Source organism: Micromonospora sp. NPDC049047, assembly GCF_040649135.1.
GTDB lineage: Bacteria > Actinomycetota > Actinomycetes > Mycobacteriales > Micromonosporaceae > Micromonospora.
The window spans coordinates 1-57,671 of sequence record NZ_JBEZEY010000021.1 but is presented as its reverse complement, the minus strand read 5'-3'; the positions used below and the strand labels follow the sequence as shown (position 1 = coordinate 57,671).

At 71.6% G+C, this 57,671-nt stretch carries 43 protein-coding genes (1 of these 43 running past the window's edge); 29 read left to right on the top strand and 14 right to left on the bottom strand.

Going from position 1 to position 57,671, the window contains the following annotated elements; translation table 11 throughout:
* Nucleotides 1-528, bottom strand: the beginning of a protein-coding gene (locus tag AB0B86_RS26370) for an MFS transporter (protein ID WP_357420033.1). The gene continues 975 nt to the left of window position 1, outside the view; 528 of the gene's 1,503 nt are visible here — the first part of the coding sequence; the start codon lies at nucleotides 526-528; the stop codon falls past the left edge of the window.
* A 167-nt stretch (nucleotides 529-695) separates the two neighbouring features.
* Between AB0B86_RS26370 and AB0B86_RS26365 the strand changes: the two genes are divergently transcribed.
* Nucleotides 696-1,328, top strand: a complete 633-nt coding sequence (locus AB0B86_RS26365; RefSeq protein ID WP_357420032.1) for a TetR family transcriptional regulator — start codon at nucleotides 696-698, stop codon at nucleotides 1,326-1,328.
* A gap of 71 nt (nucleotides 1,329-1,399) precedes the next feature.
* Here the strand turns inward: AB0B86_RS26365 and AB0B86_RS26360 are convergent, their stop codons facing one another.
* The 3 genes from AB0B86_RS26360 to AB0B86_RS26350 form a co-directional block, all read right to left on the bottom strand.
* Nucleotides 1,400-2,059, bottom strand: a complete 660-nt coding sequence (locus tag AB0B86_RS26360) for a phosphotransferase (RefSeq protein ID WP_357420031.1) — start codon at nucleotides 2,057-2,059, stop codon at nucleotides 1,400-1,402.
* 89 nt (nucleotides 2,060-2,148) lie between these two features.
* Entirely contained in the window at nucleotides 2,149-7,764 is a 5,616-nt protein-coding gene (locus AB0B86_RS26355; RefSeq protein WP_357411471.1) for a GH92 family glycosyl hydrolase, read from the bottom strand.
* 288 nt (nucleotides 7,765-8,052) lie between these two features.
* Nucleotides 8,053-9,132: a glycoside hydrolase family 19 protein gene (locus AB0B86_RS26350; RefSeq protein ID WP_357412608.1), complete on the bottom strand. Its 1,080-nt coding sequence runs from the start codon at nucleotides 9,130-9,132 to the stop codon at nucleotides 8,053-8,055.
* 444 nt (nucleotides 9,133-9,576) lie between these two features.
* Between AB0B86_RS26350 and AB0B86_RS26345 the strand changes: the two genes are divergently transcribed.
* The 6 genes from AB0B86_RS26345 to AB0B86_RS26320 all read left to right on the top strand — a co-directional run bounded on the left by AB0B86_RS26345 (nucleotide 9,577) and on the right by AB0B86_RS26320 (nucleotide 17,711).
* The gene (locus AB0B86_RS26345) at nucleotides 9,577-10,623 is read left to right on the top strand and encodes a polysaccharide deacetylase family protein (RefSeq protein WP_357412610.1); all 1,047 of its coding nucleotides are present in this window, start codon (nucleotides 9,577-9,579) and stop codon (nucleotides 10,621-10,623) included.
* A 130-nt stretch (nucleotides 10,624-10,753) separates the two neighbouring features.
* The gene (locus tag AB0B86_RS26340) at nucleotides 10,754-12,172 is read left to right on the top strand and encodes a PQQ-binding-like beta-propeller repeat protein (RefSeq protein WP_357412612.1); all 1,419 of its coding nucleotides are present in this window, start codon (nucleotides 10,754-10,756) and stop codon (nucleotides 12,170-12,172) included.
* A 153-nt stretch (nucleotides 12,173-12,325) separates the two neighbouring features.
* On the top strand, nucleotides 12,326-13,417 hold the full coding sequence (locus tag AB0B86_RS26335; protein ID WP_357412614.1) for a DUF559 domain-containing protein: 1,092 nt from the start codon (nucleotides 12,326-12,328) through the stop codon (nucleotides 13,415-13,417).
* The gene (locus AB0B86_RS26330) at nucleotides 13,414-14,139 is read left to right on the top strand and encodes a hypothetical protein (protein ID WP_357412616.1); all 726 of its coding nucleotides are present in this window, start codon (nucleotides 13,414-13,416) and stop codon (nucleotides 14,137-14,139) included. The genes AB0B86_RS26335 and AB0B86_RS26330 overlap by 4 nt, the downstream gene beginning before the upstream one ends.
* Complete coding sequence (locus tag AB0B86_RS26325) at nucleotides 14,136-17,369, top strand: DUF87 domain-containing protein (protein ID WP_357420030.1); 3,234 nt, start codon at nucleotides 14,136-14,138, stop codon at nucleotides 17,367-17,369. The genes AB0B86_RS26330 and AB0B86_RS26325 overlap by 4 nt, the downstream gene beginning before the upstream one ends.
* Before the next feature lie 9 nt (nucleotides 17,370-17,378).
* A complete protein-coding gene (locus AB0B86_RS26320) occupies nucleotides 17,379-17,711 on the top strand; it encodes a putative quinol monooxygenase (protein ID WP_357420029.1) in 333 nt (110 codons plus the stop codon).
* 33 nt (nucleotides 17,712-17,744) lie between these two features.
* Here the strand turns inward: AB0B86_RS26320 and pdxY are convergent, their stop codons facing one another.
* Together pdxY and AB0B86_RS26310 are read right to left on the bottom strand one after the other, a co-directional pair.
* Nucleotides 17,745-18,596, bottom strand: coding sequence for a pyridoxal kinase PdxY (gene pdxY, locus AB0B86_RS26315; RefSeq protein ID WP_357420028.1), 852 nt, complete (start codon nucleotides 18,594-18,596; stop codon nucleotides 17,745-17,747).
* A gap of 141 nt (nucleotides 18,597-18,737) precedes the next feature.
* Nucleotides 18,738-19,532, bottom strand: coding sequence for a serine protease (locus AB0B86_RS26310; RefSeq protein WP_357412622.1), 795 nt, complete (start codon nucleotides 19,530-19,532; stop codon nucleotides 18,738-18,740).
* Nucleotides 19,533-19,856: 324 nt separating this feature from the next.
* On the opposite strand from AB0B86_RS26310, the gene AB0B86_RS26305 reads away from it, so the two are divergent.
* From AB0B86_RS26305 to AB0B86_RS26255, 11 genes are all read left to right on the top strand, one after another.
* The gene (locus tag AB0B86_RS26305; RefSeq protein ID WP_357420027.1) at nucleotides 19,857-22,211 is read left to right on the top strand and encodes an AbfB domain-containing protein; all 2,355 of its coding nucleotides are present in this window, start codon (nucleotides 19,857-19,859) and stop codon (nucleotides 22,209-22,211) included.
* Nucleotides 22,212-22,708: 497 nt separating this feature from the next.
* Complete coding sequence (locus AB0B86_RS26300; RefSeq protein ID WP_357420026.1) at nucleotides 22,709-24,001, top strand: cytochrome P450; 1,293 nt, start codon at nucleotides 22,709-22,711, stop codon at nucleotides 23,999-24,001.
* A 248-nt stretch (nucleotides 24,002-24,249) separates the two neighbouring features.
* Nucleotides 24,250-24,732, top strand: a complete 483-nt coding sequence (locus tag AB0B86_RS26295; protein ID WP_357420025.1) for a helix-turn-helix transcriptional regulator — start codon at nucleotides 24,250-24,252, stop codon at nucleotides 24,730-24,732.
* A gap of 253 nt (nucleotides 24,733-24,985) precedes the next feature.
* Nucleotides 24,986-27,376, top strand: a complete 2,391-nt coding sequence (locus AB0B86_RS26290) for a nitrate- and nitrite sensing domain-containing protein (RefSeq protein WP_357420024.1) — start codon at nucleotides 24,986-24,988, stop codon at nucleotides 27,374-27,376.
* Nucleotides 27,377-27,392: 16 nt separating this feature from the next.
* Nucleotides 27,393-27,797, top strand: coding sequence for a roadblock/LC7 domain-containing protein (locus tag AB0B86_RS26285; RefSeq protein WP_203174378.1), 405 nt, complete (start codon nucleotides 27,393-27,395; stop codon nucleotides 27,795-27,797).
* A gap of 49 nt (nucleotides 27,798-27,846) precedes the next feature.
* The gene (locus AB0B86_RS26280) at nucleotides 27,847-29,040 is read left to right on the top strand and encodes an ABC transporter substrate-binding protein (protein WP_357420023.1); all 1,194 of its coding nucleotides are present in this window, start codon (nucleotides 27,847-27,849) and stop codon (nucleotides 29,038-29,040) included.
* A complete protein-coding gene (locus tag AB0B86_RS26275; protein WP_357412634.1) occupies nucleotides 29,037-29,933 on the top strand; it encodes a branched-chain amino acid ABC transporter permease in 897 nt (298 codons plus the stop codon). Before AB0B86_RS26280 ends, AB0B86_RS26275 begins: the two co-directional genes overlap by 4 nt.
* On the top strand, nucleotides 29,930-30,940 hold the full coding sequence (locus tag AB0B86_RS26270; RefSeq protein WP_357412636.1) for a branched-chain amino acid ABC transporter permease: 1,011 nt from the start codon (nucleotides 29,930-29,932) through the stop codon (nucleotides 30,938-30,940). Before AB0B86_RS26275 ends, AB0B86_RS26270 begins: the two co-directional genes overlap by 4 nt.
* On the top strand, nucleotides 30,937-31,680 hold the full coding sequence (locus AB0B86_RS26265; protein WP_357412637.1) for an ABC transporter ATP-binding protein: 744 nt from the start codon (nucleotides 30,937-30,939) through the stop codon (nucleotides 31,678-31,680). The genes AB0B86_RS26270 and AB0B86_RS26265 overlap by 4 nt, the downstream gene beginning before the upstream one ends.
* Nucleotides 31,680-32,450: an ABC transporter ATP-binding protein gene (locus AB0B86_RS26260; RefSeq protein WP_357412639.1), complete on the top strand. Its 771-nt coding sequence runs from the start codon at nucleotides 31,680-31,682 to the stop codon at nucleotides 32,448-32,450. Before AB0B86_RS26265 ends, AB0B86_RS26260 begins: the two co-directional genes overlap by 1 nt.
* 30 nt (nucleotides 32,451-32,480) lie before the next feature.
* Nucleotides 32,481-33,284, top strand: a complete 804-nt coding sequence (locus AB0B86_RS26255; RefSeq protein ID WP_357412641.1) for a methyltransferase domain-containing protein — start codon at nucleotides 32,481-32,483, stop codon at nucleotides 33,282-33,284.
* Nucleotides 33,285-33,396: 112 nt separating this feature from the next.
* Here the strand turns inward: AB0B86_RS26255 and AB0B86_RS26250 are convergent, their stop codons facing one another.
* Both AB0B86_RS26250 and AB0B86_RS26245 read right to left on the bottom strand, forming a co-directional pair.
* A complete protein-coding gene (locus AB0B86_RS26250; RefSeq protein WP_357412643.1) occupies nucleotides 33,397-34,338 on the bottom strand; it encodes a hypothetical protein in 942 nt (313 codons plus the stop codon).
* 216 nt (nucleotides 34,339-34,554) lie between these two features.
* Nucleotides 34,555-35,145, bottom strand: coding sequence for a dihydrofolate reductase family protein (locus AB0B86_RS26245; protein WP_357412646.1), 591 nt, complete (start codon nucleotides 35,143-35,145; stop codon nucleotides 34,555-34,557).
* Nucleotides 35,146-35,421: 276 nt separating this feature from the next.
* On the opposite strand from AB0B86_RS26245, the gene AB0B86_RS26240 reads away from it, so the two are divergent.
* Both AB0B86_RS26240 and AB0B86_RS26235 read left to right on the top strand, forming a co-directional pair.
* Nucleotides 35,422-36,402 (top strand): ATP-binding cassette domain-containing protein, encoded by a 981-nt coding sequence (locus AB0B86_RS26240; RefSeq protein WP_357412648.1) that lies wholly within the window; start codon nucleotides 35,422-35,424, stop codon nucleotides 36,400-36,402.
* On the top strand, nucleotides 36,399-37,226 hold the full coding sequence (locus AB0B86_RS26235) for an ABC transporter permease (RefSeq protein WP_357412650.1): 828 nt from the start codon (nucleotides 36,399-36,401) through the stop codon (nucleotides 37,224-37,226). The genes AB0B86_RS26240 and AB0B86_RS26235 overlap by 4 nt, the downstream gene beginning before the upstream one ends.
* 100 nt (nucleotides 37,227-37,326) lie before the next feature.
* On the opposite strand, the gene AB0B86_RS26230 is transcribed toward AB0B86_RS26235, so the two are convergent.
* On the bottom strand, nucleotides 37,327-37,971 hold the full coding sequence (locus AB0B86_RS26230; RefSeq protein ID WP_357412652.1) for a dihydrofolate reductase family protein: 645 nt from the start codon (nucleotides 37,969-37,971) through the stop codon (nucleotides 37,327-37,329).
* Nucleotides 37,972-38,177: 206 nt separating this feature from the next.
* Nucleotides 38,178-41,357: a BTAD domain-containing putative transcriptional regulator gene (locus AB0B86_RS26225; protein ID WP_357412654.1), complete on the bottom strand. Its 3,180-nt coding sequence runs from the start codon at nucleotides 41,355-41,357 to the stop codon at nucleotides 38,178-38,180.
* A gap of 113 nt (nucleotides 41,358-41,470) precedes the next feature.
* On the opposite strand from AB0B86_RS26225, the gene AB0B86_RS26220 reads away from it, so the two are divergent.
* The 6 genes from AB0B86_RS26220 to AB0B86_RS26195 all read left to right on the top strand — a co-directional run bounded on the left by AB0B86_RS26220 (nucleotide 41,471) and on the right by AB0B86_RS26195 (nucleotide 48,441).
* The gene (locus AB0B86_RS26220; RefSeq protein WP_357412656.1) at nucleotides 41,471-42,304 is read left to right on the top strand and encodes an ABC transporter ATP-binding protein; all 834 of its coding nucleotides are present in this window, start codon (nucleotides 41,471-41,473) and stop codon (nucleotides 42,302-42,304) included.
* Between the two features lie 33 nt (nucleotides 42,305-42,337).
* A complete protein-coding gene (locus AB0B86_RS26215; RefSeq protein ID WP_357412658.1) occupies nucleotides 42,338-43,321 on the top strand; it encodes an iron-siderophore ABC transporter substrate-binding protein in 984 nt (327 codons plus the stop codon).
* A 2-nt stretch (nucleotides 43,322-43,323) separates the two neighbouring features.
* Nucleotides 43,324-45,426: an iron ABC transporter permease gene (locus tag AB0B86_RS26210; protein ID WP_357412660.1), complete on the top strand. Its 2,103-nt coding sequence runs from the start codon at nucleotides 43,324-43,326 to the stop codon at nucleotides 45,424-45,426.
* A 27-nt stretch (nucleotides 45,427-45,453) separates the two neighbouring features.
* Nucleotides 45,454-46,359 (top strand): siderophore-interacting protein, encoded by a 906-nt coding sequence (locus AB0B86_RS26205; protein WP_357420022.1) that lies wholly within the window; start codon nucleotides 45,454-45,456, stop codon nucleotides 46,357-46,359.
* 132 nt (nucleotides 46,360-46,491) lie between these two features.
* Complete coding sequence (locus AB0B86_RS26200) at nucleotides 46,492-47,937, top strand: SDR family NAD(P)-dependent oxidoreductase (protein WP_357412664.1); 1,446 nt, start codon at nucleotides 46,492-46,494, stop codon at nucleotides 47,935-47,937.
* Between the two features lie 27 nt (nucleotides 47,938-47,964).
* Nucleotides 47,965-48,441 carry a heme-degrading domain-containing protein gene (locus AB0B86_RS26195; RefSeq protein WP_357412666.1) on the top strand — a complete coding sequence of 159 codons (477 nt, stop codon included), beginning with the start codon at nucleotides 47,965-47,967 and terminating at the stop codon, nucleotides 48,439-48,441.
* Nucleotides 48,442-48,453: 12 nt separating this feature from the next.
* Here AB0B86_RS26195 and AB0B86_RS26190 read toward each other — a convergent pair whose 3' ends face one another.
* The gene (locus AB0B86_RS26190) at nucleotides 48,454-49,830 is read right to left on the bottom strand and encodes an FAD-dependent oxidoreductase (protein ID WP_357412668.1); all 1,377 of its coding nucleotides are present in this window, start codon (nucleotides 49,828-49,830) and stop codon (nucleotides 48,454-48,456) included.
* A gap of 156 nt (nucleotides 49,831-49,986) precedes the next feature.
* On the opposite strand from AB0B86_RS26190, the gene AB0B86_RS26185 reads away from it, so the two are divergent.
* Complete coding sequence (locus tag AB0B86_RS26185) at nucleotides 49,987-51,354, top strand: serine hydrolase domain-containing protein (protein WP_357412670.1); 1,368 nt, start codon at nucleotides 49,987-49,989, stop codon at nucleotides 51,352-51,354.
* Nucleotides 51,355-51,446: 92 nt separating this feature from the next.
* Entirely contained in the window at nucleotides 51,447-52,775 is a 1,329-nt protein-coding gene (locus AB0B86_RS26180; RefSeq protein WP_357412672.1) for an alpha/beta hydrolase, read from the top strand.
* Nucleotides 52,776-52,802: 27 nt separating this feature from the next.
* Here the strand turns inward: AB0B86_RS26180 and AB0B86_RS26175 are convergent, their stop codons facing one another.
* Nucleotides 52,803-54,029 (bottom strand): MFS transporter, encoded by a 1,227-nt coding sequence (locus AB0B86_RS26175; RefSeq protein ID WP_357412673.1) that lies wholly within the window; start codon nucleotides 54,027-54,029, stop codon nucleotides 52,803-52,805.
* 41 nt (nucleotides 54,030-54,070) lie between these two features.
* Between AB0B86_RS26175 and AB0B86_RS26170 the strand changes: the two genes are divergently transcribed.
* Nucleotides 54,071-55,165, top strand: a complete 1,095-nt coding sequence (locus tag AB0B86_RS26170) for an ROK family protein (protein ID WP_357412675.1) — start codon at nucleotides 54,071-54,073, stop codon at nucleotides 55,163-55,165.
* A 194-nt stretch (nucleotides 55,166-55,359) separates the two neighbouring features.
* Here AB0B86_RS26170 and AB0B86_RS26165 read toward each other — a convergent pair whose 3' ends face one another.
* Together AB0B86_RS26165 and AB0B86_RS26160 are read right to left on the bottom strand one after the other, a co-directional pair.
* On the bottom strand, nucleotides 55,360-55,779 hold the full coding sequence (locus tag AB0B86_RS26165) for a hypothetical protein (protein WP_357420021.1): 420 nt from the start codon (nucleotides 55,777-55,779) through the stop codon (nucleotides 55,360-55,362).
* A partial coding sequence (locus AB0B86_RS26160) for an RHS repeat-associated core domain-containing protein (protein ID WP_357420020.1) occupies nucleotides 55,779-57,671 on the bottom strand: 1,893 nt, incomplete at its 5' end. The genes AB0B86_RS26160 and AB0B86_RS26165, both read right to left, overlap by 1 nt.

The window sequence follows — 57,671 nt, the reverse complement described above, 5'->3', positions numbered from 1 at the left end:
CGACAGGTGCTCCACGATCGGGCCCGCGGCCACGATGCCGACACCGGCGCCGACCCCGAAGATTGCCGACAGCAGGCCGACGGTGACGCCGACCTTCTCCCGAGGCAGTTGGTCACGGACGATGCCGATCGACAGCGGCAGGATCGCCCCGGCGGCCCCCTGCAGCGCCCGCGCGACGATCAGCACTGTCAGGTTGGGCGCCAGGGCGGCGAGCAGGGTGCCCGCGGCGAGGGCCACGAGGACGCCGATCAGGACCCGACGCTTGCCGACCATGTCACCGAGACGCCCGAGAATGGGCGTCAGCACCGAGGCAGCCAACAGGTACGCCGTGAGCACCCAGCTGATGTCACCTGTGGAGACGCCCAGGTCTCTTCCGATTGTCGACAGCGCGGGCGCCACCAGCGACTGGAGCACCGCGAACGCCAGGCCGCCCAGCGACAGGTACAGCACCAGGAGGGTGCTGTTGGCGCGCGGGGCCGCGCTGGGCGCGGAGCCGAGGTGGGCCGGCTCCTCGATGGTGTGGGTCATGTGATCCTCGAACTAGATGTAAACGTTTGCTGACTTGGCCAGTATGCTCCGTCGGCAGCTCATGTCAACAGTCGCTTACGTCACCTCATGGCCGTGCGGGAAGCTTGCGGCGACACATAAGTCAACGTATGTTTACTTACGCCTCTACTTAACAGAAAGGACGTGTCGTGACAGCGAAACCGCCGGTCCCCCCGAACAGCGACACCGCCGGCGAGCCGGCCCAGCGTCGCCGTCGGGACGCGGCCGGAACACGACAGCTCCTGCTCGACGCCGCCCGCCAGCGCTTCGCGCGGGACGGCTACGCGGCCACGACAGTCCGGGACATCGCCGACGACGCGGGCGTCAACGTGGCGCTCATCAGCCGCTACTACACGTCGAAGGAAGGGCTGTTCGAGGCGTGCCTGCGGGCTGCAGGCGACGAGCTGCGCCGGACGACCGTCCAGACGCCGGCCGACCGGGTGCCGGAGGCCATCGCCCGGCACATCGCCGACCCCGGCGCGGCGGGCCTGTCGAGCCAGCTCTCACTGCTGCTGCGGTCGTCCGGGGACGCGGCGGCGGACGAGATCCGGCGCGCTGTCCTGGTCCGTTCCAGCGAACAACTGGCGGCGGCTCGCGGGTGGCGTCCCGGCGAGCCGGGCAGTGAACAGCTCCTGCTCCGCGCCCAGATGGCTCTCGCCGCCGGCATCGGGGTCGCGGTGCTGCGGTCGTCGATCCGGCTGGACCCGCTGAGTTCCGCCACCGAAGAGGACCTGGTCGGCCCGCTGCGCGACCTGGTCGACGCGCTGCTGCCACCTCACTGACCGCGACCTGTCGCTCGGCCCCCGCGGGCCGGAAGGGCCGCGCAGCGTCACGACAGTCCGTGGCAGCGGGATCAGCCGGCGCGAGTGCGGACCAGTGCGGCGGCGTCGGCGAGGGCGGCCTTCTCGGCGACCGAAAGCGCGGGGTCGGCCCGACGCAGGTCCACCGCCCGCCGCAGTTGGCTGGCTCGGGGCGGCTCCGCCCGCTGCTGGAAGGCGTCGAGCCCGTTTCGGGCGATGTCGGCAAGCGGTGCGCCCGGGCCGACCGCCACCTCGGCGAGGATCAGGGCGGTCACCGCCACGTCCAGGTCGGCAGGCCCCTCGGCCGCGTTGCGCCAATCGATCACCATCGGCCCGCGCGAGGTCACCATGACGTTCTGCGGGTGCAGGTCGAGGTGCAGGACGCGGTCCGTCGGAGCGGTGCCGAACCGGGCTGGCAGGGCGTGCAGGCGGTCATGCAGCTCGACGAGCAGGTCGGCCGCCGCGTCGACGTCGGTCCGCTCGGCGAGCATCGAGGCCAGGAGCGTCTCCCCGTCGAGTCGTTCCAACACCAGGTCCGGGCCGTCGGCGACGTACACCCTCGGCACCGGATAGCCCCCGGCGGCGACGTACGCCATCAACGCCGCCTCCGGCGCGGTGTCGCCGCCGTGACGGTAGCGGCGCAGCACCCTCGACTCGTCGAGCACGAAGACATCGGCGTCGCGCCCGGACGCGAGCAGCAGGTATTCCGCCATCGCAGCCGACGGTACGGCACTGCGGCGGTCAGTTCCGCCCCGCGTCGGGCGGGCCGTGTGCACGGCCCGCCCGACGCGTCGACTCCGTTCTAGCCGGTGACGGTGAACGGTCGGGACACCTTCGTGGCCGACGTCTCGCCGGTCAGCGTGACGCTCGTCGCGCCAGGCTTCGCCGCTCCCGGAACGCTCACCGTCGCGCCCGAGATGACACCGTCACCGTTCGCGCGCACTGTGGTGACCGCGACGCCGTTGCCGAGGGCGATCGTGACCACCTCGTTCGGCACGAACCCGGAACCGTCGACCGTGATCGACGTGCCGCGCGGCCCCGACCTGGTCGTCAGCGCCACCCGCGGCTGGTAGGTCGGCGCCTCGGCCGGCCCGCTCACCTGGACGGTGGCCGTGGCCGGGGTACGCGAGGACGCGCCCGTCGCGGTGACCGCGTACCGGCCGGGTTGTGCGTCGTCGGCTGTCGGGACCGAGGCGCGGACCGTTCCCGTCGCGGAGGCCGCGACCTTCATGGTCCGGTCCGGGTCGGTGCCGACGCGGACGGTCACCTGCTCACCGGCGGCGAATCCGCTGCCGTCGACGGTGATCGCGCCACCGATGGTGACGGTGCCGGACGCGGACAGCGCGATCGCCGGCTGCGATCCGCCGCGGGCTACTGTCACGGTGAAGGAACGGGTGCTGCTCGACAGCGTGTCCCACGCGGTGACGTGCACCGGGTAGGTGCCCTCCCGCGTGTAGGTGTGCTTGCCGCTCATCGCACCGGACGCGTCGATGGTGACGTCGTCCGGAGTCGTGCCGTCACCCCACTGGACGCGGGCCCGGTAACCGGTCGGACCGGGAGCGCCGGCGGTCACCGCGCCGAGGTCCGCCGCGAGGGCCTGCCCGGCGTTCGCCGTCTGGTCCTTCGGGACGACGGTGGTCAGGGCGGGGGCCGGCGTGCCGTCGTTGGCCACGGCGAACACGTGGATCCGCCCCGCCGAGCGCGGATCGCCGGTCTGCGCCGGCAGGGTCACCGACACCAGCTTCTTGCCGGCCGGGATCTGGTACGGCGCGGTGGCGAACAGGAACGGCTGGGCGCCGTCCCGGCTCGTGCCCTGCAACCGGTACGCCGTCCTCGCGACGATGATGTTGTCGTAGGACGGGGTGCCGTTGGCGTTGCCGCCCAGCGTCCAGTCGCTCAACTGGATCGGGACGCTGGCCGTGCTGCCGTCGCTGAACGTCGCAGTGCCGGTGGTGCTCTGGTTGCCCTGCGTCCCGGCGCCCACGAACGAGATGCTCGTCGCGTCGTCCGGCAGGTCGAGCACCACCGTCGCACCGTTACCTGTGGCGTTGTCCGGCTGTCCGGCCGGAATCGTCGGCAGGGTGAACCGCAACGCGGTTCCAGGGACCTGTTGCCGCTCGCCCTGGGTCGCGCCGCCCGCCGCCAGGGCGGCCCGCGAGTACGCCCACGACTTCGCGTCGCAGTCCGCCGCCAGGACCCCCTCGTCGCCGACACAGACGCTGTCGAACGCGGCGGTGAGGCCGGAGGCCGGGACGTACCCCACGTCGACGCCGACCGTCGCGGAGTTCTGGCTCTCGCCGTCGGTGACAGTGACGGTGGCCTGGTGGTAGCCCGGGGTGGCGTAGGTATGCGACCCACCGATGCGGTAGACGGCCCGCGAGTTCAGCGTCACGGTGCCCGCGGTGGCCGGCGTGCCGTCACCCCAGTCGACAGTGGCCTGGTAGTCGCCGGTGGCGCCGCCCGTGACGGTGGCCAGCGGCCCCGAGACCGGTACGCCGGACGTCGCGTGCACGCCGTCGGCGGCGGTCACCGCGATGTCGCCGCCCGCGAGGTCCAGATCGCCCCCGGCGAGCAGCTCGATCTCGGCGAGGTTGGTCTGCGGGGCGCCGATGGTCCTCGTCACGGCGAGCCGGAAATGGGCGAACCGGCCCGGCTTGTCGATCGGGTAGGGCCGGGTCTGGTTACGCCACGGGAACACCTGGTCCCTGCGAGTGTCCACTGTGGTCCAGGTGAGGCCGTCGTTGGAACCCTGCAGCCGCCAGTCCGCCGGATCGCCCGCACTCGCCCCGGACGTGACGGTGTAGAAGGTCGGCTTCTGCCTGCCCTGACGGAACGCCCAGTTGATCTGCGGGGTCGCCGAGGTGAAGGTGGTCTGCGTGGTCGACGAGTCGTCGAACAGCTTCGTCACATCCTGACCGCCGGTGGCGGTCGCGGTGCCGAGACCGGGGCCGGTGGTGTCCTGCAACGGCTTCGGCGTCTTGTCACCCTTGGTCAGCGACGGCGGCGCATCGTTCTTGCCGCTGCCCCAGGAGGACGGGTTGGGGCCCATCTGGAAGTCGATGGTGCCGCCCTTGGCGAGCGCCGCCACGTCCACTGACAGACCGCGCTGCTTCTTGCCGTTGACCTTCACGTCCTGCACGTAGACGTTGCGGTTGCTGTTGTCCGGCGCGTTGACGACGATGTCGCCACTGGGCCGACGCACTGTCATCCTGGTGAACTGCGGCGAGCCGATGGCCCACTGGGACGACCCGGCCTGCAGGGGGTAGATGCCCAGCGAGCTGAGGATGTACCACGACGACATCTCGCCGTTGTCCTCGTCTCCGAGGTAGCCCTGGCCGATCTCGCTGCCGACGTAGAGGCGGCGCAGGATCTCCCGCACCGTCGCCTGGGTCTTGGCCGGCGCACCGGCGACGTTGTACATGTACGGGATGTGGTGCGACGGCTGGTTGCTCATGCCGAGCTGACCCATCCGTACCGCGCGGGCCTCCAGCATCTCGTGGATGATGCTGCCGTACCCGCCGGGGCGGTCGGCGTTCTCCGGGGTGGAGAAGAAGGTGTCGAGCTTGTCCCGCAGCGCCTTCTGACCGCCGTACAGGTTGGCGAGGCCCTGACCGTCCTGCTGCGCGGTGAACGCGAAGTTCCACCCGTTGGTCTCGGTGTAGACACCACCCCAGTCCAGCGGGTCACCGGACAGGAAGTTGCCGGCGGCGTCGCGACCCTGGAAGAGCTTCGTCTTCGGGTCGAACAGGTGGACGTAGTTCTGGGCCCGCTCCAGGAAGTACCGCGACTCCTCGGTGAGCCGGGCCCGCTCCGACTTCGGCGTGGCCGGGTCCTTGGCGAGGGCCGCACCCATGTTGCCGATGCCGTAGTCGTTGATGTAACCCTCCAGCGCCCACGACACCGACTCCCCGGTGGAGGTCGGCGTGTAGCCGAGGAACAGGGAGGTTTCGATGCCCTTGCGTCCGACCGCGCCGCGCCCGGACGCGACTGTCGCGTCCTTGACCGCCGCGTTGTACGCCGCGAGCGGGTCGGGCAGCTTGACCCCGGTGAGGTACGCCTGGGCCAGGGCCACGTTCGCGCTGGTGCCGGTCATCAGGTCGGCGTAGCCGGGGGACGACCACCGGGCGATCCAACCGCCGTCGCGGTAGTGCTGGACGAACCCGTCGGAGATCTTGGCGGCGATGTCCGGGTACAGCAGCGCGTAGGCGGGCCACACGGTGCGGTAGGTGTCCCAGAAGCCGTTGTTGACGTAGATCTGCCCGTCGACGATCTTCGCGCCGGTCCGGGTGGCCGTCGACGCGCCGGCCGCCGCCGAGACCGGGCTCGCGTACTGCCAGCGAGGCGCGGCGGCGGTGCCGGTGTTCTCCGACTGCGAGTTCGGGTAGAGGTTCAACCGGTACAGGTTCGAGTACATGGTGACAAGCTGCGCCTCGGTGGCGCCCCGCACCTCGACCCGGCCGAGCCGGTCCTTCCACGCGGCCGTCGCGGCGGCGTGGACCTGGTCGAAGCTCTTACCGGTGACCTCCAGGTCGAGGTTCCGACGCGCCTGGTCGAGGGAGAGGAACGACGTCGCGACGCGCAGCGTCACCTCCCGGCTGGTGGAGACGTCGAAGGTGGCGGAGGTCGCGGCGGAGGCGGTCGGTGCCCGGTCGAAGGCACCGGAGACGAACATGCGGCTCCGACCGGCCGACAGAGGGCTGCCGTTGTCGACCCAGCCGGTGAAGGTGCCGTCCGCGCCGATGGTGAACGTGCCGTTGTGGAAGACGAGGCTTCCGGTCGCCTTCCCGGCCGGGAAGGTGAACCGCATGATCCCGGCGTGGTCGGTGGGCGACATCTCCGCGATCAGGCCGTTCTGCAGCGTGACCCGGTAGAGGTCCGGCTGTGCCGTCTCGTCGTCGTGGCGGAAGGCGAGCGCACGGCTGGCGGGCTCACCGGTGAGCGGCCCGTCGCCGGCGACCGGCATTACCGACATCTGGTTGCGGTCACCCATCCACGGGCTGGGCTCGTGGGAGATCGCGAGCCCCTGCAGCATGGGCAGGTTTGCCTCGTTGTTGATCCGGTGGTACTGGTACGCCCACGTGTCGGAGGTCGCGTCGGTCACCGGGGTGAAGAAGTTGAAACCGTTCGGCACGGCGGCGATCGGCAGGTTGTTGCCGCGCGAGAAGCCGGACGTCGAGTTGGTGCCGCGCCGGGTGTCGACATAGTTGGTGAGCGTCGAGCCGTCGATCGACTGTGGCACGGCGGTCAGCTCGATGTCGTCGAGCCAGCCCTGGAACCGGGTCTCCCCGGTGGCCTGCGGGTTGTCGTACGCGAGCAGGATGCGGTCGATCGTCTTGCCGCGCGCGACGGTGCCGAGGTCGGCCTGCACCAGGTTCCACTGGTCGGCGTAGAGCACCTTGGAGGCGCCCTGACCGGCGGCGGTCAACGGGTAGCCGTGCTGGTCGACGGGTGAGCGCCCGCTCAGGTAGCTGCCGTCGGTGAAGCGCAGGTCGACGGCGGCGTAGGTGGACGGGTACCGGGCGTCCCCACCGGTGAACTCCGGGAAGAGCTTGTACGACAGCCGGGTCTTCGGCCCGACCGGGATGGTGACGTCGAACAGCTTGTTCGTCGCGTACGACCGGCCGTTGCCTTCGGCCCCGCCCGCGTAGCGCAGCGCGGCCAGTCCGGTGAACCCGGCGTCCGGCTTGGTGGTGTAGCCGCCGTTCGGGCCGGCGGTGGCCTCGCTGACCATGGCGGTGGCCGGCGGGCGGACGTCCGAGCCGTCGCTGATGTTCCAGTCGGCGAGCTGCACGAGCGAGTCGCCGGAGTTCGCTGTGACGTTCAACCGGTAGTAGCCGTAGGCGCTCGGGTTGGTGAAGCTGTACGTGTTGGTGGCGAAGCGGCCGCTGAACGTCACCCCGGCGCGCTTGTCCAGGTCGGTCCAGGTCCGGCCGTCGTTCGACCCCTGCACGACGAAGTCCCTGGGGTCCCGGGCCGGTGCGTCGTTGGCGGCGGTCAGCGAGTACCGCACCACCGTGGCGGGCTTGGCGAGCTGGTAGGTCACCCAGCCGCTCGACTCGAACACGAGCCACTTTGTCGACGGGTCGTCGTCGGTGAGGTTCGCGGCGATCTCGTTCGGCAGGTTCTCCGCGCTCGCGGTCACGGCGCCGACCTGGCCGAGCAGGCTGCCCGGCAGGGTGGTGACCTTGCCGCTCAGGTTCGCCTGGACCGGCTTGCCGTTCGCGCCGACCTCGACGGTGCTGGCGGCGGGTTGCGGGTCGGCGGACTCGAACGAGGAGGAGAAATCGCCAGGGGTTGCCGGCGCGGCGGCGGCGTTGGCCAGGGGCGCGGCGACGAGCAGACCCAGGGGTAGCAGTGCGGCTGTGGTCGCGGCGAGCAGGCGGGAGGACGGGTGACGCGCATGGGGGGTATGCGACATGAGGGACGGTGCCTTTCGACTCGAACCAGTCGAGTACGTCGAAGGTCTGGGCAGAGTGGACGAGGTCAGGCCCTATGACATCGTTGTCATACGAGGTCGTTGACGACGATGGCCGGGGCGGTGGACTGCCGCTGATAGTTCCGGGCGGACCACAGCCCTGTCAACGGGTGATCACCGCGAGACCACCACCCGGACCCTGACCCCACCGCGGAGTCGGACCCGCACTCCGCACCACTGTCACCGCCTCCGGGCCTCGGCGCCGCGCGGCGCCGAGGCCCGGATCGCGGGTCAGCAGGACAGGTTGGCCCCGGCGGGCACGCCGAGAATGCCGACGAACTGCTGGTATCTGGTGACCCGGCTCTGCACCTGGGCCGGGTTGCCCCCGTTGCACTCGATCGAGCCGTTGATGCTGCGGATCGTCTGGCCGAACCCGGCTCCGGTGACCATCGCGTCGTGCGCGGTCATGGTGCCCGGTCCGTTCTGGGTCATCCAGTACCAGATACCGGTCTTCCAGGCCACCGCGGCGTCGGTCTGGACCAGCCACGGGTTGGTCAACAGCGGCAACTGGAGGGCGATCCCGGCGGCGTTGTAGTTGAAGTTCCAACTGAGCTGGATCGGCCCCCGCCCGTAGTAGGCGGCCTGCCCGGCGGGACAGCCGTAGGGCTGGCCGGGATCGCAGTAGTGCGGGTAGTTCGCCGTGTTCTGCTCGACGATGTGCACCAGGCCACCCGTCTCGTGGTAGACGTTCGCCAGGAACGCCGCGGCCTCCTGGCGTTGGACGGTGGCGTTGCCGGACCTGGCGAACGCCGGGTAGGCGCTGAGGGCGGCGACGAGCCCGGAGTACGTGTAGAAGGAGTTGCGACCCGGGAACATCTGGTTGAACTGCGCTTCGGTCACCACGAAGCCACCGGGGTTGGTGGGCGGCTGGCTGGTGGGTGGTTGGCCACCACAGGTGTACGGCTCCCAGTACCAGGTGCTGACGACCGGGTCGTACCCGGGATTGTCGTGCTCGGCCACGTAGTAGCGGCCATCGGTGTACCGCACGATCGCCCCGGTGGTGTACCAGGTCCCGGCGGCCCAGTTCGGGTAGGTGCAGCTTCCCGTGCTGGGTGGCGTGCTGCCTCCCCCACACGCGCCGAGGTCCTCCCAGACCCCTGTCGTACCCGGCGGCGCCTCGTTCTGGGTCCACCACTTCGCCCGGTAGTTGCGGCCGTTGTGCGAGACCTGCGCGTCTCCCCAGTAGACGGCCGAGGCCTGCCACGCTGCTGAGCAGGCCGCCGCCGACGCAGCGGTCGACGGGATGACCGCGACCAGTCCACCGGCGACGATCAGTGCCGCCAGTGCGACAAGCGCACGCAGTCGGACCATGTGATCACTCTCCATTCCTGGGACGCCCGGGGCCGAAGACCCGAGACAACCATCGATGGCAGTGACTGTAACACTTTCTGTTCACAAACTTTACTATTGCGGCGCCGGCAGGCCGCCTCTCGACGGGCCGCCGGTCGCCGATAGTTCCGACGCCTTTCCGGATGACGTCGCCATCATCCTCGGCAGCAGCGTCGATCAACTGCCCGCCGCGCCGATCGGCCGACCCGATGGGCTCGACATAGGACGACCAACGTCTGACTGGATAGTTTCGGATAGTTCCGGAAGTTGTTGACGCTCCGGAAATCCCGCTGCAATACTCCGATCCATCGAGGTCAATGCGGTTGACGTCGCGGCGTTCGGTTCGGCCTCCCACTCCTTCATACCTGCCCGGACCTGTGCTGCCCGCACCCTGGCGCACTCCGGGCCTCCGCAAAGGGGCACCAGATGACCAGGATCTCCCCCAGCACAGCCCTGCGATCGAGGCGGTTGCGCGCGGCGTTGGCCGCCCTCAGCACCGCCGCCGCCATGTGCGGCGTCGTTCTCGCCGCCACCTCGACCCCGTCGAGCGCCGCCGTCTGCAACGGCTACGTCGGCCTCACCTTCGACGACGGCCCGACCGGCAGCACCAGCACGCTGCTCAACGTGCTGCGCAACAACGGCGTACGGGCCACGATGTTCAACATCGGGCAGAACGTCCAGAACAACCGGTCCGCGGCGCAGGCGCAGGTGTCCGCCGGCATGTGGGTCGGCAACCACAGCTGGAACCACTCCCACATGACCTCGATGAGCCAGTCCCAGATGCAGTCCGACCTGTCCCAGACCAGCTCGGCGATCCAGTCGGCCACCGGCGTCCGACCGCAGTTGTTCCGGCCCCCGTACGGGGAGACCAACGGCACCCTCCAGTCGGTGGCCTCGTCACTCGGCATGCGCCAGGTGATTTGGGACGTGGACTCCCAGGACTGGAACGGCGCGAGCGTCAGCCAGATCGTGTCCAACGCCAGCCGCCTGCAGGCCGGTCAGGTCATCCTCATGCACGACGGCATCCAGAACACCCGCGACGCGATCCCCCAGATCATGGCCAACCTGACCAGCCGCAACCTCTGCCCCGGCATGATCTCACCGTCCACCGGCCGTGCCGTCGCCCCCGACGGCACGACCCCGCCGCCCAGCACCGGCACCCCGCCGCCGAGCACCGGAACCCCCTCCCCCGGCACCGGCAGCTGCACCGCGACGGCGACGACCACAAACGTCTGGGGCGACCGGTACAACACGTCGGTGACGGTCAGCGGCGCCAACACGTGGACCGTGGTGGTGGCCATCACCTCGCCGCAGCGCATCTCCACCATCTGGAACGGCAACGCCACGTGGGACAGCAGCGGCACCGTCATGACCATGCGGTCGAACGGCAGCGGCAACACCTTCGGCTTCACCACCATGACAAACGGCAACAGCAGCGCCCGTCCACAGATCCGCTCCTGCACCGCAAGCTGACCGATTCGGTGTCGGCGGACGCCCGGGGCTCTCCGGGCGTCCGCCGATTGTGTCGGTGGCGGTCGTTAGCGTGTGGGCACTGTCGCCGCGCCGGCCCGCTCAGGCCGGTCGCTGACCCCCGGAGGCCCTCATGTCCCAGGAGACGACCTACCTCGAACTGTCCGAAGTGGACGGTGCGCACAAGTTCTACGAGGTCATCGTCGACAACGCCACGCTGACCGTGCGCTACGGCCGGATCGGCGACCAGGGGCAGGTCAAGGCGAGCGCCTATCCGGACAACGCCCGGGCCCGGGCCGCCGCGGCGAAGAAGATCGGGGAGAAGGTCCGCAAGGGCTACGCGCCGGCGGTCCCCGGCGTCCGCCAGAAGCGCACCGTGTCGCGGCGGCAGATCGTCAGCACCCGCTCCACCGCCCACACCGCGCCGGTGCTCTGGCGCTACGACTCCGGGGCACCCGCCTTCGGCATCTTCGTGGACGGGCAGCACTGCATGGTCGGCAACGAACACGGCGTCATCACCACCCTCGACCACGACGCCCGGGTGCGCAGCCAGGTCCGCCTCCCCGACGGGGTGAAGTGCATCGTCGCCGACGACGCCTGGGTCTACGCCGGCTGCGACGACGGCAACGTCTACGACCTGTCCGGCAAGGTGCCCCGGGTGGCGTACACGATCGCCCCGGAGATCGACATCTACTGGCTGGACATCCACGACGGCGTCCTGGGCGTCTCCGACGCCGACGGCGGGATCACCGCCGTCGACCACGAGGACGAGTTCCTGTGGCGCAGGCCCGGGCGGGGACGGTCGGCGTGGATGGTGCGGTGCGACGACGACGCCATCTACCACGGTCACTCGCGGGGCGTGACCGGCTACGAGTGGCGTACCGGCCAGGAACTGTGGCACACCAGCACCGGTTCGGTGCTCTTCGGCTGGCAGGAGCGGGGCAGCGTGTTCGCCGGCACCAACACCCGCGAGGTGGTGCGGCTGTCCAAGGCCGGTCGACTCGACGGCACCTACCGGTGCGACGCCCCGGTGTTCTCCTGCGCCACGGCCGAGGACGGCCGGTACGTCTTCGCCGGTGACAGCCAGTCCTCGATCTACTGCTTCGACGCGGCCGGGACCCGGCTGTGGAAGCTCGGCACCGGCTGCGGCTCGGCGTATTCGATGCAGTACCACGACGACCGGCTCTACGTCGTCACCACCGGCGGCCACCTGGCCTGCGTCGACGCGAGCGAGCCGGCGATCCGGGCCGCCCAGGCCGGGGACGTGCCGCAGGTACGCGACGTCAAGGCTCCCCGCCAGGCGCCACTGCCGGTGCAGCCGACAATCGTCGAGGTGACAAGCGACTCGGCTGCGGGCGTGGTGGTGCAGTGCCTTGACGACCGGGGCCGCCTGCGGGTCCAGGTGCTGTCCGACGGCTATCGACACGACTGGTCCGTGCAGTTCCCCAAGGGGATTCGCGAGCCGGGCGCCCGCTATCTGGTGACCGAGGTGCGCGAGTCCAGCCGGGGTGGGTTCTACCGGGCGTTCGGCGACATCCGCCGCCTGCGCTGACCGGCGATCGCCACGGCTCCGGCGGCGTGTGCCGACCACCGATCGCCGCGCCTCCGGCCGCCTGCGCTGACCGGCGATCCGCCACGGCTCCGGCCGCCGGGCCGGGCGTCGACGGGACGCCACCCGGGTTCGCCGGTGTCGTAGGGTGCCGGCATGGCCCGACCCGTCCACGCCGACGGGGCCTGGTGGGCCGCCCCGCCCACGCGGCGGGTGAGTCACCTGCCGGCCGTCGACCCCGAGGTGCTGCGGGTGGCACTCGACCCGTTGCCGCCGGCGGCACCGGCGGTCGTGCACTACCGGCCCACTGTGGTGGGTCCGCTCGGCGACCTCGTGGACGACCTGCTCGATGGGCTGGACACCGCGGCCCTCGCCATGTTCCCCAGTTGGCTTACCGGCGCGGACAGTTTCGAGAGCGGGGGCACACTCGGCGTGGCGGCGGTACGCGCCCTCGCGGCCCGGGCAGCGGCCCGCTCCCGGCACTTCGGCCCGTTCCTCGCCGACCTCGCCGAGCGTGGGCTGCGCGGTCCGCGCCGGCCCGTCGGCCGGTCCCGCTTCGCCCCCGGGGTACGCGCCGCCGGGCTCGCCCGGGTGCTCGCCGAGGCGTACCACCGGGAGGGCTGCCTCCTCGTCATCGCCCTGCCCGACCTCGGCGCGGATGCGGAGCGGACGCTTGTGGCCGCCGCCGAGTGGCTGGTGCGCCACGGCGGCTTCACTGTGTGGCTGGCCGGCGGGCAGCTGCGCCACGCCGACCGGGTGCGGTCGGTGCCGGTGCTGGTGCCGGTGCGGTTCGCCGAGCTGGCCAGCTCGACCGATCAGCCGGCGGCCACGCCCGCGCAGCCGGGTCCGACGGTGCTGGCCTGGCCGCCGCTCGCTGGCGTTCCCCGTGGTGACAGCGCGGCCGAGCAGGCACTGGAACGCGCGCTCGCACCACACGACTGGGCGCGGGGCCGGCGGTGGAACCACACCTACGAGTGGCACGTGCTGGGTGTGGCGTACCGGCTGGATCTCTTTTGGCCCGCTGAGGGTCTTGCGGTCGAGGTGGACGGCCCGGAGCATCGTGGGCGAATCGCTTTCGCCAACGATCGGCGGAGGGACGTGCAGTTGCAACTCCTCGGGCTGGACGTGCTCCGCTTCACCAACGAGCAGGTGCTCACCGACGCGCCGGCGGTGGTCGACGGGATCCGTCGACTGCTGGCCCGGCGGCGCGCGGGCGGCACGTACCCCCACGGAGATGAGACACCATGACGAGCCCGGCGGACGTCCCGCACCTGACGCCGAACCAGATCAACGCCCTCGTGGTGCTGATGGTCGAGGCGCGCCGACTCACCAATGTCGAGCTGAAGGAGCTGGCCGGCTTCACGCTGACCGGCAAGGACAACAAGAAGCTCGTCGACCTGGGTCTGGTTGACACCGACAAGTCCCGCCGCACGTTCGCCCACGAGCTGACCGACGAGGGCTGGCGGGTGGCCCGTCGGCTGCACACGGCCGCGCCGCCGAAGCAGGGCGGGTCGACCACCCGGTCGCTGTTCGTCGTGTTGTCCAACCTGCACCGTTCGCTGGACCGGCTCCGGGTCAGCCACGGCGACTTCTTCAAGCAGACCGATGAGGCGGCACCGGCGACCAGCGAGTCACCGCACCAAGCACCTGCACCGGCACCGACGACGGCGGCGGCACCCGCATCGGTGCCGGCACCCGCGTCGGCGGCGGCGGTGGAGGCGCTGGTTCGGTCGGCGTACCGGGATCTGGCCACCGCGCCGGGCGCCTGGGTCGGCCTCGCCGACGTCCGGGACCGACTCGCCGACACCGACCGGGCCTCCCTGGACGCCGCGTTGCGGGCGATGGTCGGCCGGGAGGACGTCCGCATCATCCCGGTGGCGAACACCAAGTCCCTCACCGCACGGGACCGGGCCGCCGCCGTCCGCATCGGGAACGAGGACAACCACGCCCTGGCGATCGGCGCGGCATGATCTCGGACGACCAGCGGGCCGCCCTGGAAGCGGTGAGTCTCAACCCGGCGGTCACCCCGGACGACGTCTGGCGACCGAGCCCGCACAACGTGCCGGAGCTGCACGAGAAGGTGGCCGCGGAGATCCTGCGCGGGGTGGCGCGAGCCCGCACCGACGACACCAGCATGCCGCTCGGGGTGGCCATGCAGGGCCGCGCGGGCGCCGGCAAGACGCACCTGCTCGGGGCGGTGCGCGAACGGATCCAGCGCGACGGTGGCTACTTCTTCCTGGTCGACATGGTCAGCGGCAAGACCTTCTGGGAGAGCGTGGCGTTGGCCCTGGTGGAGGGGATGGGCCGCCCCCACGTTGGCTGGGGCACCCAGCTGAAGACCTTCCTGCGTCGGCTCACCCCGCAGCTCGGCCTGCCGGTGGAGGTCCGCGACGCGGTCGCCGGCGCCCGCCCGGTGACCCGCGCGCAGCTCGACACCTTCATCTGGGCGCTGCGCGAGCGCGACCGGGAGGTCGGGCGGGACGCCCAGGACACCGCCCGGGCGCTCGTCCTGCACGGGGCCATCGACTTCGAGGCACAGGACGTCGGTTACGCCCACCTGATCTCCGAACCGGGTGACTCGGCGGCGCGGGCGGCGTGGGGGTTGAGCGCCGCGATCCGCACCCCGCAGCAGGTCGTGCAGGACATCTCCCGGCTGATGGCCCTGACCCTGGACCCGACGGTCATCGCCGTGGACCAGCTCGACACGTTGTTCGCCCAGACCAGCACCTCGCTGCTCAACCATCATCAGGGGCTGGAGGACGCCCAGGCCAAGGTGCTCGGCCCGATCGCCGACGGCCTGCTCAAGCTCCGCGACATCACCCGCCGCACCCTGGTCGTCGTCTCCTGCCTACCGGACACCTGGGTGCTGATGACCCGCGCCGCGCCCACCCCGGTCGCCGACCGCTTCCGTACGTCGACCCTGCCGGACCGGATCCCCACCCCGGAGATCGGGCAGGCGATCGTGGCGAAGCGCCTCACCGCCGCGTTCGCGGGCATGTACTTCGGGCCACCACACCCCACCTGGCCGATCGCCCCCGCCGCCTTCGCCGACGCCCCCACCCTGACGCCCCGCGCCCTGCTGCGCCGGGTGGACCGCCACATCGCCTGGTGCCGGGACCGCGACGAGGTGGTCGAGCTGGACCGGCTCATCGACGGCACCGAATCGACGCCGACGGTGAGCGCCGTCCGCGCCGTTTCCGGTGACCCGACGACGGACGAGCGCCGCCTGCACGAGTTGGACGCACGGTTCGCCGAGCTGGTCGAGGCCGCTGACGTATCGGCCGCCGTCGACCCGGCGGGCGAGGACGAACACATGCCGCGCCTGCTCGCCGCCGGTCTGGCAGCCTGGATCGCCGAGCAGGCGCCGACCGGCGCCACCTACAAGTACGATCCGCCGCCCGGTCGCAAGCCCGCCTTGCACGGGCGGCTGATCGAGGTGCTCGACGAGGCCACCGAGAACGAGGCGCACTGGTGCTTCCGGGCCGTCGCGCACCCCAACGCCATCGCCGTCACCGCCCGGGTCAAGGCCGCCTGCACCCTCGCCGGGTTGGATCGGGACCTGCCCCAACGGCGGTTGATCCTGCTGCGCAACGGTCCGTGGCCGACCGGGAAGCGTACGACCGAGGTGTTGGCCGGCTTCGACGCGGCCGGCGGCCTGCGGTGCGGCGTGTCGGAGGCGGACCTACGGGTCTTCGCGGCGCTGCGGTCGTTGGCGACCGAGCCGTCCGCGGCCCTGCAGGAGTGGCTGGTGGCCCGTCGACCGGCCAGCGGCACCGAACTGTTCCGCGCGGTCCTGCCCGGGCCCGACGGGACGCGCGACGGCATCCCGCCGGCGACACCTGACGGCGACCCACCGTCGGGCGACCCGGAACCCGACCCGACGAGCGTGCCCGTCGCCGACGTGGCAGACGCGCCGTCGGCCGGCCCGGTAGCCGCTGACCCGGCCGACCTCGTGGTCGACGCCGGCGGTCCGGCCGTCGGGCTGGGGCGCACCGTCGACGGCGGCCACCCGTTCACGGTGCCCCTGGAGTCGCTGCGCCGCCACGCCGTGGTGTTCGCCGGCTCGGGTTCGGGCAAGACAGTGCTCATCCGCCGGCTGGTCGAGGAGTGCGCCCGCGTGGGTGTCTCCGCGATCGTGCTCGACCCCAACAACGACCTCGCCCGGCTCGGCGACGCGTGGCCCGAACCACCGAGCGGCTGGGGTCCCGGCGACGCCGAACGCGCCGCCGACTACCTCGCGCACACCGAGGTGGTGGTGTGGACGCCCCGGGTCACCGCCGGTCGACCGCTGAGCTTCCAGCCGCTGCCCGACTTCACCTCACTGCGGGACTGGCCCGACGAGTTCGACCAGGCCGTCCGCTCCGCCGTGGAGGCGCTCGCGCCACGGGCCGGCGTCGACCGGACGAGCCGGCTCGCCCAGCAGGGCAAGGCCGTCCTCACCGAGGCCCTGCAGGCGTACGCACGCAGCGGAATGGTGGGCCTGCCCGGCTTCACCGAGTTCCTCACCGACCTGCCCGAGGGGGTCAGCCGGCTGGCCCGCGCCGGGAAGCTCGCCGAGGAGTTGGCCGAGGCACTCAAGGCAGCGATGGTCACCGATCCGCTCTTCGGTGGGGTCGGTGCGCCCGCCGACCCGGGGCTGCTGCTGACACCGTCGGCGGGGCGGCGGGCCCGGGTGTCGGTGATCAGCTTCGTCGGTCTCACCTCGGACCAGGAGCGGCAGAGTTTCGTCAACCAGTTGCAGATGGCGCTGTTCGCGTGGATCAAGCGGCACCCCGCCGGTGACCGGCCGTTGGGTGGGCTGTTCGTGATGGACGAGGCGCAGACGCTCGCGCCGTCGACCGGCACCACCGCCTGCACCGCCAGTTCGATCGCGCTGGCCGCACAGGCGCGCAAGTACGGGCTCGGGTTGGTCTTCGCCACCCAGGCGCCCAAGGGTCTGCACAACCAGATCTCCGGCAACGCGACGACGCAGTTCTTCGGGCTGCTCAACGCGCCGACGCAGATCGACGCGGCCCGACAGCTCGCCGAGGCCAAGGGTGGGCGGCTGCCGGACATCGGCCTGCTCAACAGCGGTGAGTTCTACGCCGCCGGGGAGGGGTTCTCGTTCGTCAAGGTCCGCACCCCGCTGTGCCTGACCCACCACCCGAAGGCGCCGTTGACTCCCGAGGAGGTCGTCGCCCGCGCCCGCCCGGCTGGGTAGCCTGGGGCCATGATCTTCATTACCGCGAAGTTCCGGGTCCTGGCCGAGCACGCCGACCGGTGGCCGCAGATCGCCGCCGACTTCACCGAGGCGACCCGGGCGGAGCCGGGCTGCCTGTGGTTCGACTGGTCCCGCAGCGTGGACGACCCGACCGAGTACGTGCTGGTCGAGGCGTTCCGCGACGACCAGGCCGGCGCGGCCCACGTGCAGTCCGCCCACTTCCGCGCGGCGCAGGAGACCCTGCCTCCGCACCTGGCCGAGACGCCGCGCATCGTGAACGCCACGGTGCCGCAGGACGACTGGTCGCTGCTCGGCGAGATGGCCGTCCCCGAGGGCCGCTGACCGCCGCCCGGTCCGCGGTCCCGCCGCCCGTCGTCAGCGCAGCCGGCGGGCGGTGAAACGGGCCGGTGGGTCGGCGATCACGTCCTGTGCCGCGATCAGCTGGATCTCCCGGGTGCCCGCCGCGAGGGTCGCCTCGAGCACGGCGTAGACGGAGGCGATTGTGCGTTCCAGCGCTGTCGCGGATGAGCCGGTGGTGCACAGGTGCGCGAGGTACAGCGCCGCGGTGACGTCGCCCCCACCGTTCGGGTTGATCGGCAGCAGCGGCGTGGTCACCGCCCAGGCGCCCTCGTCGGAGACCGCCACCACCTCCAGCGAGCCCGGCGGCAGATCGCCGTGCAGCACGCTTGTCACAAGCACGTGCCGGGGTCCGGTCGCGCGCACCACGTCGACAGCGTCGAGCACCTCGGCCAGCGAGTTCGTCGTACGGCCTGAGAGGAAGTCCAGCTCGAAGTGGTTCGGCGTGATGATGTCCGCACGCGGCACCACGGTGTCCCGGAGGTACTCCGGAATTCCGGGCCGGACGAACATGCCCCGACCGGCGTCGCCCATCACCGGGTCGCAGCAGTACACAGCCGCCGGGTTGGCCGCCTTCACCGTCGCCACCGCGTCCAGGATCACCGCGCCCACTGCCGGGTCGCCCTGGTAGCCGGAGAGCACCGCGTCGGCGCTGCCGAGGACCCCACGGTCCCCGATGCCCGCGATCACCTCGGCCACGTCCGCCGCCGGGATCACCGGGCCCCGCCAGGCGCCGTAACCGGTGTGGTTGGAGAAGTGCACTGTCAGCACCGGCCAGACCTCGTGGCCGAGGCGTTGCAGGGGAAAGGCCGCTGCCGAGTTGCCGACGTGACCGTAGGCGACCGACGACTGGATGGACAGGATCTTCACCGACCCATCATCGCCGCTGCTGCCGGCGCCGCAGGGACGGCCCGCCGTTTCTGTCGGGTGGCCCACTCGCCGCCCACCCACCCGGGCGCACGGGCGGGCGGCCCGGACCGTGCCGTCCGGGCCGCCCGAGCGGGTGTCCGGTCAGCCGCCGAGGCTGGCCGCTGCCGAGGCGATCGACGAGGCGAAGTAGCTCACCTGGGTGTAGACCCCTGGGTAGTTGGGTCGGGCGCAGCCGTTGCCCCAGCTGACGATGCCGACCTGGATCCAGGCGTTGTTGGCGTCGCGGCGGAACATCGGGCCACCCGAGTCACCCTGGCAGGTGTCCGTGCCGCCGCTGGCGTAGCCGGCGCAGATCTCCTGTGCGGGGATGAGGTCCCCGCCGTAGTTGGCGTTGCAGACGGAGTCGCTGACGAACGGCACCGTCGCCTTGAGCAGGTACCGCTGCTGGCCGCCGCCCTCACGCGCGGCGCCCCAGCCGGCGACGGTGAAGGTGCCGCTGTCGTACGCGGTGGTGGTGGTGATCGGCAGGGTGCTCAGCCCGGTGACGGGGCTGGCCAGCCGGATCAGCGCCCAGTCGCGGCCGGCGCCGTTGTAGCCGGGGGCACGGTAGACGTAGTTGGACCGGACGGTGATCCGGCTGGACGACTGGAGGTCGACCGTCCCGAGCGTCGCGGTGATGCTGGTGTTGGTGCCGGTGGAGCCCACGCAGTGCGCCGCGGTGAGCACCAGCCGAGGGCTGTACAGCGCCCCGCCGCAGCCCATCGAGAGCCGCACCATGAACGGGAACTCGCCCTGTGCGGCGCGGGTGCCGCCGACGACGTTCGGCGTCATGGGGTTGTCGGCCGCGGCGGCCGGCGCGGAGAGGGTGAGACCGGCCGCGGCCACCGCCGCCAGTGCGGCGGCCAGCAGGCCGGTTCGGGTACGCCAGCGAAGCATTGCATTCCTCCGTATCAGGAAGGCACGCCTCGTGAGCGCACCCCGATCGAGATAACGGTCATCGTATTGAACGACATGGATTAGATGGGCCATCCTCGCTGGGTCGTACCACCGGAGTTATGGATCTCGCGCCGAGCGTCGCCCGCACGTTCGCCGATCCGCCGACAGGCAAGCGTTGACGGCAGGACCGGCCTGGCTCTATAACGTTGTACAAGAAATGATGTTCGTCGATTCCGACCATCCGTCGGTGACCACCCGATGCCCCCACCCACGCGCTTCGGGCCTGGCTGCACCGCCCGCGGCGACTCGTCCCTCGGAGCCGGCATGACACGTCAGGTCCCCATCCGCCCCGCCCTGCCGCTGCTGCTCATCCTCGCCCTGGTCGTCGGCGTGCTCGCCGCGCCAACCCGGCCGGCGCACGCCGCACCGGCCAAGACGCCGCCACTGACCACCCCGTGGACCAGCCAGGCCCTGGTCGGCACACCCCTGCCCGAGTACCCGCGCCCCCAGATGACCCGGCCGGACTGGCTCAACCTCAACGGCGAGTGGCAGCTACGCCAGTCGTCCACCGACGACGCCCCGCAGTTCGGCGCCAACCTGCCCGAGCGGGTGAACGTGCCCTTCCCGGTGGAGAGTGCGCTCTCCGGCATCCAGCGAGCCGCAAACGACAACCGCAACTACCTGTTCTACCGACGCACCGTCACCATCCCGGCCAACTGGGCGGGTCGGCGGACCCTGCTGCACTTCGGCGCCGTCGACTGGCAGAGCACCGTCTGGGTCAACGGCGTCCGGGTCGGCGCGCACACCGGCGGCTACGACGCCTTCACCTTCGACGTGACACCCCAACTGCGCGCCGGGCTGAACGAGATCGTCGTCAAGGTCTGGGATCCCACCGACACCCGGCAGAACGGCAGCCTGCCCGCCATCGGCAAGCAGACCAAGACGCCCGGCGGGATCTTCTACACCCCCAGCTCCGGCATCTGGCAGACGGTGTGGTTGGAGCCGGTCCCCGCCGCCTCGATCAGCAGGGTGGACGTCTCGCCGAACCTGAGCACCAACACCCTGCGGGTCCGGGTGTCCACCCGCGGCGACGTGGGCGGCCACCGCGTGCTCGCCGAGGCGCTCGACGGAACCACAGTGGTCGGCTCGGCCACCGGCGGCTTCACCGAGTTCAGCGTCCCGGTCCCGAACGCCCGCCGCTGGTCACCCGACGACCCGTTCCTCTACAACCTGCGAGTGTCCCTGCGCAACGCGGGCGGCGCCACCGTGGACCGGACGATGCACTACTTCGGCATGCGGGAGATCACCACCGGCCTGGTCGACGGTGTGTTGCGCCCCAAGCTCAACGGACAGTTCGTGTTCCAGGTCGGCACCCTCGACCAGGGCTTCTGGCCGGACGGGCTCTACACCGCCCCGACCGACGCCGCCCTCGCCTTCGACCTGCAGAAGCACAAGGACCTCGGCTTCAACATGGTGCGCAAGCACATCAAGGTCGAGCCGCAGCGCTGGTTCTACCACGCGGACCGCCTCGGCCTGCTGGTCTGGCAGGACATCCCGTCGCTCACCGCGCAGGACGTCAACCCCACCGACGCCCAACAGGCGCAGTTCGAGGCCGAGGCACGCGAGATCGTCGACGAGCACCGCAGCTCCCCCGCCGTGATCGCCTACACGCCGTACAACGAGGGCTGGGGCGAGCGGTCCCTCACCGACACCCGCCGGGTCGCGCAGAACATCAAGAACCAGGACCCGACGCGCCTGGTCAACCCGCACAGCGGCCACAACTGCTGCCAGTCCCTCGGCGACCCCGGCAACGGCGACATCGACGACTGGCACGTCTACCTCGGGCCGGACTCCCCAGTGCCGTCGAACACCCGGATCGCCGTGCTCGGCGAGTTCGGCGGCCTGGGCCTGCACACCCCGGGCCACGAGTACAGCCCGAACGGCAGCTTCTTCGCCTACGAGTGGCAGACCAGCTCGAACGCGCTCACCGACCGGTACGTGGGGCTGGTGCAGGGCAGCCAGAACCTGATGCTCGGCAAGGGACTCAGCGCCTCGGTCTACACCGAAATCACCGACCTGGAGGGCGAGCTGAACGGCTTCCTCACGTACGACCGGCAGGTGACCAAGATGGATCAGGCGCGGGTCCGGGCCGCCAACACCGCCCTGATCAACGCCTCGAAGACCATCGGCAGTTCGGCTCCCGTCGCCCTACCGGTGAACAACCGACGGTCGTTGCAGGTGACGACACCCGGCTACACCAACCGGTACCTGCGCCACCGGGACAGCCTGGCATACACCGACGTGGTGGACGCCGCGAGCTCCAGCCTGCTCAAGGCCGACGCCACGTACACCATCCGGCCCGGGCTGGCCGACGCCGGCTGCTACTCGTTCGAGTCGGTCAACTTCCCGGGGCAGTACCTGCGGCACCAGAACTCCCGGGTGCGCAACTCGCCGGACGACGGCTCGACGCTACTGCGTGCCGACGCCACCTGGTGCGCCCGCGTCGGACTGACCGGCACCGGGGTGTCGCTGGAGTCGTACAACTTCCGGGGCAGGTACCTGCGGCACTACAACTCGGAGATCTGGCTCAGCAACGGCACCGGCGGCGACGCGTACAACACACCGGCGTGGTGGGCCGCCGACAGCACCTGGACGATCGCCACCCCGTGGGCGCCCTGACCCCGGCCGTGGCCGCCGGGTCGCGGTAGGACGTCGCGGGAGGCTCCGGCCTGGCTGAGCGCCTCCCGCGACGCGCGGGCCACCGGCACGGCGTACGGGCCGGCGGCCCGACACTGGCGTCACCTGCCGTCCCGGAGGTCGTTTCTCCGGTCATGAGGGAGAGCGGCGAATCGGTTGCACCATCGGTAGTGGTCGGTTGTCCGCGCGGCAGCCGTCCCTGATCGTCTCGTTGCCGCCGACCCCGGGCGGTCCGCCAACCGGCCCTGACCGGTGGCAAGGACCGAGCCGCAAGTTGCATTCGGCCAACCCCAACCATGCATTGCAACACGCAGATATTACCCGTCGGTAAATAGATGCCGGCCAATCTTGACTTGCGCAGCCAGTCAGCGCACCGTAAAGAGCCAGAGGCAGATGCGCGCCATTATCGGCCCGACTGACGTGGATCGCCGAATGAAGGCGCTGCCGGTTTTCGCGCCGCGTTCACCAGGAGGCGTCCCATGCGGTTGAATCCGTTCGCCGGGGTTTATCTCACCGATCCAGCACGCACGTGGCGACACATTCTCGACGACCCCGGCGAGGTGCACTACGCCGAGGATCTGGGCCTGTGGTTGATCAGCAGGCACGCCGACGTACGTCGTGCCCTCGCCGACGCCACGACGTTCACGAACGCCCTCACCCTCGCCCCGGTCTACCAGGTGTGCCCCGAGGCGATGAACGTGCTCATGCGGCTCGACGCGCCACCCACGACGGCTGCCGCGGACCCGCCGGTGCACCACCGCACCCGCCGGGCCCTGCGGGCGACCTTCGCGAACACCGCCGAGCGGGTCGAGGCCGAGTACGGCGCGATCGTCCGGCGGCGGGTCGATCAGCTGGTCTCCCGGCTCGCCGCCCGTCGGGGCGAGCGGGTCGACCTGATCCCGGAGCTCGCCACCGAGCTGCCCCTGCTGGTGGTCCTGGACATCCTCGGCGTGCCCGACGCCGACATCGCGCGGATCCGGAGCTGGGCGGACGGCCAGATCGCCCTCGTCTGGGGGCAGCCGGACCCGGCCGAGCAGGTACGCCTGGCGCACTGCCTGCTCGACTTCTGGCACTACTGCGAGGAGCTGGTCGGTCAGCGCGTCGACGGCGGCCAACCGGGCGACGACTTCATCGGCCGCGCCCTTACCTACCGGGACGACGACGACGCGGTGCTGAGCGTGCCCGAGGTGGCGAGCCTGGCCTTCAACCTCCTGGTCGCCGGGCACGAGACCACCGCCGGCCTGCTCGCGCACGCCCTCGACCAGGCGCTGTCCAACCCCCGGCACTGGTCGGCCCTCACCGCCGACCGCGGGGCCGTGGGCGCCTTCGTGGCCGAGACCCTGCGGTTCGCGCCCGCCATCGACGGCTGGCTCCGGGTGACCAGCCGGGACGTCACAGTGGGCACCGTGACGATTCCCGCCGGGGCACGCTGCCTGCTGCTGATCGGGGCGGCGAACCGCGACCCCGCGGTCTTCGCCCATCCGGACCAGTTCACTCCCGGGCGGGCGGACGTGGGCAATCACCTGTCGTTCGGCCACGGCCCGCATTTCTGCATCGGCGCGGGATTGGCGCGACTGGAGGCCGAGATCACCATCACCAGACTCACCGAAGCAATTCCCGGTCTGCGCCTGGCGACTGCGCAACAGCGCTCGTACAAGCCGAATGTCGCGTTTCGCGCCCACGACACACTGCTCGCGGTAATCGATTCGGTGGCACCCGCCGAGGCGTCGGCGACGCGCGGTGCGGCGGCCACCGATGCGGCCGCCGCCTAAGCGTGCGCGTACGCCAGCAGGTTCACCGGCGCGCGGGACGAGTGCGGGCCGCGCGACGCCACCCGCCCCACCCTGCGCCGCTCGACCCCGGGACGCACCTTTCCGCTTCGCCCGACGATTCATGTCGGTGAACGTCTTCACACCCATCGCGTCCTGGGTTAAGAATTGCCCTCTATGAATGTTCGGCTCATCGGCGAATTTCGATCTGGCGTCCGCTGCTGATTCCCCGTAGCCACGAAGGTGAGCGCATGGAGCACACGTCCCCGTCGAGTTCTGCTCCCACTGCGGCCAGCGAACGGTTCCGCTGGGAACTGCGCACCTGCCGGGTTCGCCGGGGCCTGACCCAACGGGCCCTGGCGGATCTGGTGCGCTTCAGCCGGGAGACGGTGGCAGCGGTCGAGTCGGGTCGCCGGTTCGGCAGTCACGAGTTCGCGCTGCGCTGCGACGACGTACTCGGCACCGGCGGTCGACTCGCGGAGCTGTGGCCGCAGGTGGCCGCCGAGCAGTTGGCCGCCGACGGTCGCCGCGGCCCCCGCGCCCCGGGACCGGTTCGGCGAGATCAGCCCGTGCCGCGCCAGCGCGCCCGGCGCGACGCGCGTGACCCGGGCGCCGTCGTGGACGCCATCGACGAGCTACGTGAGCTGATCGGTCAGGTGCTCAACGGTGCACCCGAGCCAGACGACGCGCAGCGGCGACAGCCCCGGATCAACCCCCTCGACGACCAGCGCTGATCACACCGCTCCAGCCCGGTCTCGCGGTGTCACCGGCCGCTGACGTTGGGTACAGATGCTGGTACGGGCAGTTTGTACCACGGCCAGGTCTGGTCTACGAGCGCGGCTTCCGGCCGAATGGGACTTGCATTCGGCAACGTGCGGATAGACCGTCATCGACGAGTCGTGGGAGTCAATCTTGGCGTCGAGCACCCGGTCCCACGCGGCCAGACCCTACCCGACCCGCCGACGCGGCTGGAAGATAGCCGGGCGGATGCGCCTCATCGTCGCGGCGCCACTCGTGGCCGTGATCGGCTTCGCTGGCCTCGCGCTCACCGAGAGCGCCCGCCAGACCGTGCGCGCCAGCGACCTCCGGGCCCTCGCACAGGTCGGTGCGGCGGCCGGTGACCTGGCCTACCGGCTGCAACGCGAACGCATCGCCGCCGCCGACCTGCTCACCTACCCCACCGCGGAACAGCAGGACACCTTCGGCGTGGAGCTGGCGGCCACCGACGACGTCGTGGCGCGCTACCGCGCCCAGCGGGACCGGCTCTCCCCCGACGCCGGCACCAACCGCGACCTCCTGCACCGCATCGACGCGGCCCTGGACAGCCTCGCCCCGCTGCGCACCCAGGTACGCACGGCGGCGCACGCCTCGGTGTCCGCGATGACCTTCAGCTACCGGATCGCGATCGCCGACCTGATCAGCCTCCGGGAGAACATCTCACACGGCGTGGTCGACGCCGAACTCGCCGACGGGATCCGCGCCTCGGCGGCCCTGTCGAAGACGGCCGAGGCGATCGGTCAACAGCAGGTCGCCGTGCTGCGGGCGATCGCTGGCGGCGAACTCACCCCCGCCATGCAACAGGACATCACCGCGGCCCGGACCAGCTACACCGAGTCGAGCCTGTCGTTCCTGGCACTGGCTCCGCCCGCGTGGAGCGTCTGGTGGGAACAGGCCGGCACCGGCCCGGAGGCGCTCGCCCTGCAACGGATGCAGGACGAGGTGTCGCGAGCCCAGCCCGGATCGCCACTGCACCTGGAGACCGCCGGCTGGGTGTCCACCACCCAGGCGCGGGCCGCCCGCCTGGCCGACCTGCGCGCCCGGGTCGACGCCGCGGTCGGTGACGACGTCCGGGCCGCACACGCCGACCAGCGCCGCCGGGCCGTTGCCGAGGCGGTCGGCGTCCTGCTGGCACTGCTGCTCACCGCCCTGGTGACCTGGGCCGTCGCCCGGCAGATCACCCGGCGGCTGCGGGCGCTACGGGACGCGGCGAACGCCGTGGCGTTCGAACAGCTCCCCGCCGTGGTGGCCCAGCTCCAGCAGCCTGGTAGCGCCGCCGTCGACCCGCACCAGTTGGCCCGCCAACAGGCCTCCGCCGCCCTCGAACCGTCGAGCGACGACGAGATCGGCGAGCTGGGCCAGGCGTTCAGCGCGGTCCACCAGGCCGCCGTGCGGACGGCCGCCGAGCAGGCCGTCATGCGCGCCAACACCGCCGACATCTTCATCCACCTCAGCCGCCGCGAACAGCGACTCGTCGACGCCGTACTGGCCCAGGTCGACCTGGTCGAACGGGACGAGACCGACCCCGACCGGCTGCACCAGCTGTACACGTTGGACAACCTGGCCACCCGGATGGGACGCATCAACGCGAGCCTGCTCGTGCTCGGCGGCGTCGGTGTCGGTCGGGTACGCCAGCGCGACGTCCCGCTGCAACAGGTGCTCCAGGCGGCGCTGTCCCAGATCGAGCACTACTCGCGGATCCGGCTCGGCATGATCGACGGGGACGTCGCGGTGGCCGCGAAGACCGTCGACGAGGTCGTGCACCTGCTCGCCGAACTCATGGACAACGCCACCACGTACTCGCCGCCCGGCAGCGAGACCTGGGTGAGCGGTCGAAGCCTCGGTGACCGCGTCATCGTCCAGATCAGCGACGAGGGCATGGGGTTGTCCCCGCAGCGGATGCAGCAGCTCAACGAACTCCTGGCCCAACCTCCGGCCACCGACGTGGCGGCCGTCCGGGCGATGGGCCTCGTCGTCGTGGGCCAGCTCGCGGCCCGGCTGGGGGCCACCGTCCAACTGCGCCGCGGCCCCCGACGCGGCACCCTCGCCGAGGCGACGCTGCCCGCGACCATCATCCGGTCGCTGCCGCCGGAGGAGTACCTGCTCGCACCCGGCCGCCTCTCCCGCCGGGCGGCGCGCACGGCCAGCCCGCCGCCGTCGTACCAGCCGCGTCCCGAGCCCACCGCCGGCCGCCCCCCGGCCGAACGGACCCTGCCGGCGGCGCCGGTGTTCCGGCCAACTCCGCCACCCCCGGACCGGGGTGACGCGCCCACCGAGGAGTTGCTCATCTTCGAACAGGTCAACCACTGGTTCCAGACGGACGCCGCCGACGGCACCGACGACCGGGAGTGGGCCAGCCCCGCCGACGACGCCTGGCACACCGCCGCCCAGGTGAACACCCCCGACGTCACCACGACCACCCCGTCCGGCCTGCCCAAACGGGAGCCGCAACGGCATCTGGTGCCCGGCGGCGTGAGCGTGCCCCGCCAGCAGCAGCGGTCCGAGTACCGCGACCCGGCCCAGGTGGCGACGGCGATGGCCGCGTACGCGCGGGGGGTGGCGAACCGGCGGCGTACCCCGATCAACCTCGGCAACAAATGACGCGACAGGAGCGCACGTGAGCGACCAACAGGACCTCGGCTGGCTGCTGGACAGCTTCGCCGCGCGGGCGACCGAGGTCAGCCATGCGATCGCCATCTCCAGTGACGGCCTGATGGTGGCCGCCACCCGGGACCTGCCCCCGGACCGGGCCGACCAGTTGGCCGCGACGGGCAGCGGACTGGTCAGCCTGCTGCGCGGAGCGGCGGCCTTCTTCGACGCCGGCGCGGTGATCTCGAACGTCACGCAGCTCGAGGGCGGGTTCATGTTCTCGATGGCCTTCAACGACGGCGCCTCGCTGCTGGTGCTCGCCGCACCCGAGTGCGACGTGGGCAAGGTCTCCTACGAGATGACCGAGCTGGCCAACCGCATCGGAGACGCTCTCACCCCCGCGGCCCGGGCGGCACTCGCCCGCAGCCGCTGACCACTCCTGCGCCCCCACGCCGGAGACCCACTTCCCCTGGAGTTCAGACATGCCTCACCTCACCCCTGGGCGCAGCCATGCCCTCACCGCCACCCTGCTGGCTGTCGTCCTCACCGCCAGCGCGGCCTGTGGCGACGACGCGCCGGGCCCGAGCGCCGGCGGCTCGATAAAGATCGGCCTGCTCGCCTCGCTGTCCGGGACGTACCAGGCGGTCGGTACGGAGATCCGCGACGGCTTCCAGCTCTACCTGGACACCCACGACGGCAAACTCGGCGGTCGGCAGGTCGACCTCGTCATCGCCGACGAGGGCAACGGCGCCCAGACCGCGGTCCCGGCGGCGACGAAACTGCTCAAGCAGGACCGGGTGTCCGCGCTCACCGGCATCGTCGGTGGTGGTTCCGTCGCCGGGGTCACCCCGCTGCTGGCGGAGACCAAGGTGCCGCTCGTCGGTTCGAACGGGCGACCGGAACTCAAGGACGTCTCCCGGGTCTGGCACACCTCGTACCTCTCCGACGAACCCGGGGCGGCGATCGCCCAACACGTGCGCGACAACGTGCGGGGCTCGGTGTACGCGATCGGCCCGGACTACCAGGGTGGCTGGGACGAGCTGCGGGGGTTCACCGACGCGTTCGGGAAGATCGGCGGAAAACTCGCGAACGCCGACGGCAAGACCACCTTCACCCCGTTCCCGGCCACCACCAACTTCACCCCGTACTTCGCCCGGATCAAGGCCTCCGGCGCGGCGGCCGTCTACACGTTCTACGCCGGCAGCGCCGCCGTCGACTTCGTCAAGCAGTACGCGCAGTCCGAGATCAAGGACGTCCCGTTGTACGCGGCCGGGTTCCTCACCGAGGGCGGCGTGCTCAACGCGCAGGGCGAGGCGGCCCGGGACATCTACTCGGTGCTCAACTACTCGTCCGACCTGGACAACGCGGAGAACCGTGCCTTCGTGGCGGCGTGGAAGGCCAAGCACGACGGGTCCCCGACGACCTACGCGCTCGCCTCGTACGACGCGGCGGCCGTGCTGGACCGGGCGGTCGGCGCCGCCGGCAGCAACCCGACTCCGGAGGCCATCAACACGGCGATCGGTCAGCTGGGCCAGATCGCCAGTCCGCGTGGCACCTGGCAGTTCTCCACCACCACGCACTCCCCGGTGCAGAAGTGGTATCTGCGGCAGGTCCGCCAGGACGGTCGCGCGCTGTCCAACACCGTCGTGGGTGACCTCGCGACCGTCGGCCGGTGACCGCTGTGGCGGCCGGCCTGAACCGGATCGACCCGTACCTGATCCCGGCGCTGGACGGGGTCGCCTACGGGCTGCTCGTGTTCGTCGCCGCGGCGGGCCTGGTGTTCTGCTTCGGCGTCGCCAACATCCTCAATCTGGCGCACGGCCTGCTCTACGCGATCGGCGGCTACACCGCCGCGGCGGTCCTCGACGGTGGCTGGGCCAGCCTGGCGTTGGCGCTTGTCGTCGGTGTGCTGGCCGCCGCCGCGGCGGGTGCGCTGCTGGCCGGCCTGCTCACCCCGGTCGCCACCGGCAACCACCTCGGTCAGGCGCTGTTGACGTTCGGTGTGGCACTGGCCGGCGGCAGCCTGCTCGTCGCCGGTTTCGGCGCCGACGATCCGCAGGTTCGGGTGCCGGCCGTCCTGGAGGGGTCGGTGGTGGTCGCCGGGCACCGCTACGCCGCGTACCGGCTGGTGTTCATCGTCGTCGCGGCGGTGCTCGCGGCCGTGCTCCACCTCGTGGTGCGGCGGACCAGGGCCGGGATGCTCGTCCGCGCGGCCGTCGACGACCCGGAGATGGTCGCCTGCCTGGGGGTGAGCCCGGCGCGGATCCGCGCCGGGGTGCTCGCCGCCGCCGGCGCGCTGGCCGGCGCGGCCGGGGTCCTGGGCGCGCCCATCATCGGCCCCGGCACGGACAGCGCCGACACCGTGCTGCTGTTGTCCCTGGTCGTGGTCGTCCTGGGTGGTCTCGGGTCCATGGGAGGCACCCTGCTGGCGGCGCTCGCGATCGGCGAGATCCAGACGCTGGGCGTGGCGCTGCTGCCGTCCACCGCGCCGTTTCTGCTGTTCGCGGCGATGGCGGCGGTGCTTGCCGTGCGGGCCCGAGGCATCGCCGGCCGCTGGCGGGCGGCATGAGGGACGAGGTGGTTCGGCGGGCGCGCGGCGCGGTCGCGGCGCTCGTCCTGGCCGGCCTAGTCGTGGCGCCCTGGGCGGTCGACGACTACACCACCGCGCTCCTCGCCCGGACGTTGGCGTTGGCCCTGGTCGGGGTGAGCGTGGCAGTGCTCACCGGTGTCGCCGGGCTGCCGACGCTCGGGCAGACCGCGCCGTACGCGGCGGGCGCCTACGCCTGCGCCGTGCTCGGCAGCCGGATCTCCGACGTCGGCGTCGTGCAGCTCGCCGTCGCGGCGGCCGCCGGGGCGGCGCTGGCCGCACTCACCGTGCCCCTGGTCGTGCACGCCCGGGGGGTGATCGTCCTGATGATCACCCTGGCCATCGGTGAACTTGTCGTCACAGTCCTCGGTCGCTGGCGGTCGGTGACCGGCGGCACTGACGGGTTGGCCGGCAGCTCCGCGATCCGCCCGTTCTGGGGGCTCCCGCCGCTCGCCAGCGACCAGGCGCGTTACCTGTACGCCCTGGTCGTCGTGGCGACGCTTGTCGGTGCGCTGCTGGTGCTGCTGCGTACCCGGGCCGGGCTGCTGCTGCGCGCCGGCCGGGACGACGAGACGCGGTTGCGGGCCAGCGGCCACCGGATGCCGCTGCACGTCTCCGGGGCGCACATCGCCGCGGGGGCGATCGCCGGGGCGGCCGGTTCGCTCCTGGTCGTCGCCCAGCAGTACATCTCCCCCGCCGACTTCGGTTTCGACACCTCAGCGCTGCTGCTGCTCGGCGTCGTCATCGGTGGCACCTCCTCGGTCGGTGGCGCCCTGGTCGGCGCGGCGCTGGTGATCGCCGTGCGGGACTGGTTGTTCGGGGTGCTGCCGGGGCACGCGCCGCTGGTGTTGGGACTGCTGTTCATAGCGACGGTCTACCTGCTGCCCAGCGGTGTCAACCGGGCCCGGGGTCGGCTGCGTCCGCCGGCGGTCCGGTCGCACCAGCCTGCCGCCGCCGAGCGGGCCGCCGTACCGGAGCTGCGCCGATGACCTGCCTGCTCAGCGCCGAAGGCATCAGCGTGCGGTACGGATCGCTCGCCGCGCTGGACGGCGTGGACCTGTGCGTCCACGACGGCCAGCGGCACGCCCTGATCGGCCCGAACGGTGCCGGCAAGACAACCCTGCTCAACGTGATCGGCGGGTCCACGAGACCGCAGCACGGCACCGTGCGTTTCGCCGGGCAGGACGTCGGTCGGCTCGGGCCGGCGGCCCGCGCCCGACGAGGCATCAACCGCATCCACCAACGTCCGGCGGTCTTCGCGACACTGACCGCCACGGAGAATGTCGTGGTCGCGGCGTTGCCGCGGGTCATCGCGAAGCGCCGCTGGTGGGCGGACGGACGTCGCCGCGTCGCGCACCACCGGGCGGGCACACTGCTGGGCCAGCTGGGCCTCGCCGACGTCGCGGCGGTGCCCGCCGGGCACCTCGCCCACGGGCAGCGACGCCAGTTGGAGATCGCGATGGCCCTTGCTGGTCGTCCCCGCCTGCTGCTCCTCGACGAACCGGCGGCCGGGTTGTCCGCCGCCGAGGTCGGCCGGCTGGTCGAGCTGCTCCGGGCGCTGCCCCGGGAGGTCGCAGTGCTCCTTGTCGACCATCGGCTGGACCTGGTGTACGCCCTGTCCGACACGGTGACCGTGCTGCGCGACGGTCGGACGCTGGCCGCCGGGACGCCTGACGAGATCCGTTCCTCGCCGCTGGTGCGGCGCGCCTACGCCGACGGGGTGGCCTGATGTTGTCAGTGGATCGCCTGAGCGCCGGCTACGGCGGCGGGACCGTGTTGCACGAGGTCAGCCTGCGGGTGCGGGCCGGCAGCATCCAGGCCGTGGTGGGCCGTAACGGGGCGGGCAAGAGCACCCTCGTGCACACGATCGCCGGGCTGGTGCGCGCCTCAAGCGGTCACGTCGAGGTCGGCGGGGTGCACGTGGCCGGCCGGCAACCACACCGCGTCGCCCAGTCCGGCGTCGGTCTCGTCCCGCAGGGCCGCCGGGTCTTCTCCCGGCTGACAGTGGCCGAGCACCTGCACCTGGCGGCGGCGCCGTGGCGGGCCCGCACCTCCGGCGGCGAGGGCTGGACGGTGGCCCGCACCCTCGACCTGCTGCCGAGGTTGGCGGTGCGGCTGCGCCACCGCGGTGGTGAGCTCTCCGGCGGCGAGCAACAGATGCTGGCGATAGCCCGCGCGCTGCTCGGCCAACCGCGGGTGCTGCTGCTCGACGAACCGTGTGAGGGCCTCTCGCCCGACCTGGCGGCGCGGGTCCGCGAACTCGTCAACGGTCTCGCCGCCGACGGCTTGACGGTGCTGCTCGTGGAACAGCAACTCCAGCACGCGATCGAGATCGCGGACCGGGTGGCGGTGCTGGAGTACGGCCGGGTGGTCTACGACCGACCGACGGCCGAGGCCCGCGTCGACCCCGCACCGCTGGCGGCGATGTTGAGCGTCGCCGCCACCCCGCCACCCCCGCCCAACCGGGCGGCCCCTCGGCTCTGGGCCGACACCCCGTAGTCACCTGATCCCTCGGAGAGGTAGACACCGATGACAACCGTGACGAGCGATGGCGCGTACACGTTCGACAACGGCGCACCCGACGCCGTTGCCCAGATGCACGCCCTGGAGTCCTTCCTGGATCCGATCACCACACGTCGGCTGGCCCGGCCGGTGCTGCGACCCGGTGCGACCTGCTGGGAGGTCGGGGCGGGGGGCGGCTCGATGGCCCGGCGGATCGCCCGCGCGGTCGGCGACCACGGGCACGTGCTGGCCACCGACATCGACCCCACCCACCTCGTGGCCGACGACAACCTGCACGTACGCCGGCACGACGTGCGGACCGAACCGCCGCCCGGGGACGCGTTCGACCTGGTCCACGCCCGGCTGGTGCTGCTGCACCTTCCCGATCGGCGACGGGTCCTGCGGACGCTCACCGGCGCGCTGGCTCCCGGCGGGTGGCTGGTGGTCGAGGAGTTCGACTGCACAGTGCCACAGCGGGTGCTCACCGCACCTACCGACGACGCCGCGAAGCTCTTCGCGCAGGTGATGGACGCCATGATGGGTGTCCTGGAGGACCACGGCGCCGACCTGGGCTGGGCGCAGGACGTGCACACCGAGATGGCCCTGGCCGGCCTGACCGACCTGGACACCATCACCCACTCGCAGAGCTGGGCCGGCGGTTCGACCGGAACGTCGCTCTACGAGACGAACTCCCGGCAGTTGGAACCGGAGCTGCTCGCCGCCGGGCTGTCACCCCAGCAACTGAACGCCTTCCGGCGGCTGGTGCGTGACCCCGGGTTCGCCGTCATGTCGTACCACTTCGTCTCCACCCGGGGCCGCCTGCCAAGCTGACAGCAGGTAGACGATCGCACGGAGAACTGTCCCGTAGCTCTCCCGCCGAGCCGGACAGCTCTACGGAGCACCGGCCGGGCTCCCCGTGCGGAGCCCGGCCGGTCTGCGCGGGTCAGCGTGGGACCGTTTCCTGGCCAGCCAGGACGATCAGGTCGGCGGGACGGGCGGCCAGCGGCGCTGTCGCTCCGTCGAGCCACACGAGGTACTCCACCGGCGGACCGGACGACCCCCACCTGGCACCGACGATCGTGGCTGAGCTGGCGTTGTCCGGCTGGGCACACAGGCGCACCCGGGTGCCCGGCGCGTGGCCGTCGTCGGCGACGATGAGCAGCGCGTCGAGGATCTGCCGAGCACCGACGATCGGCAGCCCCTCCACGTACGGTTCGCCCGCGTATCCCAGGCGCGGCGTCATCATCGTGCGCAGGAGCGCGGCCTGCCGAGCGGCCTCCTGGCGGACCTGCCCGTCCGCGCTGCGTGCCGCGATGCCGAGCGTCTTCTCGATGCCCGACCAGACCTGCACCGTCTCCTGCTCGACCAGCCGGCGGGCCTCGCGGTCCACATCGGCGCAGGCCGTGTCGAGGGCGGTCTCCTCGCCCAGCTCCGCGATCCAGGCGAGGTCTCCCGCCTCGGGCAGCAGCCCCGGCGACTCTGTCGCGACCACGAGGTACACCATCGTGAGCAGTTCCTCCCGGCCGTTGCCGTGGTAGAGCGCGCCCACCCCACTGCCCGCCCGCCCACGGCTCGGCGGGAAACGCTCGACGAGGTGCCGGGCACGGCCATGGGGCAGAAGCGCCGCTCGCCTCGTGTCCGACACCCGCTGCTCGAACGACCGCCGCTCGCGGCGTTCGACGAGCAGCTGACGGTGGCTGTCGAATCCGATGGGGTAGATCGTCCGCCCGTACGCGCAGAGGGTTTCGCCGGGGCGCAGCCCGACCGAATCGAGGTGCCGGGCAGCCACCGAGTAGGCGACGCCGGCCTGGGTCGCGTACTCCCGGATGGCGCGCTTGCGGGCCCGACCGGGGTGCGGGGTTCGCCGTGCGTGGTGATCAGACATGATGCCTCCGGTGCAGCCCCACGCACTCCACCGAACAGGCGGCGTGACCGCACGCCGGGAGTCGACACAACCGCGCCGAGTCGGAGACTCTTGGCCCAGCATGCGGTCAGGCGTGGGCCACCGCATCGGGCGCAGGCAGGCGCTCTGCCAGGGCCCAGCATATCGCGACCGCGGCGCCCGGCGCGGCCGTGTGCGCGCCGGGCGGACGGCAGGTGGTCACTTCGGAACGTGGAAGCGCAGGTGGGTGACGTGTGGTGATTCGATCACCGCGGTTCGCTGGAGTTCGATGTGGTCGGTGCCGAGATCGTCGAACGGGCGCGTGCCGGTGCCGAGGAACACCGGTACGAGTTGGATGCGGATCTCGTCCACCAGCCCGGCCTTGACGAACTGTCCAACGGTGGTGGGCCCGCCCATGATCAGGACGTTGCGGTCGCCGGCCACATGACGCGCCTGGCGCAGCGCGCTGTGCAAGCCGTCGTCGACGAACGTGAAGACGTCGCTCTTCATCGTCAACGGTTGGCGTGACTGATGGGTGACCACGAAGCACGGCACCGGGAACGGGGTGTCCTCCCACAGGTCCACGCCGACGTCGAACGTCCGTTTGCCGATCACCACGGCGCCCGTCGTCGCGTGCAGCTCTCGTGCCTGGGCGGCGTCGACGCCGGCCGGGGTGACCCCGTCGGCCGCCACGGCGCGGTCCTCGCCGGAGCGGAACAGCCACTCGTGCAACCGCTCGCCGCCCACGCCCATCGGGTGCTCCCTGCTGACGTCAGGCCCGGCGGCGAAGCCGTCCAACGACACGCTCATGCTCACCACGGTGCGGCCCATCGTGTCCCCCTCATCGTTCGTTGCCGGGTCACTGTCGATCGGGCCGCTGCTTCTCGTCAGCAGCCGTGCCCGGCCCAGTCGGGCATCGCGGGGCGACCCATCCGACACCCCGGCTCCTGCCGCACCCATCTTCGCGCCGGGCACCGACAGTCGGATCTGACGGGCAGCGCAGCGGACACCGTGGCCGGCCGACCGTGTCAGCCGGTGTCGGTGGCGTGTCGGGACGGTGTCAGCGGGCCCACGCATGCTGTCCGCATGACAGCTGACCTGGTGATCGAGGCCGAGGGCCTCGTGAAGACATTCGGGAAGACGAGGGCGCTGCAGGGCGTGGACCTCGCGGTGCCCCGGGGGACGGTGCTCGGGGTGCTCGGCCCCAACGGCGCCGGCAAGACCACCGCCGTCCGCATCCTCTCCACCCTGCTGGTTCCGGACGGCGGAACCGCCCGGATCGCCGGTTTCGACGTGGTCCGGGACGCCGAGCGCGTTCGGCAGAGCATCGGCCTCACCGGCCAGTACGCCTCGGTCGACGAGGATCTGACCGGACGGCAGAACCTGGAGCTGTTCGGCACGCTGCTGGAGTTGGGGCGCACCGGTGCCCGGCGACGGGCCGCCGAACTGCTCGACTGGTTCGATCTGACCAACGCCGCGAACCGGCCGGCCAAGACCTACTCCGGTGGCATGCGGCGACGGCTGGACCTGGCCGCCAGCCTCGTCGGCTCCCCCGACGTGATCTTCCTGGACGAGCCGACGACCGGGCTCGACCCGGCCAAGCGTGAGGACATGTGGGACGTGGTCCGTTCGCTTGTCGACAACGGCTCGACGGTGCTGCTCACCACGCAGTACCTGGAGGAGGCCGACGCGCTCGCCGACGCGATCACGGTGATCGACCACGGCCGGGTGATCGCGCACGACACCCCCGAAGGGCTCAAGCGGGTGGTCGGCGGGCAGACCCTGGAGGTCCGCCCCTCCGACCCGGCGCAGCTGCCCCGTACCGCGGAGATCCTGACCCAGGTCGGCTCCGGCGGGCAGGCCGACGAGATCCGCAAGGGCGTGCTCGCGGTGCCGGTCACCGACGACGCGGCCCTGACCGAGAGCGTCGCGCGGTTCGCCGCGGCCGGCATCTCGATCACCGAACTGTCCCTGCACCTGCCGAGCCTCGACGAGGTGTTCTTCACCCTCACCGGGCGTACGGCATCCGACGACGACACCACCCGCCCCACGGAGGTCGCGGTATGAGCACTCTGACCGACACAGCACCCACGAGAAGTCGCGCGCTCTCGAACTCCGCGCCGAACCCCCGGCCGTTCCGGCTGGTCCGGCACTCGTTGGCGCTCGCCAAGCGCAGCCTCATCAAGACCTGGCGTACGCCCGAGGCGCTCATCGACGTCACCCTGCAGCCGGTGCTCTTCCTCATCATCTTCGTGTACGTCTTCGGCGGCGCCGTCGCCGGATCGACTCACGACTACCTGCAGTTCCTGCTGCCCGGCATCCTGGCGCAGACGATCGCGACCGGCGCCATCGCGATCGGTGTCAACCTCAACACCGACATCGCCAAGGGCATCTTCGACCGGTTCCGGTCGTTGCCGATCCCCCGCTCGGCACCACTTGTCGGCGCGGTCCTCGGCGACGTCGTCCGGTACGTGATCGTCACCGTGTCGACCCTCGCGATCGGCTACGTGCTGGGTTTCCGGATCGACACCGACCCGTTCCGGGCGATCGCCGGGTGTCTGCTCGCGGTGCTGTTCGCGCTCTGCCTGAGCTGGCTGCCGGTGCTCGTGTCGATGAAGGTGCGCACCGCGGGCGCCGTGCAGGGTGTGATGTTCGCGCTGATCATGCCGCTGAGCTTCGCGTCCAACGTGTTCGTCGGCGCCGACACCCTGCCGGGCTGGATGCAGGCGTTCGTGGACGTCAACCCGATGACCCACCTGGTGGCGTCGGTACGCGGGCTGTTCCTGGGCACCCCACTCGGTAACCACGTCTGGTGGACCCTCGCCTGGTGCGCCGGCTTCGTGGCGGTGTTCATGCCGCTGGCGCTGCGCGCGTACCGCAAGAAGATCTGACCTGGTCACGGCGTCGGCACCTCGACCTGCCGACGCCGTGGCCGAATGGCGGTCCGGAGGATGAGCCGCCGACGGGCCGGGCCCGTGGCGCAGGCCGCGTTCAGTCGTCGCGCCCGACACCTCGGTCGGGCGCGGCCATGTCTCCCGTGCTGGGCGTGCCGTCGGCAATCCCGTACCGCAGGTAGACGGTGCCCTTCGAACTGGCCACCGGCGGTTCGAGGAGCGTGACGTTCGTGGGCACCGCCCCTCCGTCGAACACCTTCTTGCCGACGCCGAGCACGATCGGGTGCACCCAGAGGTCGAGTCGGTCGAAGAGGTGTTCGCGCAGGAGGGTCTGCACCAGGTTCAAGCTCCCGACGACCTTGACGTGCTGGTGCCGGTCACGGATCTCGCGCACCGCGCCGGCCAGATCCGGGCCGAGCTGCGTGGACCCGGCCCAGGAAAGGTCGGGCGTAGCCCGGGAGGCCACGTACTTCGGGATGCTGTTGAAGAGCGTGGCGATGGCGTTGTCCTCGCCGCCCTCCTGGTGGGGCCAGTAGGCGGCGAAGATGTCGTAGGTCCGCCGGCCGAGCAGCAGGGCGTCAGTGCCCTCGTACGCGGCGGCGACCTGCGCCCCGGCGACCTCGTCGAGCAGCGGCGCCTGCCAACCACCGAACGCGAAACCCTCCGGGTCCTCCTCGGGGCCGCCGGGTGACTGCCCGACCAGGTCGAGGGTGGCGAACAGTTCGATGTGGATCAGACCCATGCCCTGCTCCCGATGAGTGTGTGGCTCGGCCGGAGGGCGGACCCGCCAGGCATCGGCAGGCGTCCCGGCAATGCCGACTCACCATAGACCAACGGCCGCGCCCAATCCCGGTACGACAGCCGCTCGTGTCCGGACACGCCCACCGTCTCCGGGCGCGATACGACACGCCGGGACGAAACAGATCCTCATCAGCGCGATTGCCGCAGCTAGGCGAGCAGGTCGTCCATCAGCTCGCGGATCCGGGCGACGGCGGCGGCGACCGGCCGCCCGCGCCACACGGCCAGCAACGGCTCACGCTGCTCCTCGTCGCCGAGGGCGGCGTTGAGCCGTTCGGGGTCTCCGGGTGGGAAGAACGTCCCGGCGTGGGTGCCGGTCCGCGTCGCGAGGGCGAACAGTTCGCGGGCGGTCGTCACGTCGTTGCGGTGCGCCGCCAGTTCGGCGCCGCCCTGGGCCCACGCCCCGATCACCGGCAGGTCGTTGGAGGAGAGCGCCTCGTCGCGGGCGACGATCAGCGCGGCGACCGCGCGGGCGTCGGCGTTCTCCGCCGGCACCGGGCGCACCTGCGCCACCCGTAGCCGCAACACCGCCTCCGCGACCCGCAGCATGGCACGGGCCTGCGGCGGTGGGCCGGTCCAGCCGGCCAGGATCCGGACGACGCCGTCGCCGTACGCCTCGGCCTCGTCGTACCGCTCGCGCTGCCAGGCCAGGTGCGCCAGCCCGAGACACGCGACGGCGGCGTCCACCGCCTCGGCTTCGCCCGGCGCGGCGGTCTCGGACAGTCGCCGCTCGGCCTCCCGGTCGCCGGCCAGGGCCAGTTGCACGTCCAGCCGAACCCGGATCGAGCGGGCGTCCTGGGTGGCCCCGATCAACTCCATGTGTCGGACGCTGCGCGCCAGCCACTCGGCCGACGGGGAAGCCTCGCCCGGCACCAGGAACTGCCCGACGGCCCCGGCCGCCATCGCCATGCCCCAGTGGTCACCGGCGATCTCGAAGCGGCGATAGGCCTGCTGGGCGTCCTCGACCGACGCCGTGTGCATGCCGTTGTTCTCCCGGACCGCGGCGCGGGCGAACAGGCCGAGCCCCTGCACGTACGGGTCGGGGTGCTCGACCATCACGACGGTGCCGCGAATGCTCTCGTCGGGGTCGGACGCGTCGAACGTGGGTAGCGCCGAAGCGAGCACCGCCATCCGGGACGACACCTCGTCGGGCCGCTCGGCGAGGACCCGCCGAAGTGCCCGCCGGGCGAGCACGGCGAGCCGGAGATCGCCGCTGATGCCGGCGTTGACCCCGACCACCAGGCACATCCAGGCGAGCCGGTCGGCGTCGGGCAGTTCTCGGCCGGTGCGCCGGCCGTGCAGGAGCGCGGAGTGGACCCGTCGCTTCGGGTCTTCTACGTGCAGCAGACCCGCCGCCCAGCCGGACACCTCCAGGTGCAGTCCCCGCACCACCCAGAGGTGGAACAGGGCGGTGGCGATCTCGACGGCGGCGGGCTCGTCGTCCACGCCCAGCGCCCACCGCAGACCCGCGACGAGGTTGTCCTGCTCGTCGGCGCAGCGGGCGAACGCGTCGATCTGTTCGGGGCCGATGAAGCGGTCGGCGAGCGCGACGGCCTGCTCGCGCGCCCACTCGACCAACCCGCTCACGGCCGGTCCCCGGTCGCCGGCCGCGCCGAGGCGGGCCTCGCCGTACTCCCGGACCGTTTCGAGCATCCGGTAGCGTGGCGGACCGTCCCCCTCGACCAGGGTCAGCAGGGACTGTTCCACGAGTCTCGCCAGGCCGCGACGGACGTCCGGGGTCCGCGCGACCGCGGCGGCGAGGTCGGCGGTGAACGGCGCGGGGATGACGGCGACCCGCTGGAGCAACTCCCGGTCGTCCTCGGCGAGCAGTTCCCTGCTCCAGTCGACCATCGCCCACAGGCTCGCGTGCCGCTCCGGTAGGCCGCGCAGGGCGTCGTCGAGCAGCGCGAACCTGTCGCTCAGTCCGGCGAGGACGTCGTCGATCGGCATGTGCCGCAGCCGGGCGGCGGCGAGTTCGAGGGCCAGGGGCAGATTGTCGAGCCGGTGACACAGTGCGAGCGCCCGCGCGGTGTCCCAGGTCGGCACCGCGCCCCCGGCTCTCGCCCGGGACTCGATCAGGGCGAGCGCGTCGTGGTCCGGCAACGCGGTCAACCGGTGGACCCGTTCGCTGGCGAGACCCAGCGGGGCCCGGCTGGTGGCGAGCACTGTGACCTCCGGTGCGGTCACCGCGACCAGGTCCGCGACGACGGTGGCCACCGCGTCGAGGACGTGTTCGCAGTTGTCGAGCACTACCAACCCGTCGAGGTCGGGTGCCACGGCGCGCAGGCGTTCCTCGGGGCTGAGCACCCGCCGTTCCAGGCCCAGGTTGCCGCCGGTCGCCGAGGTGTCCGCGCCGCCGAGGGCCGCGAGCACCGTGGGCAGCACCTCGTCGGGCGAGCGCAGGCCGGCGAGTTCGATCACGCGTACCGACTGGCCGGCCGCCGCCGCCCGGCGGGTCACCTCGGCGGCGAGGCGGGTCTTCCCCGCGCCTCCGGACGCCACGATCGTCACCGGGGTCGCGTCGGCGAGTGCCGTCACCACGGCGTCGACGTCGCGTTCCCGGCCGACGAGGGCGGTCATCGGCCGCCGCCAGGCGGCGGGCAGGGCGATCCGCGTCGGCTGCCGGGGGGTCGCCTCGACGACCGCTGTGGTCAGTTCGCCGCGCAACAGTGCCAGATGGACCTGTGTGATCACCGGCGACGGGTCGGTGCCGTACCGGTCGACCAGGTCGGCCCGGAGCCGCTGCACCACCTCCAGCGCCTCCGCCTCCCGTCCCTGGGCGGCCAGGACCCGGACGAGCAGGGCGGCAGAGGGCTCGTCCGGCGGTGTACGCGCGACGAGCCGACCCAGGTCGGCCTCGTCGAACGGCCCGGCGCCGGCGAGGGCCGCCTGCGCGCGCAGCGCGGCGACGTCCGCGAACAGCCGGGTGTCCTCGGCGGTGACCAGCTCCGGCACCTCGGGGAACAGGGCACGCGCCCGGTCGGCCAGGATGCGGGCGGCTGGCACGTCGCCGCTGTCGAGGACCGTGCGTGCCCGGTCGACGAGCGCCCGCGCCTCGACCGCGTCGATGACGATCTCCTCGGCGGGCAACCGGTATCCACCCGGCACCGCGAGCACGGGCAACCCCAGTCTGCGTACCCGGGACATCAGCGCCTGCACCGCGCCCGTCGCGTCGTCGGGGGGCGCGCCGTCCCACACGGCGTCCACCAGCAGGCTTGTGGAGACCGCCCGCCCGCGTGCGTCGACGAGCGCGCGGACCACCGCCGCGAGCCGTTCACCCCGAACGGGCTGACCGTCGACAGCGAACGGGCCGAGGGTGGTGATCTGCACGGACCCAGCATCCCTCACGCGTGCGCGTGAGGGACGACCGCCGGTCCGTGCGGATCAGCGCGGCCCCGCCACCGGCTTGACAGGCCGCCGTTTGGTTAGGTTAGCCTAACCTCATGCAGAACGAGTTGGCGTCGGCCAACGGGGGGCGCAGCCTGTCCGGCGTCGACCTCCGTCTGGGCTATCACGGTGTGCCGGTGGTGCACGGTGCCGTGATCAACCTCCGGCCGGGTGCGGTGACCGCGCTGGTGGGGCCGAACGGCAGCGGCAAGTCCACGCTGCTGCGGGCCCTGGCCCGGCTGCACCCGATCGAGGCCGGGATCGTGCACCTCGCCGACGGTGTCACGGCCGCCAGCCTCCCGGCCCGAGAGTTCGCCCGTCGGGTCACCCTGCTGGCGCAGAGCCGGCCGGTGCCCAGCGGCGTCACAGTGCGCGACGTCGTGGGCTACGGCCGCCACCCCTACCGGGGACGCTGGCGCACCGAGGACCCGGACGGTCCCGCCGCCATCGCCCGCGCCATGGACGTCACCGGCGTCGCCGCGATGGCCGAGCGTCCGGTCGACGAACTCTCCGGCGGCGAGTTGCAGCGGGTGTGGCTGGCCACCTGCCTGGCCCAGGACACCCCTGTTCTCCTGCTCGACGAGCCCACCACGTTCCTCGACCTGCGCTACCAGGTGGAGATCCTGGACCTGGTTCGGGACCTCGCCGACGACCACGGCGTCGCCGTCGGCGTCGTCCTGCACGACCTCAACCAGGCCGCCGCCGTGGCGGACGAGGTCGTCCTGCTGCAGCAGGGTCGGGTCCGCGCCACCGGCGCCCCGGCCACCGTGTTCACCGAGGACGCCCTCACCGAGACCTATGGAATCCGGATCGAGGTGACGACCGATCCGATCAGCGGGCTGGTCACCACCCGCCCCGTCGGGCGGCACCCGATTCGCGCCCTGGTCTGAAACACCCCTCATCCACAGCAGAGAAAGACCGTCATGACCCGTACCCGTTTCACCGCCCTCATCGCCGTCGCGGCCGCCCTGACCCTCGGCGCCTGCGGCACCACCGAGAAGGCCGCCGCGCCCGAGACGTCCGCCTCGTCGGCCGGCGGCCCGGTCACCATCACCGACAGCCGGGGCAAGGAGATCACCCTCAAGGCCCCGGCGACCACTGTCGTCGGGCTCGAGTGGGGTGAGGTCGAGATGCTTGTCAGCCTGGGCGTCATGCCGGTCGGTGTGGCCGACCCGAAGGGCTACGGCACCTGGGTCACCTCGGCGAAGCTCGACCCCGGCGTCAAGGACGTCGGCACCCGGGGCGAGCCCAGCGTCGACTCGATAGTCGCCCTCCAGCCCGACCTCATCGTGATGGAGGACGACCGGGGCGCGAACATGGTCAGTCAGCTGGAGAAGTACGCCCCCGTCGTGGTGGCCAAGGGCAGCGACGCCACCGACAACCTCGGCCGGATGCGTACGGACCTCACCATGATCGCCAAGGCGGTCGGCAAGACCGCCGAGGCGCAGAAACTGCTCGCCGACTTCGACGCGGCGATCGCCGACGGCAAGAAGAAGATCGCCGACGCCGGTGCCGCCGGCCGGCCGTTCGCCATCGCCGACGGCTGGAAGGAGGGCAGCACCGTCAGCATCCGGATGTTCGGCAAGGGCGCGCTGGTCTCCCAGATCGGCATCCAGCTCGGCCTCACCAACGCCTGGACCGGCAAGGTCGACGAGGTGTGGGGCCTCGGCCAGACCGACGTCGAGGGCATGACGGTCCTCAAGGACCCGAACACGCACCTCTTCTACAACGCCTCCGACGGCGACGACGTGTTCGCCGACGGTCTCGCCGGCAACGCCATCTGGAAGTCGCTGCCCTTCGTGCAGCAGGGCAACCTGCACAGGATGCCCAACGGCATCTGGACCTTCGGCGGACCGCTCTCCGGCAAGCAGTACATCGACGAACTCGTCAAGACGTACGCGGTGTGAGCGTGCTGAACGCACCTGCGCGCCCGGAGCCGGCCACCCGGCCGGCTCCGGGCGGGCGCCCGGCCGGACCCCGCATCGTCGGTGTCTTCGTCGCGGCGATCCTGCTGCTGCTCGTCGTCGGCGCTGTGCACCTCACCCAGGGCACCTCGAGCGTCGGCGCTCTCGACCTGCTGCGACTCGTCACCGGCAACGACGACGAGGCGGCCCGCGTGCTGATCGCCGCCCGGCTGCCCCGGCTGCTCGCCGGACTGGCCATCGGCGTGGCGCTCGGGTTCGCCGGTGCGGCGTTGCAGTCGATCGCCCGCAACCCGCTCGCCTCCCCCGACACTCTCGCGGTCAACGCGGGCGCCCACCTGGCGATCGCCGCCGTGGCCGCGTTCGGCGTCTCGCTGCCCGCGCTGCCCGCCGGCGGCCTCGCCTTCTGCGGCGGGTTGGCCGCCGCCGGTCTGGTGCTGGCGATGTCCTCCGGCGGGCAGGCCGGCACCACCCGGCTCATCCTCGCCGGCTCGGCGACCGCGCTGGCGCTCGGCTCGGTGACCACCCTGTTGCTGCTCCTGTTCGAACAGGCCACCATCGGGCTGTTCGCCTGGGGAAACGGTTCGCTGGTGCAGAGCGACCTGGCCGCGCTGACCCAACTGGCACCGGTGATCGTCGGCGCCGCCGTCGTGCTGATGCTGCTCGGGCACCGCCTCGACATCCTCGCCCTCGGCGACGACACCGCCACCGTGCTCGGCCTCGACGTGCGGCGCACCCGACTCACCGTCATGGTGCTGGCCGTACTGCTCTCCGCCGCCGCCGTCACCCTCACCGGCCCGGTCGGTTTCGTCGGCCTGTGCGCCCCGGTGATCGTCCGGCTGCTCGCCCCCGTGGTGCCCGGGGTGCACCGGCACCGCGTCCTGCTGCCCCTGTCGGGCATCGCCGGGGTCATCATCGTGCTCGGCTCCGACGTGCTGCTGCGCGCCGTCATGGGCGGGCAGGCCGGGGTCGACATCCCCACCGGCGTGGTCACCACCCTGTTCGGCGCGGCGATCCTCATCTGGCTGGCCCGCCGGCACCGCGACGCGGGCCCCACCCGCCGCCCGCCCGGCGGGCACGCCGCCGTGCGCTCCGCCGCGTTCCACAGCGGCGTCGTCGCCGTCACCGCAGTGGTGACCGTCTGCGCCGTGGCGGTCGGCATGCTGGCCGGTGACACCTGGGTGCTGCTCGGGGACATCGTCAACTGGGTAAACGGCAGCACCGGGCCGGCGTACACCTTCGTGCTGGACCAGCGGTGGCCGCGCGTCGCGGCGGCGGTCCTGGCCGGGGCGGCGCTCGCGGTCGCCGGCACCACAGTGCAGGCGGTCTGCCGCAACCCACTCGCCGAACCGGGCATCCTCGGCATCACCGCCGGCGCCGGACTCGGTGCCGTCGCCCTGCTGACCTTCGTGCCGCTGGCCGGGGTATGGGCCGTCTCCGGCGTCGCCGGCCTCGGCGCGATGCTGGCCTTCGCCCTGGTCTACGGGCTGGCCTGGCGCGGCGGACTCAGCTCCGACCGACTGGTGCTGATCGGGTTCGGCGCCTGGCAGGGCGGCATGGCGGTGATCACCTACCTGGTCGTCGCCTTCGACCCGTGGAACACCGGGAAGGCGTTGACCTGGCTGTCCGGCTCCACCTACGGACGGCTGCCGACCCAGGTGCTGCCGGTGCTGATCGCCCTGCTGGTGCTCACCCCGGCCGTGGTCGCCGCCCGGCGCGACCTCGACCTGCTGGCCCTTGACGACGACACCCCCCGGGTGCTCGGCGTCCGGCTGGAGCGCACCCGGTTGGTGGCGCTCGGCGCGGCGGCGCTGCTCACCTCCACAGCTGTCTCGGCCGTCGGAGTGATCGGCTTCGTCGGGCTGGTCGCCCCGCACGCCGCGCGGGCGCTCGTCGGTGGGCGGCACTCCCGGGTGCTTCCCGTGGCGGCCCTGCTCGGCGCGGCGCTGGTGAGCATCGCCGACACCCTCGGCCGGACGGTCATCGCGCCGGCCCAGATCCCCGCCGGCCTGGTCACCGCCATGATCGGCGCTCCCTACTTCGTCTGGCTGCTGTGGCGCTCCCGCGCCGTGGCGAACAACCCCCGGTAGCTGCCGGCCCGATCCCGGAGAGACATCATGACCGAGACCCTGCCCATCGCGCCGTGGCGGGTGTTCACCGCCAGCGTGCGCGCGGTACGTCGACTCAGCCCATCGTTCACCCGGGTGACCTTCACCGGGGCGGACCTCGACCGGTTCGCCGACAACGGCTACGACCAGCGGATCAAGCTGGCACTGCCACTGCCCGGCGAGCACGGTGTGCAGCTTCCGGCGGGACCGGACTGGTACGCCAGGTGGCGAGCCCTGCCCGAGCACCGGCGCCACCCGATCCGTACCTACACGGTGCGGGCGGTCCGACAGCACCTGGCCGAGGTCGATGTCGACCTGGTGCGGCACGGCGACGGCGGACCGGCGACGCGCTGGGCGCGCCGGGTCCGCGCCGGTGACGAGATCGCGCTGGTCGGGCCGGATGCCGGCTACGTCGGGGACCACGGCGGGATCGAGTTCCGGCCGGCGGCCGGGACGGTCCTGCTGTTGGCCGGGGACGAGACCGCCGTGCCGGCGATCGCCGGCATCTGCGAGCGGCTCCCCAGCGATTCCCGGGGCATCGTCGTGCTGGAGGTGCCCGATGTCGACGACGTGCTGCCGTTGGCGGCGCCGCCGGGGGTCGAGGTGCGCTGGATGCCCCGAGGCGCCGACGCCCACGGCAGCCGGCTGCTGCCCGCCGTCGCCGTGGCGGCCGGAGAACTGCTGGTCCCGGGCGCGGCGAGGGCGGCCCAACCGGTCCCCGACGTGGACGTGGACACCGACATCCTCTGGGAGGTGCCCGGCGAGGTGACCACGACACCGCTGTACGCGTGGCTGGCCGGGGAGGCCGGCGTGATCCGTACCCTGCGCCGGCACCTGGTCACCGAGCGGGGCCTGGACCGCCGAGCGGTGGCCTTCATGGGTTACTGGCGTCTCGGGCGCGCCGACGGCAGCTGACCGCGGCGAACGCGCGGCGGGGGCCGGAACGGCAGCGAGGTGCGTCGGTGCTCTCGCGGTGCGTACAGTTTCGGGTCGGATGTGGGCGAGCCGGGGTGATCCGGCACGGGATACGGGACGTGACGACGACGCATGACGGTGGACAACATTTCCGAAAACGGTAAGCCGGGCATTGACCGCGCGCGGTTGGAGACCTGCCTCAGCGTCTTCGAGGCGTTGGAGGCGTTGCCCTCCGACCATCCGGACGTGGTGCGGGTGCAGCGGGCCACCGCCCGGCTCTACAAGGTGGTCAAGCAGCGGCGACGCGAGGAACGGCGAGACGCCGTCCTCGCTGCCGACCGGGCGGTGACGGAGGCCACCGCCACCGGCGCTCCCGGGCGGATCGACGACGAGACCCAGGGCATCCCGCTCGCGTCCTCCGCCGCGGGCGAGACGGCGGGCTTCCTGCACAACCCCCGTGGCTGCTACGTCTGCAAGCAGCGCTACCGCGAGGTGGACGCCTTCTACCACCAGCTCTGCCCGTCCTGCGCGGCGCTCAACCGGGAGCGCCGCGACGCCCGTACCGACCTGACCGGTCGGCGTGCGCTGCTCACCGGCGGCCGGGCCAAGATCGGCATGTACATCGCGTTGCGGCTGCTGCGCGACGGCGCGCACACGACGGTGACCACCCGGTTCCCGCACGACGCGGTGCGCCGGTTCGCCGCCATGCCGGACAGCGGGGACTGGCTGCACCGGCTGCGCATCGTCGGCATCGACCTGCGTGACCCGGCCCAGGTGATCGCCCTCGCCGACTCGGTGAGCAGCCAGGGCCCGCTCGACATCCTGATCAACAACGCGGCGCAGACCGTCCGCCGCTCCCCCGGTGCGTACGCGCAACTCATCGCCGCCGAGGCCGCGGCCCTGCCGGACGGCCCGCTGCCGGAGCTGATCACGTTCGCGAAGTCGGCTGGGCCGGGCACCCCGGCCGGCAGTCTCACCGCCGGGCTCACCCCGCACGCGCTCACCGCGCTGGCACTCACCAGCGGCTCCGCCTCGCCGGAGCGGATCGCCGCGTCCACCGCCATCGACGCCGGCGGTCTGGTGCCCGACCTCGACTCGGTGAACAGCTGGGTCCAGCGGGTGCAGGAGGTGGACCCGGTCGAGCTGCTCGAAGTGCAACTGTGCAACGTCACCGCGCCGTTCGTGCTGGTCAGCCGACTCCGAGCGGCGATGGCCGCCGCGCCGGCCCGGCGGAAGTACGTGGTGAACGTGTCGGCGATGGAGGGCCAGTTCGGCCGCGGTTACAAGGGGCCGGGGCACCCACACACCAACATGGCCAAGGCCGCGCTGAACATGCTCACCCGCACCAGCGCACAGGAGATGCTCACCGACGGCATCCTGATGACGAGCGTCGACACCGGCTGGATCACCGACGAACGCCCGCACCCGACGAAGATGCGGCTGGCGGACGAGGGCTTCCACGCCCCGTTGGACCTGGTGGACGGGGCCGCCCGGGTGTACGACCCGATCGTCCGTGGCGAGCTGGGCGAGGACCTGTACGGCTGTTTCCTGAAGGACTACGCGCCCTGCGCCTGGTGATCAACCGGCACGACGAGGAGAAGAGTCATGGCAACTGAACGTGAATCGTGGCCGACGCTTGACGAGCTGCTGCGCGAGGAGGCAGAGCTGGAGCTCGCGGGCCTGTCCGAGACCGACGCGTACGAGTTGGGGCAGCTCGCCGTCGCCGCCGCCCGGGAACAGCGGTTGCCGGTCTCGGTGGGTGTGTGGCGGGCCGGTCGTCAGTTGTTCCACTGTGGCCTGCCCGGGTCGACGGCGGACAACGACGGCTGGTTGCGCCGCAAGGGGCGGGTGGTGATGCGGTTCGAGCACTCGTCGCTCTACATGGCCCGGTTGTGCCAGGACAAGCAGGTGACGCTTGCCGAGCGCTTCGGCTTGCCGGCCTCCCGGTACGCGGCGGCCGGCGGTGCGGTGCCGCTGCGCGTACGCGGCACCGGCGTGGTGGGCTGGGTCGGTGTCTCCGGGCTTCCGCAGCTGGACGACCACCGATTCGTCGTCGACATCCTGCGCAAGCACTCCCGTTAGGGCGGCCACTGGTCAGCGTGCGCGCCGGTTGGCGCGCAGGGCGCCGAGGAGCACGCCGGGCCTGGCCAGCGTGAGTGGGTGTTCCCGCATGGAGACGACCTCGTTGAACCGGCGAGCAATCGCCACGTCGGTGACGGTCGCGGCGATGATCTGACTGCTGGCCCAGCTCGTGATCCGGTGTCCGCGCGGATAGGGCCCGTCGACATGCGGCAGCGCCAGGTCGGCCGAGGTGGACGTCGACCACGCGGCGTCGACCACGATCTTCTGCAACGCGAGGTACTCGCGGGCGGGGGCGCTCAGGTCCGGACCGCCACGCAGGTACGTCGACAGGCAGGCCGCGTGCAGGGCCGCCGCCGTCATGCCCTGCCCGTACACGGGGTTGAACGACGCCACGGCGTCGCCCACGCTGACCAGCCCGCCCGGGAACCGCCGCAGCGCGTGAAAGTCCCGCCGTCGGCTGTCGGCATGGTGGTAGGTCTGGACGTCGCCGATCATCTCCTGGTCGGCGACGTCGCCGAACTCGGGTGGAAACTGTTCGCGTAGTCGGCGGACGAAATCCGCTGCCGTCCGACCGGGGCGGTTGTCCCCGTAGCCGGCCATCATGGCCATCCAACGGCCATCCTCGATGGCGAAGAACGCGGCGCCGGCCACGTCCGAGGCCAGCTTCGGGGTGTGCAGTGCCAGGGCGACCGTCGGGGCCGTAGTCGCGTCCGGGCGCCGGAACAGGGCCGTCGCGTAGTTGAGGTGCACTGTCATCCGCCGGGTGACCGGCGGGTTCCAGCCGGCCTGTTCCAGCCAGGCCGACAGCTTGCTCGACCGCCCCATGGCGTCGACCACCAGGTCACCGCGCTCCACGCCGGGGACCCCACCGACTTCGCAGTGCACGCCGGCGACCACGCTGCCGTCGAACACGAGACCCACGGCCCGGGCGGTGACCGTCTTGACGTTTGGCAGTCGCAGCACCTGTTGGCGGATCAGCCCCTCCAGCAGTGGTCGGCTGGCGGCGAGGCTGTCGGCGTCGTCGGGGACGACGACCCGCAGGCGGCCGTCGAGGTAGTTGCGCCGGGCCGCGGGCGGCGCCTCGACCGCTCCGCGCGCCAGGGCCTCCGCGCGGAAGCCCGGAAACAGCCGCTCGAACTGGAGGAAGCCGCCGGGCAGCAGCGCGTGCAGCTGCGTCCCCTGGGGTACGCCGGGACGCGCCCCGGTGACCTGCGGATCGTCCCGGTCGATGATGATGACGCTGTCGGCGTAGTCGGAGAGCACCCGGGCGGCCAGCAGGCCGGCGACGCTGCCGCCGACCACGACCGCCCGGCCCAGCACCGGGGACGGCTGACCGGGAGGCCGCACCGCGTTCAGTGCGGCGAAGATCCGCGCGCGGGAGTGGGACATCGTGCTCTCCAAGGGGTGTGGACGATCGATTGGTATGACGCTCGCAGATCGTCGCACAACCATCCACCTGGTCACCGTACGTGTCTGCAAGGTGACTGGTTGTTGATCGGGCGACCCGGTTGGCGTGCGTCGATGTCAACTGTCACGATTCCCCGCATGCCCGTTACGCGTCGTACCCTCCTCGGGACCGGCCTGGCCGCCGCGACCTGCACCCTCGCCGGCTGCGGCGACGACGGCGCGTCGAAGCCCGGCCCTGGCCAACCCGGTGACGCGGTGACCGCGACCGACGCCGCCGGCAACCGGGTGGGCTTCGGATCGGCCGGCACGAGCACCGCGCCGCCGGACCCGCCGAAGGCCACCGGGGCGGCGGCCGGCCAGGCCCGGTACGCGCCGAACGTGACGGCACTGCTTCGCAAGCACCTCCCCGCCACCGCGCAGACCGTCGTGCACAAGGGCTTCCCCGGCGCGGTCGCCGTCGTCCTGGTCGACGGCAAGACGACTGTGCACACAGCGGTCGGGGAGGCGCTGCGCTACGGGGCGGGCCCGAGGCTCCTCCCCGCGAACCAGCGCGTCGCGATGCGTCCCGACTCCATCTTCGACCTCGCCTCGGTGACGAAGGTCTACACGGCCATCCTGCTGCTCCAGCAGGTCGACAAGGGCCGCGTCGACCTGGCCGCCCCGGTCCGCGACTACCTGCCGGCCTTCACCGGGACCGGCAAGGAACGCGTCACCGTCGAGATGCTGCTCACCCACACCAGCGGCCTCCCCGTCGGCGCCACGGTCACCGGCCGGAGCGACAACGCGGCCCGCTGGAACGCCGTGCTCGGCACCGCGCTGGTCTCCGGCGCGGTACCCGGGGACACGTTCCGCTATTCCAGCGTCGGCCTGATGGCCGCCGGCAAGATCGTCGAGAAGGTCACCGGCCAGCGGCTCGACCAGGCCCTCAAGACCAACCTCACCGCCCCACTGGGTTTGCGCGACACCGGTTTCAACCCCAACGGTTGGCTGTCGAGCAACGCGAGGGCCAGCCGCCTGGTCGCCACGGACGCCCGCTCGTCTCGGGGTCTGCTCCGTGGCACAGTGCACGACGACGTCGCCAACCACCTCGGCGGCGTCGCCGGTCACGCCGGCGTCTTCGCCACCGCCACCGACCTCGCGGTCATCGGGCAACTGCTGCTCAACGGGGGGACCCATGACGGCCGGCGCATCCTCGCCGCGGCCACCGTGCGCCGGATGCTGACCAACCACAACGCCGGGAAGCCCGCTGTCGACCCGGAGCGGCCCAACCGGACGGCCGCCCACGGCCTCGGGGTCGTCCTCAACCAGAGCTGGTTCATGGGCCGGCTCGCCTCGCCCCGGACCTTCGGCCACACCGGCTTCGCCGGCCCCTCGCTGCTGGTCGACCCCGACCGCAAACTCGTCCTCGCCCTGCTCACCAACCGGGCGCACCCCAACTGGAGCTGGGCGAATCCTGATCCGGTCCGCGCCGCGGTCGGCGACCTGCTCGCCAGAGAGGTCGCCTGACGCGGGCCAGCAGGTATGGACCACGGACCCGCACCCTGACACGATACTTGCGCTAGCAGTGCAAATACTTCGTCTCGCACGGTGGAGGATCGATGCACACGTCTCGCCGGAGGTTGCTCTCCACGCTGGCCGGGGTCGCGCTCGCCGCCAGCCTGTCCGTCGCCCCGGTCCCGCGTGCCGCCGAGGCGGCAGCACCGCCGTCGTACCGTCCGGTGGTCTTCGTACACGGCAGCGCGGGATCGGCCGCGCAGTTCCAGTCCCAGGCCAAGCGTCTGGCCAGCAACGGTTACCCGATCGACATCATCGAGGCCCACGAGTACGACTCGCCGAACATCGCCACGATCCTGCCCCAGGTGTACGCGGGGCTCGACGCACGGATCTCCCGCCTGCTGACGGCGACCGGCGCGGACCGGGTCGACCTGCTCGCGCACTCCCTGGGCACCTTCGTCATGCAGGGCTATCTCAACAGCTCACCGGCACGCGCCGCCCGGGTGGCGCACTACGTCAACCTGGACGGACGCACCGCGACGAGCCTGCCCGGCGGTGTTCCCACCCTCGCGATCTGGGGTGAGGGTGACCCGGCCCGCGCCGTCGTCGGCGCGACAAACGTGCACCTCCCCGACCAGTCGCACACCCAGACCGTGTCGTCGCCGGAGTCGTTCGAGGAGTTCTACCGGTTCTTCCGTGGTCGTGCGCCGCACACGACGCGGATCGTGCCCCAGCTTTTCGGCACGGCCCGGGTCTCCGGCCGCGCGGTGCTCTTCCCGAGCAACGTCGGTGTCACCGACGCGTTCCTGGAGGTCTACCCTGTCGACCCGCTTACCGGCGGTCGGCTGTCGCAGCGACCCGCGCACCGGGCGCCGCTGAGCGGCGACGGCTCGTTCGGCCCGTTCCCGGTGCTCGCCGCGGCCCGCTACGAGTTCGCGATCGTGCGCGCCGGCGCGGCGACGCACCACTTCTACTTCCAGCCGTTCCGACGCTCGGACTCGTTCCTGCGCCTGCCGACAAGCGTGCCGGGCGAGGGCCTCAGCGCGCTCGTCGACACCAGCGACCGGCACACCGCGCTGACGATCCAGCGCCAGAAGGAGTGGTGGGGCGACCAGGGCGACACCGGCGACAATCTCTGGATCAACGGCAGGGATGTCCTGAACGCGGCGAACACGCCACGCGTCAAGCGGACGATCGCCATCTTCGCCTTCGACGACGGCAGCGACGGCGTGACCGAGCTGACAGCTCCGTTGCCGGAGTTCTTCAGCCAGACCTTCATGACCGGCGTGGACGTGTTCATCCCGGCCACCCCTGCGCACCTCGGCCTCGTCGGGATCACCGTGGGTCAGCGCGGTGGTGGTTACGAGTTCGTCAACGTGCCCAACTGGAGATCGAGCGCCCATCGGGTGACGGTCACCATCGACGACTTCTGAGCAGCCCGCCGTGGGTCTCCGGCCAGCTCAGCTCGCGACGGTGGCCGGGACCCGCTCGCGGGTCCGCCGACCGACGGAGAAGCTGACAAGCCCCAGGGCCAGCCCGAGGATCCCCAGGACCACGCCCACCCGGGCGGGTGCGAGGTAACCGAGCCCGGCGGCGATGGCGACGCTGCCCAGGGCGGCGCCCAGGCTGTTCGCGATGTTCATGGCCGACTGGTTGACCGCCGCCCCCATCAGCTGCGCTCCCGGGGCGACGGTGATCAGGCGTGCCTGTAGCACCGGGCCGAGGTAGAGGCTTGTCGCGCCGACCAGGAACGCGCCAACGAACAGGCCGACCGGGGTCGCGGCGACGAGGCTGAACGCGGCGATGCTCACGATCATCGCGACGAACCCGATGATCATGCTGCGGCGTAGGTCGCGGTCCGCGAACCAGCCGCCCAGGGCGTTGCCGACGGTCATCCCGAGACCGACCGCGACCAGTGCCCACGGCACCGTCGCGGCGGAGAATCCGGCGACGTCTGTGGTGACCGGCGCGATGTAGGTGTTCACCGCGAAGAACCCGGCGAACCCGACCGCGCCGGTGGCGGCGACCAGCCAGACCTGCGAGGTCCGCAGCGACCGCAGTTCGGCGGCCGGTGAGCCGTCGACCGCCGCGGCCACCTCCGGGACGACCGCCAGTACCGCCAGCAGGGTGAGCACGAAGACACCGGCGATGACCAGGTACGCGGCACGCCAGCCGGCCGTCTGCCCGAGCCGGGTGATGAGGGGTACGCCGACCACGTTGCTCACGGTCAGGCCGCTGAGCACGATGGCGAAACCCCGGGCCTCGTTGCCGGGTCCCATCAGCGTCGCGGCGAGGAGGCCGGCCGCGCCGAAGTACGCGCCGTGCGGCAGCGCCGCCGCGAACCGGGCCACCAGCACCAGGTCGAAGGTGGGGGCGAGCGCGGATGCGACGGTGCCGGCGGCGAAGAGCACGAGCAGTCCGAGGACGAGCTTCTTGCGGGGCAGACGCGCGCTCAGCGCGGCGATCAGGGGCGCGCCCACGACCACGCCGAGCGCGTACGCGGTGATCATCCAACCCGCGTGGGCGACCGCGTCCGACGACGACCGGGCGTACTCCCGGGAGAGCAGATCGCGGGCCATGTCGGGCAGCAGGCCCATCGCCACGAACTCGGTGAGGCCGATCGCGACGCCACCAAGTGCCAGGGCGACAAGCGCCGCCATCCGTCGTCCGCTGCTCAACTCGATCACCGAGAAAATTTAGCAACAGCGTTGCGTAATAGAGTGTCGAGATGACTCGCATCACTGCCGACGTCAGGTTCCTGCGCGGGTACAACCAGGCGCTGGTGATGGGCGTGGGTCGCACCGCCCGGCGGTTCGAGCGGTCGACAGTGGTCCAGGCCACCGGCCTGACCCCCCAGGCGGTCTCCAAGGTCATCGCCCGCCTCAGCGCCGACGGCCTGATCCGTGCCACAGGTGTCCGCCGGCCGGGCGTCGGCAAGCCCGCTGTCGTCTACGAACTCGTTCCCGACAGCCGGTACGCCATCGGCGCCCACGTCGCCCGCCGCACGCTACGGCTGGTCCTTGTCGACCTCGCCGGCACCGTGCGCCACTCGGCGGTCAGCCCGCTCCCCGGTGACTTCACCCCGCAGCAACTTCTCGACGCCCTGGCCGCCGGCATCACGGCGATCACCGGCAGCAGCGACGTCAGTGGTCGGCTCACCGGCGTGGGCATCGGCATGATCGGCCCACTTGACCACGCCCACGGGTTGGTTCGCGGCGCCCACGGGCTGCGGCACTGGCACGACGTGCCGCTGCGCGAGATCGCCGAGAAACACCTGGGACTGCCCGTCCACCTCGACAAGGACGTCACCGCCGGGATAACCGCCGAGGCCTGGCGACACGGCGCGACGTTCGGCGACGCGGCGCTGATCATGATCGAGTCCGGCATCGGCGGGGGTTTCTGGCTGGGCGGCGCGGCGCACCGGGGCGCGCACACCAACGCGGGGGAGTTCGGCCACACGGTGGTCGACCTGAACGGTCCCCGCTGCGTCTGCGGCCGGCACGGCTGCCTGGAGATCGTGCACCAGCACGCCATCGAGGCCGGCGACATCGACCGGGCCGCCCGGGTGGTGGCGGTGGGTGTGGTCAACCTGCTCCAGACCCTCGACCTCGCGCACGTGGTGTTGGCGGGCGCGGATCTCCTGCGGCACCCGGACACCTACCTCGCGGCCGTCACCGAGGCCGTCCAGGCGGACGCGCGACGCGTGCACTGGCTCACCACGAAGGTGACCCTGTCCGGCCTCGGCGCGGACGCCATCGCCGCCGGCGCCGCCATGCAGATCCTCGACAGGCACTACGGCATCCCGGAGCTTGCCCCGACCTGAGGGCCGACCACTCCCCCGCAGCGACGGCGCATCAACCCGGCATCGTCGCCAGCGCATCGGCCGGCTGGCCCGCCCGCGTTCCGGCACCGCCCGGCCTGCTCCCGCTGCTTCGCCCCTGCCTGCCCGCAGCCAGACGCGCAGTAGTGCCCGATGGCCTCCCGCAGCAGCGCGGTCATCCGTTCCCGGGCCGCCTGCTAGCTACTCACCTGAAGGCGGCGGAAGTTGTGAATATCCGAGTCGTTCATCGAACCTAAACGCCACTCGGTGCTATCGAGCGCTTCGACCACGAACGAACAACCTGAAAAATCGTCGACACGTAGCTGCTGTTCGGTGATCTCTTCCAGGGAAGTCGCAGCAATGATTAAACATTCCATTGTCTGATCGAGGGAATGAGCGAATTCATCCAGATCATGCCACTTCATCCGATAGCCCAAGAAGGACGAGCGGACCAGGTCCTCGAAGTCGGGCATCGTCATTCCCCGAGGCGCCTGGCCGACCCCGTGGAAGTCGACCAATGACCATTCGAGATCGTTGTCTCCGATCAACATCAGGATGTCTGCGAGCTGAATGAGTTTGGTTTTCTGGTGCATTGGGATCGTCTCGAACCGCAGCATCAAGGCATCTCCAGAGGGCGCGCCGGGCCATGCTGTGGCGTACCGCCGGTTGGGTTGGGCACGAAGTCGTGCTGGTGTGGGTTCGTATGATTTTGCGGTCTGCCATGGTCCGTGAAGTGGATGTCTCGGACGGGTACGCCATCTTCACCGAACTCACGTGCCGCATCATATTTCCCCACCTTCCGACCTGACTGTTGGCCGAGTTGGGTGTGCGGGTACGGTGAGTCGGGAACAGGGTTCCCGTGCTTGTCCCTCGGTAGCGGCCTATCTGGAAATCTGGGCGTGCCCCTACCGGGGGCTCCGGCGCCGGCGTTCACGTCGTACGGCGCCAACCCAAATGGGTCGACCTCATGGGTTGGGTTCGCAACGTAGCGATGAGGGTCGGGGCTGGCGAGCAAACCGATGGGATCGGCCGACGAGTATCGGGCGGTATCGGGATCGTAGTAGCGGTGGTAGTTGTACGAGGCGCCGGTTTCTGGATCGTGGATTTGGCCCGAAAATCGAAGCGGGCAATCGGCGTCCGTGACACTGACGTGGGTCGGGACGCCCCAGATGGAAGTCCGCTGTCGCCAGACAACGCCGCCAGTCGGGTCAACCAGTTCGGTGGGGGTGCCGACCACGTCGGTCACGATCGCGTAGAAGCGGCGGTCGACCTCATCCTGGTCGCCCTGGCCGTCGGTCTGACCGATCGGCGTGAACGTACCGGGGGCGTACTCCCAGGTGCTGGTCTTGTCTCCGGCAGCGCCGCGGTGGGTCTGTTCGATCAGGCGCAGCCCGTCCCAGGCGAAGTCGACCTGTTCGACCACGCTGCCGTCGGTGTCGAGTCGCTGCTTGGCGACCCGGCGGCCGAGCGCGTCGTACCGGTAGCGCCAGCGGGTGCCGTCCGGCGTGGTGACGGCGGTCAGCCGGTCCTCGCTGTCCCATCTGTAACGCCAGGTCGAGGGCTTGGTAGAGCGCTCCTTGCGCTGTCGCAGCGTTACCCGGCCAGCGGCGTCGTGCTCGTACCGTACGTTCCCGGCCCGTCGAATCAGGGTGCCGGCGTATTCCCGTCCACCCTGGGCCACGCGGTCGTCGTCCGCACCGGACCAGGCGGCGCTGGTCACGTTGCCAGCCCCGTCGTAGGCGTACCGCTCGGTCCATTCGTCGGCCTGGACGGCGGTGATTCGGCCGGCCCGGTCCAGCTCCAGCCGGCGCTCGCCGGTGAGCTGGTCGGCGATGTCGGTCAGGTAGCCGTCGGCGCGGTACCGGTAGGCCCTGTGCCCCACCAGGTCCGGCACGTCGCCGACGGCAGGGCTCGCCGTAAGGATCTGAGAGAGCAGCCGGTGGTTGGCGTCCCAGGTCTGGGTCAGGGCGAGGTTACCGACGGCGCGCCGGGTCTCCCGGCCGGCAGCGTCGTGGGTGAAGCTGACTGTCGCACCGCCGGTGCGCAACATCACCGGCCGGTGGCCGGCGTCATACTCCCATGCGCTGTCGACCCCCATTGGGGTGCGTCGTAACGTCCGGCGGCCGAGCGCGTCGTAGGACGAGGTCACGGTTCGACCGTCGCGGATCTCGGCGAGCACCCGCCCGATCGGGTTGCGGTCGAACCGGAGGTCGACCTCGGGTGTGCTCGCGTGCAGCAACCGGCCGGCCGGGTCGTACCCGAAGGTGGTGATGCCCTCGGCGCTGCGCTTCTCGACGACGTTGCCGAGTTGGTCGTGGGCCAGCTCGATGGTCTGCCCGGCGCCGTTGGTGCGGGCCACGAGTTGGCCGGCGGGGTCAAGGGTGTACGACTGGGTGCGCCCGTTGAAGTCGGTTTCGGCGACCAGCCGCCCGGCCGGGTCGTAGTCGTAGCGCCAGACGAGCCCCTGCGGGTTGGTGACAGTGGTGAGGCGCAGTTCGGTGTCGTAAGC

Coding starts and splice junctions, on each gene's coding strand:
- AB0B86_RS26360 (WP_357420031.1), bottom strand. CDS start 2,059: ATGGCGGAATACCTGCTGCTCGCGTCCGGGCGCGACGCCGATGTCTTC.
- AB0B86_RS26355 (WP_357411471.1), bottom strand. CDS start 7,764: ATGTCGCATACCCCCCATGCGCGTCACCCGTCCTCCCGCCTGCTCGCC.
- AB0B86_RS26350 (WP_357412608.1), bottom strand. CDS start 9,132: ATGGTCCGACTGCGTGCGCTTGTCGCACTGGCGGCACTGATCGTCGCC.
- AB0B86_RS26345 (WP_357412610.1), top strand. CDS start 9,577: ATGACCAGGATCTCCCCCAGCACAGCCCTGCGATCGAGGCGGTTGCGC.
- AB0B86_RS26340 (WP_357412612.1), top strand. CDS start 10,754: ATGTCCCAGGAGACGACCTACCTCGAACTGTCCGAAGTGGACGGTGCG.
- AB0B86_RS26335 (WP_357412614.1), top strand. CDS start 12,326: ATGGCCCGACCCGTCCACGCCGACGGGGCCTGGTGGGCCGCCCCGCCC.
- AB0B86_RS26330 (WP_357412616.1), top strand. CDS start 13,414: ATGACGAGCCCGGCGGACGTCCCGCACCTGACGCCGAACCAGATCAAC.
- AB0B86_RS26325 (WP_357420030.1), top strand. CDS start 14,136: ATGATCTCGGACGACCAGCGGGCCGCCCTGGAAGCGGTGAGTCTCAAC.
- AB0B86_RS26320 (WP_357420029.1), top strand. CDS start 17,379: ATGATCTTCATTACCGCGAAGTTCCGGGTCCTGGCCGAGCACGCCGAC.
- AB0B86_RS26310 (WP_357412622.1), bottom strand. CDS start 19,532: ATGCTTCGCTGGCGTACCCGAACCGGCCTGCTGGCCGCCGCACTGGCG.
- AB0B86_RS26305 (WP_357420027.1), top strand. CDS start 19,857: ATGACACGTCAGGTCCCCATCCGCCCCGCCCTGCCGCTGCTGCTCATC.
- AB0B86_RS26300 (WP_357420026.1), top strand. CDS start 22,709: ATGCGGTTGAATCCGTTCGCCGGGGTTTATCTCACCGATCCAGCACGC.
- AB0B86_RS26295 (WP_357420025.1), top strand. CDS start 24,250: ATGGAGCACACGTCCCCGTCGAGTTCTGCTCCCACTGCGGCCAGCGAA.
- AB0B86_RS26290 (WP_357420024.1), top strand. CDS start 24,986: ATGCGCCTCATCGTCGCGGCGCCACTCGTGGCCGTGATCGGCTTCGCT.
- AB0B86_RS26280 (WP_357420023.1), top strand. CDS start 27,847: ATGCCTCACCTCACCCCTGGGCGCAGCCATGCCCTCACCGCCACCCTG.
- AB0B86_RS26270 (WP_357412636.1), top strand. CDS start 29,930: ATGAGGGACGAGGTGGTTCGGCGGGCGCGCGGCGCGGTCGCGGCGCTC.
- AB0B86_RS26265 (WP_357412637.1), top strand. CDS start 30,937: ATGACCTGCCTGCTCAGCGCCGAAGGCATCAGCGTGCGGTACGGATCG.
- AB0B86_RS26260 (WP_357412639.1), top strand. CDS start 31,680: ATGTTGTCAGTGGATCGCCTGAGCGCCGGCTACGGCGGCGGGACCGTG.
- AB0B86_RS26255 (WP_357412641.1), top strand. CDS start 32,481: ATGACAACCGTGACGAGCGATGGCGCGTACACGTTCGACAACGGCGCA.
- AB0B86_RS26250 (WP_357412643.1), bottom strand. CDS start 34,338: ATGTCTGATCACCACGCACGGCGAACCCCGCACCCCGGTCGGGCCCGC.
- AB0B86_RS26245 (WP_357412646.1), bottom strand. CDS start 35,145: ATGAGCGTGTCGTTGGACGGCTTCGCCGCCGGGCCTGACGTCAGCAGG.
- AB0B86_RS26240 (WP_357412648.1), top strand. CDS start 35,422: ATGACAGCTGACCTGGTGATCGAGGCCGAGGGCCTCGTGAAGACATTC.
- AB0B86_RS26235 (WP_357412650.1), top strand. CDS start 36,399: ATGAGCACTCTGACCGACACAGCACCCACGAGAAGTCGCGCGCTCTCG.
- AB0B86_RS26230 (WP_357412652.1), bottom strand. CDS start 37,971: ATGGGTCTGATCCACATCGAACTGTTCGCCACCCTCGACCTGGTCGGG.
- AB0B86_RS26220 (WP_357412656.1), top strand. CDS start 41,471: ATGCAGAACGAGTTGGCGTCGGCCAACGGGGGGCGCAGCCTGTCCGGC.
- AB0B86_RS26215 (WP_357412658.1), top strand. CDS start 42,338: ATGACCCGTACCCGTTTCACCGCCCTCATCGCCGTCGCGGCCGCCCTG.
- AB0B86_RS26205 (WP_357420022.1), top strand. CDS start 45,454: ATGACCGAGACCCTGCCCATCGCGCCGTGGCGGGTGTTCACCGCCAGC.
- AB0B86_RS26200 (WP_357412664.1), top strand. CDS start 46,492: ATGACGGTGGACAACATTTCCGAAAACGGTAAGCCGGGCATTGACCGC.
- AB0B86_RS26195 (WP_357412666.1), top strand. CDS start 47,965: ATGGCAACTGAACGTGAATCGTGGCCGACGCTTGACGAGCTGCTGCGC.
- AB0B86_RS26190 (WP_357412668.1), bottom strand. CDS start 49,830: ATGTCCCACTCCCGCGCGCGGATCTTCGCCGCACTGAACGCGGTGCGG.
- AB0B86_RS26185 (WP_357412670.1), top strand. CDS start 49,987: ATGCCCGTTACGCGTCGTACCCTCCTCGGGACCGGCCTGGCCGCCGCG.
- AB0B86_RS26180 (WP_357412672.1), top strand. CDS start 51,447: ATGCACACGTCTCGCCGGAGGTTGCTCTCCACGCTGGCCGGGGTCGCG.
- AB0B86_RS26170 (WP_357412675.1), top strand. CDS start 54,071: ATGACTCGCATCACTGCCGACGTCAGGTTCCTGCGCGGGTACAACCAG.
- AB0B86_RS26165 (WP_357420021.1), bottom strand. CDS start 55,779: ATGCTGCGGTTCGAGACGATCCCAATGCACCAGAAAACCAAACTCATT.